The organism is Paenibacillus urinalis (assembly GCF_028747985.1).
GTDB lineage: Bacteria > Bacillota > Bacilli > Paenibacillales > Paenibacillaceae > Paenibacillus > Paenibacillus urinalis.
Genome location: NZ_CP118108.1, coordinates 4,742,501 through 4,798,369, shown reverse-complemented (window position 1 = coordinate 4,798,369; position 55,869 = coordinate 4,742,501). Strand labels below are relative to the sequence as shown.

The 55,869-nt window shown below is 45.2% G+C and carries 72 protein-coding genes and 1 other annotated feature (2 of these 73 only partly in view); of the genes, 69 read left to right on the top strand and 3 right to left on the bottom strand.

Features of this window, described 5'->3' with window-relative positions:
* The 4 genes from clpC to pssA all read left to right on the top strand — a co-directional run.
* On the top strand, positions 1-486 hold the final stretch of the coding sequence (clpC, locus tag PUW25_RS22380) for an ATP-dependent protease ATP-binding subunit ClpC (protein WP_047914118.1). 1,968 nt of this gene lie to the left of the window's left edge; only the last 486 of its 2,454 coding nucleotides appear in the window; its start codon lies beyond the left edge, outside the window; its stop codon occupies positions 484-486.
* 309 nt (positions 487-795) lie between these two features.
* A complete protein-coding gene (radA, locus tag PUW25_RS22375; RefSeq protein WP_047914117.1) occupies positions 796-2,163 on the top strand; it encodes a DNA repair protein RadA in 1,368 nt (455 codons plus the stop codon).
* A 13-nt stretch (positions 2,164-2,176) separates the two neighbouring features.
* Positions 2,177-3,253, top strand: a complete 1,077-nt coding sequence (disA, locus tag PUW25_RS22370) for a DNA integrity scanning diadenylate cyclase DisA (protein ID WP_047914116.1) — start codon at positions 2,177-2,179, stop codon at positions 3,251-3,253.
* 56 nt (positions 3,254-3,309) lie between these two features.
* Positions 3,310-4,038 carry a CDP-diacylglycerol--serine O-phosphatidyltransferase gene (gene pssA / locus PUW25_RS22365; protein ID WP_047914115.1) on the top strand — a complete coding sequence of 243 codons (729 nt, stop codon included), beginning with the start codon at positions 3,310-3,312 and terminating at the stop codon, positions 4,036-4,038.
* A 175-nt stretch (positions 4,039-4,213) separates the two neighbouring features.
* On the opposite strand, the gene PUW25_RS22360 is transcribed toward pssA, so the two are convergent.
* Positions 4,214-4,609, bottom strand: coding sequence for a nucleoside triphosphate pyrophosphohydrolase family protein (locus PUW25_RS22360; protein WP_047914114.1), 396 nt, complete (start codon positions 4,607-4,609; stop codon positions 4,214-4,216).
* 248 nt (positions 4,610-4,857) lie between these two features.
* Here PUW25_RS22360 and PUW25_RS22355 point away from each other — a divergent pair, with 248 nt between their 5' ends.
* The 64 genes from PUW25_RS22355 to PUW25_RS22040 all read left to right on the top strand — a co-directional run bounded on the left by PUW25_RS22355 (position 4,858) and on the right by PUW25_RS22040 (position 53,854).
* Positions 4,858-5,946: a PIN/TRAM domain-containing protein gene (locus PUW25_RS22355; protein WP_047914113.1), complete on the top strand. Its 1,089-nt coding sequence runs from the start codon at positions 4,858-4,860 to the stop codon at positions 5,944-5,946.
* Positions 5,947-6,019: 73 nt separating this feature from the next.
* Positions 6,020-6,706: a 2-C-methyl-D-erythritol 4-phosphate cytidylyltransferase gene (gene ispD, locus PUW25_RS22350; protein WP_047914112.1), complete on the top strand. Its 687-nt coding sequence runs from the start codon at positions 6,020-6,022 to the stop codon at positions 6,704-6,706.
* 4 nt (positions 6,707-6,710) lie between these two features.
* Positions 6,711-7,199: a 2-C-methyl-D-erythritol 2,4-cyclodiphosphate synthase gene (ispF, locus tag PUW25_RS22345; RefSeq protein ID WP_047914111.1), complete on the top strand. Its 489-nt coding sequence runs from the start codon at positions 6,711-6,713 to the stop codon at positions 7,197-7,199.
* 23 nt (positions 7,200-7,222) lie between these two features.
* On the top strand, positions 7,223-8,677 hold the full coding sequence (gltX, locus tag PUW25_RS22340) for a glutamate--tRNA ligase (RefSeq protein WP_047914110.1): 1,455 nt from the start codon (positions 7,223-7,225) through the stop codon (positions 8,675-8,677).
* Positions 8,678-9,209: 532 nt separating this feature from the next.
* On the top strand, positions 9,210-9,890 hold the full coding sequence (gene cysE, locus PUW25_RS22335) for a serine O-acetyltransferase (protein ID WP_047914124.1): 681 nt from the start codon (positions 9,210-9,212) through the stop codon (positions 9,888-9,890).
* A 47-nt stretch (positions 9,891-9,937) separates the two neighbouring features.
* Complete coding sequence (cysS, locus tag PUW25_RS22330) at positions 9,938-11,335, top strand: cysteine--tRNA ligase (RefSeq protein WP_047914109.1); 1,398 nt, start codon at positions 9,938-9,940, stop codon at positions 11,333-11,335.
* On the top strand, positions 11,332-11,787 hold the full coding sequence (locus tag PUW25_RS22325; RefSeq protein WP_274337525.1) for a Mini-ribonuclease 3: 456 nt from the start codon (positions 11,332-11,334) through the stop codon (positions 11,785-11,787). Before cysS ends, PUW25_RS22325 begins: the two co-directional genes overlap by 4 nt.
* Before the next feature lie 37 nt (positions 11,788-11,824).
* On the top strand, positions 11,825-12,565 hold the full coding sequence (rlmB, locus tag PUW25_RS22320; protein ID WP_274337524.1) for a 23S rRNA (guanosine(2251)-2'-O)-methyltransferase RlmB: 741 nt from the start codon (positions 11,825-11,827) through the stop codon (positions 12,563-12,565).
* Between the two features lie 13 nt (positions 12,566-12,578).
* A complete protein-coding gene (locus PUW25_RS22315) occupies positions 12,579-13,103 on the top strand; it encodes an NYN domain-containing protein (protein ID WP_274337523.1) in 525 nt (174 codons plus the stop codon).
* Positions 13,104-13,274: 171 nt separating this feature from the next.
* Positions 13,275-13,919 carry an RNA polymerase sporulation sigma factor SigH gene (gene sigH / locus PUW25_RS22310; protein ID WP_047914105.1) on the top strand — a complete coding sequence of 215 codons (645 nt, stop codon included), beginning with the start codon at positions 13,275-13,277 and terminating at the stop codon, positions 13,917-13,919.
* 351 nt (positions 13,920-14,270) lie between these two features.
* Complete coding sequence (gene rpmG / locus PUW25_RS22305; RefSeq protein WP_072735843.1) at positions 14,271-14,420, top strand: 50S ribosomal protein L33; 150 nt, start codon at positions 14,271-14,273, stop codon at positions 14,418-14,420.
* 22 nt (positions 14,421-14,442) lie between these two features.
* Positions 14,443-14,634 carry a preprotein translocase subunit SecE gene (gene secE / locus PUW25_RS22300; RefSeq protein WP_047914104.1) on the top strand — a complete coding sequence of 64 codons (192 nt, stop codon included), beginning with the start codon at positions 14,443-14,445 and terminating at the stop codon, positions 14,632-14,634.
* Between the two features lie 22 nt (positions 14,635-14,656).
* Complete coding sequence (gene nusG, locus PUW25_RS22295; RefSeq protein ID WP_047914103.1) at positions 14,657-15,190, top strand: transcription termination/antitermination protein NusG; 534 nt, start codon at positions 14,657-14,659, stop codon at positions 15,188-15,190.
* 84 nt (positions 15,191-15,274) lie between these two features.
* Positions 15,275-15,700, top strand: coding sequence for a 50S ribosomal protein L11 (gene rplK, locus PUW25_RS22290; protein WP_047914102.1), 426 nt, complete (start codon positions 15,275-15,277; stop codon positions 15,698-15,700).
* An 85-nt stretch (positions 15,701-15,785) separates the two neighbouring features.
* Entirely contained in the window at positions 15,786-16,478 is a 693-nt protein-coding gene (gene rplA / locus PUW25_RS22285) for a 50S ribosomal protein L1 (protein ID WP_274337522.1), read from the top strand.
* Positions 16,479-16,551: 73 nt separating this feature from the next.
* Positions 16,552-16,703, top strand: a sequence feature (ribosomal protein L10 leader region).
* Positions 16,704-16,826: 123 nt separating this feature from the next.
* Positions 16,827-17,333, top strand: a complete 507-nt coding sequence (rplJ, locus tag PUW25_RS22280; RefSeq protein ID WP_274337521.1) for a 50S ribosomal protein L10 — start codon at positions 16,827-16,829, stop codon at positions 17,331-17,333.
* Positions 17,334-17,388: 55 nt separating this feature from the next.
* A complete protein-coding gene (gene rplL / locus PUW25_RS22275) occupies positions 17,389-17,754 on the top strand; it encodes a 50S ribosomal protein L7/L12 (RefSeq protein ID WP_274337520.1) in 366 nt (121 codons plus the stop codon).
* Between the two features lie 118 nt (positions 17,755-17,872).
* The gene (locus tag PUW25_RS22270) at positions 17,873-18,472 is read left to right on the top strand and encodes a class I SAM-dependent methyltransferase (protein WP_274337519.1); all 600 of its coding nucleotides are present in this window, start codon (positions 17,873-17,875) and stop codon (positions 18,470-18,472) included.
* Positions 18,473-18,882: 410 nt separating this feature from the next.
* Positions 18,883-22,434, top strand: coding sequence for a DNA-directed RNA polymerase subunit beta (gene rpoB, locus PUW25_RS22265; protein ID WP_205055203.1), 3,552 nt, complete (start codon positions 18,883-18,885; stop codon positions 22,432-22,434).
* Positions 22,435-22,551: 117 nt separating this feature from the next.
* Positions 22,552-26,166 carry a DNA-directed RNA polymerase subunit beta' gene (rpoC, locus tag PUW25_RS22260; protein ID WP_047914096.1) on the top strand — a complete coding sequence of 1,205 codons (3,615 nt, stop codon included), beginning with the start codon at positions 22,552-22,554 and terminating at the stop codon, positions 26,164-26,166.
* Between the two features lie 213 nt (positions 26,167-26,379).
* Positions 26,380-26,631: a ribosomal L7Ae/L30e/S12e/Gadd45 family protein gene (locus PUW25_RS22255; RefSeq protein WP_047914095.1), complete on the top strand. Its 252-nt coding sequence runs from the start codon at positions 26,380-26,382 to the stop codon at positions 26,629-26,631.
* A 146-nt stretch (positions 26,632-26,777) separates the two neighbouring features.
* Positions 26,778-27,200 (top strand): 30S ribosomal protein S12, encoded by a 423-nt coding sequence (gene rpsL / locus PUW25_RS22250; RefSeq protein WP_047914094.1) that lies wholly within the window; start codon positions 26,778-26,780, stop codon positions 27,198-27,200.
* A 110-nt stretch (positions 27,201-27,310) separates the two neighbouring features.
* Positions 27,311-27,781 (top strand): 30S ribosomal protein S7, encoded by a 471-nt coding sequence (gene rpsG, locus PUW25_RS22245; RefSeq protein WP_047914093.1) that lies wholly within the window; start codon positions 27,311-27,313, stop codon positions 27,779-27,781.
* Between the two features lie 50 nt (positions 27,782-27,831).
* Positions 27,832-29,907: an elongation factor G gene (gene fusA, locus PUW25_RS22240; RefSeq protein ID WP_047914092.1), complete on the top strand. Its 2,076-nt coding sequence runs from the start codon at positions 27,832-27,834 to the stop codon at positions 29,905-29,907.
* A 107-nt stretch (positions 29,908-30,014) separates the two neighbouring features.
* Positions 30,015-31,205, top strand: coding sequence for an elongation factor Tu (gene tuf, locus PUW25_RS22235; protein WP_047914091.1), 1,191 nt, complete (start codon positions 30,015-30,017; stop codon positions 31,203-31,205).
* Between the two features lie 419 nt (positions 31,206-31,624).
* A complete protein-coding gene (gene rpsJ / locus PUW25_RS22230) occupies positions 31,625-31,933 on the top strand; it encodes a 30S ribosomal protein S10 (RefSeq protein ID WP_006676490.1) in 309 nt (102 codons plus the stop codon).
* A gap of 38 nt (positions 31,934-31,971) precedes the next feature.
* Positions 31,972-32,595: a 50S ribosomal protein L3 gene (gene rplC / locus PUW25_RS22225; protein WP_047914090.1), complete on the top strand. Its 624-nt coding sequence runs from the start codon at positions 31,972-31,974 to the stop codon at positions 32,593-32,595.
* A 26-nt stretch (positions 32,596-32,621) separates the two neighbouring features.
* Positions 32,622-33,245, top strand: a complete 624-nt coding sequence (gene rplD / locus PUW25_RS22220) for a 50S ribosomal protein L4 (RefSeq protein WP_047914089.1) — start codon at positions 32,622-32,624, stop codon at positions 33,243-33,245.
* Entirely contained in the window at positions 33,245-33,538 is a 294-nt protein-coding gene (gene rplW, locus PUW25_RS22215) for a 50S ribosomal protein L23 (protein ID WP_047914088.1), read from the top strand. The genes rplD and rplW overlap by 1 nt, the downstream gene beginning before the upstream one ends.
* A gap of 28 nt (positions 33,539-33,566) precedes the next feature.
* Entirely contained in the window at positions 33,567-34,397 is an 831-nt protein-coding gene (rplB, locus tag PUW25_RS22210) for a 50S ribosomal protein L2 (RefSeq protein ID WP_047914087.1), read from the top strand.
* A 78-nt stretch (positions 34,398-34,475) separates the two neighbouring features.
* Positions 34,476-34,754, top strand: coding sequence for a 30S ribosomal protein S19 (gene rpsS / locus PUW25_RS22205; protein WP_047914086.1), 279 nt, complete (start codon positions 34,476-34,478; stop codon positions 34,752-34,754).
* 39 nt (positions 34,755-34,793) lie between these two features.
* Positions 34,794-35,126, top strand: a complete 333-nt coding sequence (gene rplV / locus PUW25_RS22200; protein ID WP_047914085.1) for a 50S ribosomal protein L22 — start codon at positions 34,794-34,796, stop codon at positions 35,124-35,126.
* A gap of 13 nt (positions 35,127-35,139) precedes the next feature.
* On the top strand, positions 35,140-35,805 hold the full coding sequence (gene rpsC, locus PUW25_RS22195; protein ID WP_047914084.1) for a 30S ribosomal protein S3: 666 nt from the start codon (positions 35,140-35,142) through the stop codon (positions 35,803-35,805).
* Between the two features lie 2 nt (positions 35,806-35,807).
* A complete protein-coding gene (gene rplP / locus PUW25_RS22190) occupies positions 35,808-36,242 on the top strand; it encodes a 50S ribosomal protein L16 (protein WP_047914083.1) in 435 nt (144 codons plus the stop codon).
* Complete coding sequence (rpmC, locus tag PUW25_RS22185; protein ID WP_047914082.1) at positions 36,232-36,429, top strand: 50S ribosomal protein L29; 198 nt, start codon at positions 36,232-36,234, stop codon at positions 36,427-36,429. The genes rplP and rpmC overlap by 11 nt, the downstream gene beginning before the upstream one ends.
* Positions 36,430-36,480: 51 nt before the next feature.
* Positions 36,481-36,747: a 30S ribosomal protein S17 gene (rpsQ, locus tag PUW25_RS22180; protein ID WP_076315704.1), complete on the top strand. Its 267-nt coding sequence runs from the start codon at positions 36,481-36,483 to the stop codon at positions 36,745-36,747.
* A gap of 34 nt (positions 36,748-36,781) precedes the next feature.
* Positions 36,782-37,153, top strand: a complete 372-nt coding sequence (gene rplN / locus PUW25_RS22175) for a 50S ribosomal protein L14 (RefSeq protein ID WP_047914080.1) — start codon at positions 36,782-36,784, stop codon at positions 37,151-37,153.
* 72 nt (positions 37,154-37,225) lie between these two features.
* Positions 37,226-37,579 (top strand): 50S ribosomal protein L24, encoded by a 354-nt coding sequence (gene rplX / locus PUW25_RS22170; RefSeq protein WP_076315706.1) that lies wholly within the window; start codon positions 37,226-37,228, stop codon positions 37,577-37,579.
* 32 nt (positions 37,580-37,611) lie between these two features.
* Positions 37,612-38,151, top strand: coding sequence for a 50S ribosomal protein L5 (gene rplE / locus PUW25_RS22165; protein WP_047914079.1), 540 nt, complete (start codon positions 37,612-37,614; stop codon positions 38,149-38,151).
* A gap of 71 nt (positions 38,152-38,222) precedes the next feature.
* Entirely contained in the window at positions 38,223-38,408 is a 186-nt protein-coding gene (locus PUW25_RS22160; RefSeq protein WP_013312154.1) for a type Z 30S ribosomal protein S14, read from the top strand.
* Between the two features lie 32 nt (positions 38,409-38,440).
* Positions 38,441-38,839: a 30S ribosomal protein S8 gene (rpsH, locus tag PUW25_RS22155; RefSeq protein WP_047914078.1), complete on the top strand. Its 399-nt coding sequence runs from the start codon at positions 38,441-38,443 to the stop codon at positions 38,837-38,839.
* 32 nt (positions 38,840-38,871) lie between these two features.
* On the top strand, positions 38,872-39,414 hold the full coding sequence (gene rplF, locus PUW25_RS22150) for a 50S ribosomal protein L6 (protein WP_047914077.1): 543 nt from the start codon (positions 38,872-38,874) through the stop codon (positions 39,412-39,414).
* A gap of 118 nt (positions 39,415-39,532) precedes the next feature.
* On the top strand, positions 39,533-39,901 hold the full coding sequence (rplR, locus tag PUW25_RS22145; protein ID WP_274337516.1) for a 50S ribosomal protein L18: 369 nt from the start codon (positions 39,533-39,535) through the stop codon (positions 39,899-39,901).
* 27 nt (positions 39,902-39,928) lie between these two features.
* Complete coding sequence (gene rpsE / locus PUW25_RS22140; protein WP_047914075.1) at positions 39,929-40,426, top strand: 30S ribosomal protein S5; 498 nt, start codon at positions 39,929-39,931, stop codon at positions 40,424-40,426.
* Positions 40,427-40,438: 12 nt separating this feature from the next.
* Positions 40,439-40,624, top strand: a complete 186-nt coding sequence (gene rpmD, locus PUW25_RS22135; protein WP_047914074.1) for a 50S ribosomal protein L30 — start codon at positions 40,439-40,441, stop codon at positions 40,622-40,624.
* Between the two features lie 50 nt (positions 40,625-40,674).
* Positions 40,675-41,115 (top strand): 50S ribosomal protein L15, encoded by a 441-nt coding sequence (rplO, locus tag PUW25_RS22130; RefSeq protein ID WP_047914073.1) that lies wholly within the window; start codon positions 40,675-40,677, stop codon positions 41,113-41,115.
* Positions 41,115-42,413, top strand: a complete 1,299-nt coding sequence (gene secY, locus PUW25_RS22125) for a preprotein translocase subunit SecY (protein ID WP_047914072.1) — start codon at positions 41,115-41,117, stop codon at positions 42,411-42,413. Before rplO ends, secY begins: the two co-directional genes overlap by 1 nt.
* Positions 42,414-42,526: 113 nt before the next feature.
* The gene (locus PUW25_RS22120) at positions 42,527-43,171 is read left to right on the top strand and encodes an adenylate kinase (protein ID WP_047914071.1); all 645 of its coding nucleotides are present in this window, start codon (positions 42,527-42,529) and stop codon (positions 43,169-43,171) included.
* Positions 43,172-43,176: 5 nt separating this feature from the next.
* Complete coding sequence (locus PUW25_RS22115; protein ID WP_274337515.1) at positions 43,177-43,494, top strand: hypothetical protein; 318 nt, start codon at positions 43,177-43,179, stop codon at positions 43,492-43,494.
* 7 nt (positions 43,495-43,501) lie between these two features.
* Positions 43,502-43,792, top strand: a complete 291-nt coding sequence (locus tag PUW25_RS22110; RefSeq protein WP_047914070.1) for a KOW domain-containing RNA-binding protein — start codon at positions 43,502-43,504, stop codon at positions 43,790-43,792.
* A gap of 19 nt (positions 43,793-43,811) precedes the next feature.
* On the top strand, positions 43,812-44,027 hold the full coding sequence (gene infA / locus PUW25_RS22105) for a translation initiation factor IF-1 (protein ID WP_006212898.1): 216 nt from the start codon (positions 43,812-43,814) through the stop codon (positions 44,025-44,027).
* A 159-nt stretch (positions 44,028-44,186) separates the two neighbouring features.
* Positions 44,187-44,300, top strand: a complete 114-nt coding sequence (rpmJ, locus tag PUW25_RS22100; RefSeq protein WP_003333770.1) for a 50S ribosomal protein L36 — start codon at positions 44,187-44,189, stop codon at positions 44,298-44,300.
* Positions 44,301-44,321: 21 nt separating this feature from the next.
* Positions 44,322-44,690, top strand: coding sequence for a 30S ribosomal protein S13 (rpsM, locus tag PUW25_RS22095; protein ID WP_091161615.1), 369 nt, complete (start codon positions 44,322-44,324; stop codon positions 44,688-44,690).
* A gap of 19 nt (positions 44,691-44,709) precedes the next feature.
* Positions 44,710-45,105, top strand: coding sequence for a 30S ribosomal protein S11 (rpsK, locus tag PUW25_RS22090; protein ID WP_017692100.1), 396 nt, complete (start codon positions 44,710-44,712; stop codon positions 45,103-45,105).
* A 134-nt stretch (positions 45,106-45,239) separates the two neighbouring features.
* Positions 45,240-46,184: a DNA-directed RNA polymerase subunit alpha gene (locus PUW25_RS22085; RefSeq protein WP_047914068.1), complete on the top strand. Its 945-nt coding sequence runs from the start codon at positions 45,240-45,242 to the stop codon at positions 46,182-46,184.
* Between the two features lie 33 nt (positions 46,185-46,217).
* Entirely contained in the window at positions 46,218-46,583 is a 366-nt protein-coding gene (gene rplQ, locus PUW25_RS22080; RefSeq protein ID WP_047914067.1) for a 50S ribosomal protein L17, read from the top strand.
* 192 nt (positions 46,584-46,775) lie between these two features.
* Positions 46,776-47,552 carry a tRNA pseudouridine(38-40) synthase TruA gene (gene truA, locus PUW25_RS22075; RefSeq protein ID WP_274337513.1) on the top strand — a complete coding sequence of 259 codons (777 nt, stop codon included), beginning with the start codon at positions 46,776-46,778 and terminating at the stop codon, positions 47,550-47,552.
* Positions 47,553-47,760: 208 nt separating this feature from the next.
* Entirely contained in the window at positions 47,761-48,198 is a 438-nt protein-coding gene (rplM, locus tag PUW25_RS22070; RefSeq protein ID WP_076315714.1) for a 50S ribosomal protein L13, read from the top strand.
* A 19-nt stretch (positions 48,199-48,217) separates the two neighbouring features.
* On the top strand, positions 48,218-48,613 hold the full coding sequence (gene rpsI / locus PUW25_RS22065; protein WP_047914064.1) for a 30S ribosomal protein S9: 396 nt from the start codon (positions 48,218-48,220) through the stop codon (positions 48,611-48,613).
* Between the two features lie 240 nt (positions 48,614-48,853).
* Complete coding sequence (locus PUW25_RS22060; protein WP_047914063.1) at positions 48,854-49,522, top strand: S-layer homology domain-containing protein; 669 nt, start codon at positions 48,854-48,856, stop codon at positions 49,520-49,522.
* Between the two features lie 331 nt (positions 49,523-49,853).
* On the top strand, positions 49,854-50,546 hold the full coding sequence (locus PUW25_RS22055) for a phosphoadenylyl-sulfate reductase (protein WP_047914062.1): 693 nt from the start codon (positions 49,854-49,856) through the stop codon (positions 50,544-50,546).
* Between the two features lie 81 nt (positions 50,547-50,627).
* The gene (gene sat / locus PUW25_RS22050; protein WP_047914061.1) at positions 50,628-51,800 is read left to right on the top strand and encodes a sulfate adenylyltransferase; all 1,173 of its coding nucleotides are present in this window, start codon (positions 50,628-50,630) and stop codon (positions 51,798-51,800) included.
* Positions 51,801-51,888: 88 nt separating this feature from the next.
* Positions 51,889-52,644: an N-acetylmuramoyl-L-alanine amidase CwlD gene (gene cwlD / locus PUW25_RS22045; RefSeq protein ID WP_047914060.1), complete on the top strand. Its 756-nt coding sequence runs from the start codon at positions 51,889-51,891 to the stop codon at positions 52,642-52,644.
* Between the two features lie 85 nt (positions 52,645-52,729).
* A complete protein-coding gene (locus PUW25_RS22040) occupies positions 52,730-53,854 on the top strand; it encodes an Mrp/NBP35 family ATP-binding protein (RefSeq protein ID WP_274337511.1) in 1,125 nt (374 codons plus the stop codon).
* Positions 53,855-53,963: 109 nt separating this feature from the next.
* Here the strand turns inward: PUW25_RS22040 and gerD are convergent, their stop codons facing one another.
* Positions 53,964-54,758, bottom strand: a complete 795-nt coding sequence (gene gerD / locus PUW25_RS22035) for a spore germination lipoprotein GerD (RefSeq protein ID WP_047914058.1) — start codon at positions 54,756-54,758, stop codon at positions 53,964-53,966.
* Between the two features lie 126 nt (positions 54,759-54,884).
* Between gerD and PUW25_RS22030 the strand changes: the two genes are divergently transcribed.
* Positions 54,885-55,538, top strand: a complete 654-nt coding sequence (locus tag PUW25_RS22030) for a KinB-signaling pathway activation protein (RefSeq protein WP_047914057.1) — start codon at positions 54,885-54,887, stop codon at positions 55,536-55,538.
* Between the two features lie 107 nt (positions 55,539-55,645).
* Here PUW25_RS22030 and pdaB read toward each other — a convergent pair whose 3' ends face one another.
* Positions 55,646-55,869, bottom strand: the end of a protein-coding gene (gene pdaB / locus PUW25_RS22025; protein WP_047914056.1) for a polysaccharide deacetylase family sporulation protein PdaB. Its footprint extends 568 nt past the window's final position; 224 of the gene's 792 nt are visible here — the last part of the coding sequence; its start codon lies off the right edge, out of view — the gene reads right to left on this strand; the stop codon is at positions 55,646-55,648.

Sequence of the window (55,869 nt, the reverse complement as noted above, 5' to 3'; positions counted from 1 at the left end):
ACTTCGAACGTAGGTGCAGATGCTATTAAGCGTAATTCTACGCTGGGCTTTACAGCCGTTGTAGATGCAGGTGCGAATTATGACAACATGAAGGGGAAAGTGATGGATGAGCTGAAGAAGAGCTTCCGTCCCGAATTCCTAAACCGGATTGACGAGATTATCGTGTTCCATTCCCTTGAGGAGAAGCACATCGGTGAGATTGTTACTCTGATGGCGGAGGAGCTGCGTAAACGTCTGCGTGAGTATGATGTTGACTTTGAGCTGACAGATCAAGCGAAGGCATTCCTTGCCAAAGAAGGCTTTGATCCTGCTTACGGGGCAAGACCACTCCGCAGAGCCATTCAGAAGCATATTGAAGACCGGCTCTCCGAAGAGCTGCTCACGGGTAATGTGACAAAGGGTGATTCTCTGCTTATTGATGTGGATGAAGGAAGTTTGGTGGTCACCAAAAAAGATAGTGTATCTACACCTACAAGTTCTTCATAAATTGTTACATCTGGATAGAATGAACTTAAGATTTGATTGATCCATGCCACATGTATAATTAAAAATGTTGGAAAGGGTTCTTGTCGCGTGAGCGATAAGAACCCTTTTTTTAAGGAAAATGCATACTTGATAGACATCAAATCAAGATGGATGACTTGGAAAAAATACATCCTGTGTAAAGTTTGGCAATTAAGCTTTACGTCAAAATGCATTCAATGTTAAACTTTTATTAAATCCTTTTTTAGTAAATTCGGCATTTGCACTTTAAGACGATTATAGTCGAATAGTGTAAAAATAAGGAGAAGTGAAGTGGCTAAAGTTAAAACGAAATTTTATTGTACTGAATGCGGCTATGAAGCCCCTAAATGGTACGGTAAATGTCCAGGATGTCAGTCCTGGAACTCCATGGTGGAGGAAACCGAAAGTATCGTTAAGACACAAGGGAGAGGTTCTTCCCTTTTTGATAGTAAAGAAAAGCCTCAGCCCATCATAAACATAGAGAGTGACCAGGAGCCCCGCATCCTGACGGGTATTAAAGAGCTGAATCGAGTGCTCGGCGGCGGCGTCGTTCCGGGCTCTCTTGTTCTGGTCGGCGGAGATCCGGGCATCGGTAAATCTACATTACTGTTGCAAACCTCCCATGCCATGACCACAGCAGGACTGCGCGTGCTGTATATTTCCGGTGAGGAATCGGTTAGGCAGACGAAGCTGAGGGCGGATCGACTGGAAGCATTGTCTCCTGAGCTGTATGTGCTCAGCGAAACAAATATGGAACGGATTGAGGAAGCAGTCAAACAGGTAGAGCCGCATTTCTTAGTCATTGACTCCATTCAAACGGTATATTTACCAGAAATTACGAGTGCACCGGGCAGTGTGGCACAAGTTAGAGAATGTACATCAAGATTTATGCGAATCGCCAAAGGTCAGGGCATTGCGACCGTGCTTGTAGGGCATGTTACTAAGGAAGGTGCTATTGCAGGACCGCGAATGCTTGAGCATATGGTGGATTGTGTGCTCTATTTTGAAGGCGAGAGACATCATACGTACCGGCTGCTTCGTGCGGTGAAGAACCGTTTTGGCTCAACCAATGAAATGGGGATTTTTGAGATGGGTGAAATCGGGTTAACCGAGGTTGCCAATCCATCCGAGATGTTCTTGTCTGAACGACCGCTTGGGGTAGCAGGCTCTACTGTTGCTGCCAGCATGGAAGGGACCCGTCCAATGCTTGTTGAGCTTCAGGCGCTGGTATCCGCAACCCAATTCCCTTCTCCAAGACGTATGGCTACCGGTGTAGATTACAATCGTATGGCTCTTATTATCGCCGTATTGGAAAAGCGCCAGGGTATGTTCTTACAGAACCAGGATGCTTATATAAACGTCGCCGGAGGGGTGAAGCTGGATGAACCTGCTATTGATCTGGCGGTTGCCGTCAGTGTCGCATCCAGCTTCCGGGATATGCCGACCAAACCTTTTGATGTTGTGTTTGGAGAGGTAGGTCTTACAGGCGAGGTCCGGGCCGTGTCTCGTGCGGAGCAGAGAGCAAAAGAAGCGCAGAAGCTTGGATTCAAACGGGTGATTATGCCAGAGAAGAGCCTAAAAGGCTGGAAGCACCCGAAGGGAATAGAACTTATCGGTGTAAACACCGTCGGAGATGCACTAGCGGTTGCTTTAGATTAGGGGGCATTGAAAGATGAAAGAATCGAGCCAATTGGATAAAATGAATGATCTCTTAAGATTGGTTGCGCCCGGAACGCCATTTAGAGAGGGACTGGAGAACGTATTGCGTGCAAAAACGGGTGCGCTGATCGTCGTTGGTTACAGTCCTGAGGTTATGGAGGTTGTGGACGGCGGTTTTTCGATCAATTGTGATTTCTCTCCAAACTATCTATATGAGCTGGCCAAGATGGACGGAGCCATTATCTTAAGTGAGGATTTAAAACGAATTTTGTATGCAAATACACAGTTGATTCCTGATTCCTCTATTTCGTCTTCAGAGACAGGAATTCGCCACAGAACTGCCGAAAGAGTTGCCAAGCAGACAGGTAAGCTCGTTGTATCCATATCACAAAGACGTAATATTATTACGCTCTACCAGGGTACACTGCGGTATGCATTGAAGGAAATCGGTGTAATTTTGACGAAAGCAAATCAGGCGATACAAACGCTTGAGAAATACAGGGCGGTGCTCAATCAATCCTTGACGAATCTCAGCGCGTCCGAATTTGAAGAGCTGGTGACCATACCTGAGGTTGTGAATGTCATTCAGCGTGTGGAAATGGTGCTTCGAATCAAGATGGAGATCAAGCGCTACATTAATGAGCTCGGAAATGAAGGGCGGCTTATCTCCATGCAGATGGAGGAGCTTGTCAGCAATACGGAAGAAGAAGCCATGCTTCTGTATAAGGACTATGCTAAGGATGACAGCGATGAGAAGATCAAAGAGATCGTGAGTGGGCTTAAACGTTCAACAGATGATGAACTGCTGGATACCCACCATATTGTTCGTTTGCTCGGATATCCTGCATCAGCTGCGACTTCAGAAGAATCAGTGGCCCCAAGGGGGTACCGTGTTCTCAGCAAGATTCCTCGCCTGCCAAATGTCATCATTCATAATTTGGTTGAGCAGTTTGAACACCTGCCGCATGTCATCATGGCAACCATCGAAGAATTGGACGAAGTCGACGGTATCGGAGAAGTACGTGCGCGTACGATTAAGGATGGTTTGAAGCGTCTGCAGGAGCAAATGTTCATTGACAGACAGATATAAATAACCCAGAATGACAGATGATTATTTTTTTATTGCCGCACATATGAGGTGACGTGATGATAACGAAATCAATTCCGAATTTATTTACCTTGGGTAATTTATCACTCGGAATGATTGCCATTTTGCTGGCCTCAGAAGATCAGTATACGCTTGCCGCTTTTATGGTGGTTATCGCTATGCTTCTTGATGGCTTAGATGGCCGGATTGCAAGGGCGCTGAATGCTCAAAGTGAGTTTGGTAAAGAACTGGATTCACTGTCTGACATTGTATCATTTGGTGCCGCCCCGGCTTATCTGATGTATACCGTCTCGTTTCAGGTAGCTCCGGTAGCTATAGCCTGGATCGTAACCAGCCTATTTCCGATATGCGGTGCACTGAGGTTAGCCCGATTTAATGTTAAACCCGGAATTCCCGGTTATTTCACAGGACTGCCTATACCGGCGGCAGGTGGTGTACTTGCGCTGCTGTCCTTATTTAACAAAGATATTTCCGCTCCCTTTATGATGGTGGCTACACTGCTGTTGTCCTATCTCATGATCAGCTCGCTGAAATATCCGAATTTCAAAAAGGTAGGCATTCCCAAAAAAGCGGTGTGGATCGCTCCACTGGTTGTTTTGTTTTCGATTGCACTTGCATTTTTGTTCTCTGAGCAATTATCCATGTTTGTATTTATTCCTTTGGTGTTATATGCCGTATACGGTATGTCTCATAGTGTACAACGTTATATTCAACGCAGACGCAATCGGAACAAGAGTCAGGAAGATGAAACGTCACATCGTTATTAGGGAAAAGTTGAGCAGAGATGCTCATTCGAATAAAAAAGCATTTATTCTCTCGCATCACACGAAGAGAATAAATGCTTTTTTTGTGCTGTAAATTCATCGTAGTACGAATCGGAAGTGTATAGAAGGCTGTGTATATTAGCGGAACTAATCTAGAGTTGCTTACATTTAAATTTCGTTACGATAGGTTGAAAATGCCGAGTGTAGAACACTTGTTGGCTTCATTCTCAAGGACATCCTCGAGCTGAATATTGAGCAGATTGCAAAGCGCCGACATATAAAACAGATTGCGTCCAAGCTCTGAGCTGACAATCTCTTTGCAATGATCACACAAGTCTCCATGTACATGTGTCTCTACTGAAGATTTAGCGTCCTCCAAATTCCCGTTAGGTGTGTATGACTGCTTGGAAGCATGAAGTTCAATACATCCGCACTCCGTAATGGCCTTGGAAACTGCACGATTAACAGAAGCGTCGGCTTGTCCTAACTTTGACAAGACATCAATCAGACTACGGTGACGGAGCAACAATTCGGATACTTGGTCTTGAAAGGTTTGCAGGCTGGAAGTGCTCATTCCTTATATTCACCTCGGTGTGTTTTCAGTTGAATTTATTATATGCCACCCTACAAACCATTTTCAACCATGATTTACAGTTAGATACTTATCGTTAGATTCAGCGGCGAAAATGATTTATTTATTCTTCATATAGAACGAGAAGAGATTCGGAAGATATTTTTCCTTAAATATCCTTCTCTACAGGATTAGGACCTTCTGAATTGGTTCATACTGGATAAGGAAAAGGTCAAAGGAGGTGAAGGGACATGTGGAAAAAAGTCATTTTAACATTGACTGGAATCATGGGAGCATGGTCTGGTTATGCGTTATATCATTCAGTAGGAGTAACGGTCCCTTGGTTAAGCGAACTGGCTGACAGACTGGGGACGACAACAGCACTTGCGTTATGGATGCTAACAGGGATTGCGGTCTTTACATTACTATGCAGTACACTGGGTTCTATGGTGAATTTAAGGGTAGAAGAAGGAGTGACGAAGCTCGCTCGTGTTCCTATGAGTGAATTGGCGGCGGGGGCTTTGGGGCTGGGAATTGGATTGTTGTTCGCTATACTTCTTTATCCGTCATTCAATTGGCTTGGTAAGCCAGGAGAGCTGCTTCAAGTGGCTATGATGCTTATCTTCAGTTACATGGGACTTCGGCTGGGTCTTGCGAAGAAAGAGGACCTAGGGGCGTTCTGGACTTCAGGACGGTGGAATAACGGTGCAATAAGTGAAGACAGACGGATTGAAGAGCATAAGATACTGGATACGAGTGTCATTATTGATGGCCGAATTGCGGATATCTGCAAGACAGGCTTTATCGAAGGAACCATCGTTATCCCTGAATTCGTACTGGAGGAGCTTCAACATATTGCGGATTCATCAGATCTGCTCAAGCGAAACCGTGGACGCCGCGGGCTCGATATCCTTAACAAGATTCAAAAGGAATTGGAGATTAAAGTGCTGATCTATGAAGGCGATTTTGAAGAAATATCTGAGGTGGACAGTAAATTGGTTAAGCTCGCCAAGGTACTTCAGGGCAAGGTTGTAACCAATGATTTTAACCTGAATAAGGTATGTGAGCTTCAAGGCGTATCTGTGCTGAACATTAATGATTTGGCTAATGCGGTCAAGCCGGTCGTTTTGCCAGGTGAGGAAATTATGGTCCAGATCATCAAGGACGGCAAGGAGCATGGTCAAGGCGTAGCCTACCTGGATGACGGCACCATGATTGTTGTCGAGGGCGGAAGAGAATATATCGGCACGATGATGGAGGTGCTTGTGACAAGCGTACTCCAAACCTCTGCAGGAAGAATGATTTTTGCCAAGCCGAAACTGTTGGAAAAAGCTCAATAAAGCGGTATGATGGAGATTGAGTGTTCCGATCGCTGAATGCTTAAGCAGAAGAACAAGGCAGGGGTTTAAGAGCATGAACAATTCATGGGGGGCCGTCATTGTGGCAGCAGGCAGGGGTACGCGTATGGGATACGCGGAGAGCAAGCAATTTCTGCTGCTGCAGGACAAGCCAATCTTTATACATACGCTTGAGGTGTTCAGCCGTGTGTCGCGAATTAAAGAGTTGATCGTGGTAACAGGTGCTGCGGATGTTGCGCGCTGCGAAGAGTGGATTCATAAATTTGGCCTTGAAGATCAGGTTCGGGTAACTGCTGGAGGATCAGAAAGGCAGGATTCCGTCTATGCAGGCTTGAAGGAGCTTACTTCTGATTATGTGCTCGTACATGATGGAGTCAGACCTTTTGTGACACCGGATCTTATCGAGAGCTGTATGGAGGCTGCGATGGAGCATGGGGCTGCTGTGCTTGCGGTACCTGTGAAGGATACGATCAAACAAGTAAACGAAGAAGGCATTATCATGTCCACGCCGGATCGGCGAAGTCTGTGGAGTATCCAAACCCCACAGGCTTTTCGTCTGTCTGCACTGCTTGAGGCTCATGAGCGGGCGAAGCAGGAGGCGTTTCTTGGCACTGATGACGCGATGCTGATTGAACGGCTTGGGAAGCAGGTAAAGGTCGTAGAGGGCCGGTATACGAATATTAAAATTACGACGCCGGATGATCTGGATTATGCTGTATTTATGCAAAAAAGGGGAGAGTAGACTTATGATCCGTGTAGGACAAGGATTTGACGTTCATCAATTAGTGGAGGGCCGACCATGTATTATTGGGGGAGTCACGATTCCCTATGAAAAAGGACTGCTGGGACACTCCGATGCGGACGTGCTTCTGCATGCGATAAGTGATGCCATACTCGGTGCTTTGGGTCTTGGTGATATCGGCAAGCACTTTCCGGATACGGATCCGGTATTTAAAGACGCAGATAGTCTTAAGCTGCTGGAGCGAGTATGGGAGCTTGCTGTCGAGCGTGGCTATCAGCTGGGCAACGTGGATTCAACGATCATTGCTCAAAAGCCAAAGATGGCACCCTATATTCCGCAAATGGCAGAGATCATTGCCAAGGCTCTAGGTGCAGAGCTCTCTCAAGTGAATGTAAAAGCGACGACGACAGAGCAGCTTGGCTTTGCAGGACGGGGCGAGGGCATTGCTGCGCAATCGGTTGTCTGCCTGATCCAACCTGTGCTATCATCTTGAAATAATGAATCGGAGGGGATATTATGAGCACGGAGGTTCGCGTGCGTTATGCGCCGAGTCCGACAGGACATTTGCATATCGGAAATGCAAGAACGGCATTATTCAATTATTTATATGCGAGAAATCAAGGCGGGAAATTTATTATCCGCATTGAAGATACAGATACAAAGCGGAATATTAAAGGCGGAGAAGAAAGCCAGCTGACATATTTGAAATGGCTTGGTATGGAATGGGATGAGAGTATTGATGTTGGGGGCGAATATGGCCCTTATCGTCAAACGGAACGTCTCGATATCTACAAGAAGTATTGGCAGGATTTGATTGACCGCGGTCTCGCTTATTTCTGTTATTGTACAGAGGAAGAGCTTGAAGCGGAGCGCGAGGAGCAGATGTCCCGCGGGGAGACACCGCGTTATTCCGGCAAGCACCGTGATCTTACGGAAGATGAACGCAAGGCATATGAAGCCGAAGGCCGCGTGCCAAGTGTACGTTTCCGTGTACCGGAAGAGAAAATATACACCTTTAATGACATGGTTAAAGGAACAATATCCTTTAATTCCAAAGAAACCGGGGATTTCGTTATTGTCAAGAAGGACGGCATTCCTACTTACAATTTTGCTGTTGCTCTTGATGATCATTTGATGAAGATCACCCATGTTCTGCGTGGTGAGGACCATATCTCCAATACACCTCGTCAGCTGATGATTTATGAAGCTTTTGACTGGGAACCGCCGGTGTTCGGTCATATGACCCTCATTGTTAATGAGAATCACAAGAAGCTCAGCAAGCGCGACGAGTCGATTATTCAATTTATTGAGCAATATGACAAGCTCGGTTATTTGCCGGAAGCACTGTTTAACTATATCTCACTACTGGGCTGGTCTCCGGAAGGAGAAGAGGAAATTTTCAGCAAGGACGAGCTGATTAAGATTTTTGATCCGTCACGGCTGTCCAAGTCTCCTGCGGTGTTTGATACGAATAAGCTGGCTCACCTTAATAACTCTTATATCAAGAATGCGGAACCGAAACGAATCGCGGATCTTGCGATTCCGCACTTGCAGCAAGCGGGTCTGCTCTCTGGTGATCTTGAAGCAGACAAGCGGGTTTGGGCAGAGGAACTGGTGGCACTTTATCAGGAGCAGATGGTTGCAGCATCGGATATTGTGGAGCTGGCGTCCTTGTTCTTCAAGGATGAAGTGGAGTTTGAAGGCGAAGCTGAAGCTGTTCTGAAGGAAGAGCAGGTGCCGACGGTGCTCAAGGCTTTTGCTGAGAAAGTAGAAGCTTCCTCTGATTTTACTGCCTCGCACATGCAGGCTTTGATTAAAGAAGTGCAGAAGGAGACAGGCTTTAAAGGCAAGCAGCTGTTCATGCCGATTCGTGTAGCATTGACGGGCCAAACCCATGGCCGGGATTTGAATGCAACAATTTATCTGTTAGGCCGCGATAAGGTGTTAAGCCGTTTGAGAGCCCAATATTAAAATTTGCCATGAGACTAGGAAGGATAATCCTTGTCAGCCGAAGTTCTTTTCGCTAAGATATATAAAAAGCAGTACATCAAGATAAGCAGTCTCTGTTTATCCTAATATGATTAAGAGTACCCGTATGGGGAAGACTGACTATATTAAACAGCTGTGAACAGGAGAAGTACACAGTCATGAACGTGGACCAGAGAAGATAACCGGGTAAGACCTTAACAAGTCTTCAAGGCTGGAAGTTATCTCACGCTCTGCTGATCGAAAATGCGCCTGGGAGCTGCGCCTCCGAACCTGGACCTTTCCACTATGCTGGAAAGCTACTGCGGGTAGGTAGCGACGTTTCGTCCTCGTTAACGGACGTCCGAGATAGGGTACGTGCGTGATACGAATCCTAAGCAGAGTGGAACCGCGATTTAATGAGACGCCTCTGCAGCCGAATATGGCTGCAGAGGCGTTTTTTGATTCACATACGCTGACAGGCAGAATCAAATTTACGAAAGACGAACGGGTAAATGATGCGAAGAGGGGAACAGATATGTTTAAGAAATTGAAATCTGATATTCAGGCAGTCTTTGATAATGACCCGGCTGCTAGAAGTCGGTTTGAAGTGATCTTTACTTACTCGGGATTGCATGCCATCTGGGCCCATCGCTTGGCGCATCATTTTTACGGATGGGGATGGTACACCGTGGCCAGAATCATCTCTCAATTCAGCCGGTTTATGACGGGAATCGAGATTCACCCGGGGGCTACGATCGGGAATCGGCTCTTCATCGATCATGGTATGGGGGTCGTCATTGGGGAAACGTGCGAAATTGGTGATGATGTGGTGATTTATCAAGGTGTGACCTTAGGTGGAACGGGTAAAGAGAAAGGAAAGAGACATCCTACCATTGGTAATAATGTGGTGATATCCTCGGGCTCTAAAGTGTTGGGATCATTTAAAGTAGGAGATTACAGCAACATTGGAGCAAACTCCGTAGTACTAAGAGAAGTCCCCCCAAATAGTACGGTCGTTGGTATTCCGGGGCGAGTCGTTAAGCAGGATGGCCGGAGAGTCGATCGACTGAGTCAGCAGCTGCCGGATCCGGTTGTTGATTCTATGCGGGAGCTGCAGAGAGAGCTGGTTACTCTGCGGGAGGAGCTGGATCAGCTTAAATCAGCAGCTAACGAAGGAAGCCGCAAAGAGGCGGTCATACGTGGTAACAAATCGTAAACGTGGTACAATATAATGATTGAAATGTATTGAAAGGAACGTGAATCATGGCGCTTCATATTTATAATACGCTCACAAGGAGCAAGGATGTATTTACTCCACAGGAGTCGGGAAAAGTGAAAATGTACGTGTGCGGACCGACAGTATACGACTATATCCATATCGGAAATGCACGGCCGATGATATTTTTCGACGTGGTTCGCAGCTATTTAGAGACGGTGGGTAATGATGTGAATTATGTCGTTAACTTCACGGATGTAGACGATAAATTGATAAAAAAAGCAGAACAGACAGGACTTACGGTGACACAGGTTGCAGATCGCTTTATTAAAGCATACTACGAAGACCTAGATGGACTGGGCATTCCGAGAGCAACTCATAATCCGAGAGTTACCGAGAATATGGATCTGATCATTGATTTTATTGATCAGCTGTTCAAGGAAGGAATTGCTTACGAGAATGGCGGGGATGTGTATTATCGCACACACAAATTCCCGGAGTATGGCAAGCTCTCCAAGCAAAATCTCGATGAGCTCCAGTTCGGCATTCGAATCGGAGTCGATGAACGCAAAGAAAACCCGCAGGATTTTGTTCTATGGAAAGCGGCAAAGCCTGGTGAAATTTATTGGGAAAGTCCTTGGGGTCCGGGGCGTCCAGGCTGGCATATCGAGTGCTCGGCTATGGCGCGCAAGCTGCTCGGTGACACTTTGGATATTCATGGAGGCGGCCAAGACCTGCAGTTCCCGCATCATGAATGTGAAGTGGCCCAATCTGAAGTATTGACAGGCAAGCCGCTGGCTAATTATTGGATGCATAACGGCTTCATTCGGATTGACAATGAGAAAATGTCGAAATCTTTGGGGAACGGTATTTTGGTGAAAGATTTGCGCAATCTCTATCGCCGTGAAGCCATTCGATATTTCATGCTTTCGACACATTATCGCAATCCCCTCAATTTCAGTGAGGATATTATGCAGCAGGCCGAAAATAGTGTGGATCGGATTGCAATTGCGGTAAATAATGTGAAGCATCGTCTTGGAACGGTAACCCTGGACCAGCCTGTATCCGAGAAGCTGAAATCCAGACTTTCCGAAATTCTGGCCAGCTTCCATGAGAAAATGCAGGATGATTTTAATACACCAGATGCTATTACAGCCGTGTTTGAATGGGTAAATGAGGTTAATAGCCTGCTTCAGGCCGAAGTGACTAACCGTGCTGAGCTTGAGGCGGTATTGACGACGTTTGATGAGATGAACGGAGTGCTCCGTATATACACATCGGATGAAGATGATCTGCACGAGGATGTAGAAAAATTGATCGCTGAGCGTAATGAGGCCCGCAAAACGAAGAATTGGGCACGTGCAGACGAAATTCGTGATGAATTGACGGCTATGGGCATTGTTATCGAAGATACGGCTCAAGGCATAAGATGGCGGCGCAAATGAGTGAGATGGATATTCATCTTAACGAACAAGGAGAGCGGGATTGGTTGTTTCCTTACTCTCCTTCACGTAGGCCGGAACTGATTCCGCCCATTGCGCTGGCGTATATCGGAGATGCGGTCTATGAGGTAGCTGTAAGACAATATTTGCTGTCGAAGCCCAATTTGCGTCCACATCATCTTCATCAGAAAGCGACCAGTTTCGTATCAGCCAAAGGGCAGAGTCGAATATTGTCTCTTATCGAGTCGATGCTGGATGATCAGGAACAGGATGTTGTTAGACAAGGTCGGAATGCCAAATCGAGCGTGCCGAAAAATGCAGACGTACAGCAATACCGCCATGCGACAGCATTTGAGTGTCTTGTCGGATATTTGTACTTAAGCAAAAGGGAAGCGCGGCTGCGCGAACTAATAGATTTGGGCATCACACAAATGCAGCAGGAGAACAACAACTAATCGAATTGAAGGCGTCAGCCAGGAGGATAAAGGAATTATGGAAGAAGAATGGATTGCCGGCAAGCACTCGGTTATCGAGGCGCTGCGTTCCGGAAGAACGTTAAACAAAGTGTGGATTGCCGACCAAGCCCAGAAGCACTTGACGATGCCGATTATTGCGGAAGCCAAAAAAGCAGGAGTCATCATACAGCAAGTCGATAAGCGTAAACTGGATCAGATGGTGCCTGGCATTCAGCATCAAGGAGTTGTAGCACAGGCTGCACCCTACGAATATGCTGAGGTTGCGGATATCCTTGCTTCTGCACAGGAGAAGGGAGAACCTCCGTTTCTCGTGCTGCTGGATGAGATTGAAGATCCACACAACCTCGGCTCCATTTTACGGACAGCGGATTGCACAGGTGCGCATGGGGTCATCGTTCCTAAGAGACGGTCGGCACAAGTGACAGCTACGGTATCCAAGACCTCTGCTGGAGCAGCTGAATATGTGCCTGTAGCAAGAGTAAGTAATTTGGCGCAAACGATTGAGGAACTGAAGGAAGCTGGAGTATGGGTTGTAGGCACTGATATAAGAGCTACTGAATCTGTCTTTGGGAATGGAGTGTTTACAGGGCCTGTTGCCGTAGTGATTGGAAATGAAGGCAAGGGCATGGGCCGCCTGGTTCGTGAAAAATGCGACATCCTTCTCAAGCTGCCCATGGCAGGACAGATCAATTCATTGAATGCCTCTGTTGCTGCCGGTGTAGTCATGTACGAAGTGCTCCGATCCCGAAAGGCCTAGGAGCTGACGGATCATGAAGGATCTCCGTGATGTGCTTCTCGTGGACGGCTACAACATGATCGGAGCGTGGAAGGAGCTTTTTACGCTAGCTCAGACCGACCTGGATGGAGCTCGGGACAAGCTTCTGGCTAAGCTTGCTGAGTATCAGGGCTTTTCGGGTCGACGAGTCATTGTCGTGTTTGATGCATACCGAGTTCCCGGCCTGGGCAAATCCTTTACGGAGAGCAAAGTCCAGGTTTATTTTACAAAAGAAAAAGAAACGGCAGACGAGTGCATCGAGCGTCTAGTAGGCGAGCTCAGCTCCCGAAGACGTCAAATCTATGTGGCAACGAGCGATATGGTGGAACAGCATGTTATCTTTGGTCAAGGTGCACTCCGCTTGTCTGCGCGCGAACTTCTGATCGAGCTGGAGCAGAATGAGAAGGAAGTCGGTAAACGTATCAAAGAAGATTTTCAAAAAAAATCGACAAAAAATACGATAGATTCAAAGCTCACACCAGAAATGCGGAAATTGTTCGAGCAGTGGAGAAGAGATTGACAAATACCCTTCGGGTGTAAATAATTGGTATTATGTATCTCTTGACATTTATATCATTCTTTTCTTTTTTAGGCGGTGTGTGGTTGACGATGGAAGGTTCGATCATTTATACTGATGCTATTATTTTGATAGGTGACGGGGTTCCTTGCGTTGCAGCCGGAGGGATTGTTAGTGAGTGTTGACCTCAAAGATATCATGTTGTCCGAGTTTGATTACCTAAGCGATGAGGATATTGTCCAAGCGGTTCATAACAACGATAGTGAGGCGCTGGAATACTTGATCAACAAGTATCGTAATTTTGTACGCGCCAAAGCAAGATCTTACTTTTTAATCGGTGCCGATAGGGAAGATATCATTCAAGAAGGAATGATCGGGCTTTACAAGGCGATACGTGATTTCAGAGGGGACAAGCTGGCTTCATTCAAGGCATTTGCAGAGTTATGTATAACCAGACAGATTATCACAGCCATCAAGACTGCAACTCGTCAGAAGCATATTCCACTGAATTCGTATGTTTCTTTGGACAAGCCGATTTATGATGAAGAGTCAGACCGTACGCTGCTGGATGTCATTTGTGGATCTCAGGTGAGCGACCCTGAAGAGCTTATTATTAATCAGGAAGAGTTTGTTGGCTTGGAAGACAAAATGTCCGAGATTTTAAGTGATCTAGAACGCAAAGTATTGATGCTTTATTTAGATGGCAGATCCTATCAAGAAATAGCGGTTGATCTAGATCGTCACGTAAAGTCCATCGACAATGCACTGCAGAGAGTAAAACGCAAACTTGAGAAATATCTTGAAGTACGAGATAATTAGAATATTGCAACTTGAAGAAAGACTCGAATAAGAGTCTTTTTTTGCTTGCAGCAAAGACAGGACGTTTAAAAACAACGGAATGTTTAATACTGTTTAATATTGGCGTTTCTAGTATTTATGTTCGTCCAATTTATCGTTCGCATAGGAGAGAGACGCTTTCTGAGAACAAATCGAGACCTGAAAGTTCGCCGACTACAGGTTATTTTAGCCAGTGGATAAGGCTTATTCTTGCATTGACATGAATATACCCTTGTGATAAAGTGTTTTAGGTAGGCCTAAATTCGCGCTTTTTTTTAGGATCAATTTAGAGACTTCTGATAATGCTTCGGATGTCTTCGGGAGGTGCACATCATGCGGGTAATTATTACTTTGGCTTGTACGAATTGCAAACAAAGAAATTACACAACGACAAAAAACAAGCGTAATCACCCTGACCGCATGGAGATGAAGAAATTTTGCAAGTTTTGTAACGAGCAGACTTCTCATCGCGAAACCAGATAGTTAATTTGGAGGTGTAGTCGGCGTGAAACGTAGTTTCAAGTCTCTGTTTTCCTTTTTCTCAGAAAGCTGGGCAGAGCTTAAAAAAGTTCGCTGGCCTAATCGTAAAGAGTTAACTAACTACACCCTGATTGTTCTGGGGACGGTTATAGTTATCACGCTTTATTTTTGGGTTCTTGACATCGGAATTTCCTATGTGATCGATGCGATAATTTAAGAAGGGTCCCAGGTGGCTTGATATGGAAAAAAGATGGTATGTCGTTCATACCTATTCAGGGTATGAGAACAAAGTCAAAGCCAATTTGGAAAAGCGCGTAGAGTCCATGGGCATGGAGGACAAGATATTCCGTGTTCTTGTTCCAATGGAAGAAGAAGTGGTGAATAAGGACGGTAAGAAAAAGACTGTCATGCGTAAGATTTACCCGGGATATGTCCTAGTCGAAATGATTCAAACGGATGATTCCTGGTATGTTGTTCGCAACACGCCTGGAGTAACTGGGTTTGTAGGATCGACAGGGTCAGGTTCAAAGCCGACACCATTGCTGCCAGATGAAGTTGAACAGATTCTGAAGCATATGGGAGTGGTAGAACCGAAACCGAAGATTGAATTCGACATTAAGGAATCTGTACGAATTAAGGTTGGTCCTTTTGCGAATTTTGTGGGCTCCGTGGAAGAAATATTGGCTGAGAAAAGTAAACTGAAAGTTCACGTCAACATGTTTGGACGGGAAACCCCGCTTGAGCTGGATTATACTCAAGTGGAGAAATTATAGAAGCTTTATCGAAGCTGACATTGGTTTCTTGTGGGAGGGCTTATTGAGCTCGTCGACCACTATTGATGCAAGGAGGTGTCTTACATGGCCAAGAAGGTAATCAAAATGGTAAAACTGCAGATCCCTGCAGGGAAAGCGAATCCTGCGCCTCCGGTAGGTCCGGCATTGGGTCAAGCGGGTGTCAACATCATGGCATTCTGTAAAGAATTCAACGCTCGTACAGCCGATCAAGCAGGTTTGATCATTCCAGTTGAAATTACGGTGTTTGAAGATCGTTCCTTTACTTTCATCACCAAAACTCCACCGGCTGCAGTTCTGCTTAAAGTAGCTGCTAAACTTGAAAAAGGATCCGGTGAACCGAACAAGAAAAAAGTCGCAACTGTTAAACGCGATACTGTTCGTCAAATCGCTGAGCAAAAAATGCCTGACCTGAACGCTGCGAACGTTGAGTCCGCAATGCGTATGGTAGAAGGTACTGCTCGCAGCATGGGTATCACCATCGAAGACTAATTGAAGTGTTCGTAACGCGGGCCTAATTAAAGTGCCCGCCATGTGGGAGGTATATCCGCTAAAACCACAAAGGAGGAATAGAAACATGGCTAAACATGGTAAGAAATATGTTGAAGCTGCTAAGCTGATCGACAGCGAAGCTAGCTACGAGCCTTTGGAAGCTGTTGAGCTTGTCAAAAAGGCTGCGACTGCTAAATTCGACGAAACGGTTGAAGCTGCAGTTCGTTTGGGCGTAGACCCACGTAAACAAGACCAAGCTGTGCGTGGTGTTGTTGTCTTGCCTCACGGTACAGGTAAAACACAACGCGTATTGGTATTTGCAAAAGGTGATAAAGCGAAAGAGGCGGAAGCAGCTGGAGCAGACTTTGTTGGAGATCAAGATATGATCAACAAAATCCAACAAGGTTGGTTCGAGTTCGATGTCTGCGTAGCTACACCTGATATGATGAGTGAAGTAGGTAAATTGGGCCGTCTGCTCGGCGGTAAAGGCCTGATGCCTAACCCTAAAGCCGGAACGGTTACTTTCGATGTTGCTAAGGCTGTTCAAGAAATTAAAGCCGGTAAAATCGAGTATCGTCTGGATCGTGCAGGTCAAATTCACGCGCCAATCGGTAAAGCATCTTTCTCTGCTGAGCAGTTGAATGATAACCTTAAAGCTCTGATCGAAGCACTGAACCGTGCTAAACCAGCAGCTGCAAAAGGTGTTTACCTGAAAAACATCAGCTTGTCCTCTACTATGGGACCTGGTGCACGTGTGAGTACAGCTTCTTTCAGATAATAAATTCCAGTTGACTTTGGTCTACTGAATCTGTTATTCTGTAAAAGTTGTTAAGTCTTAAGTGACTGACCCTTAAATTCGAATATGCTTACCGTAGACAGTAGGTGCTTTTGCAAGCTTAATTTCCTACCGAGGTGTGATGATAGAACGTATCAATTGAGTGATTGTGCTCAATATGACTTTATCAAGCCTTCGTGATTCTACGGAGGCTTTTCTTATTGGATAAATGAAGCTGATACATCGGATCAAGCCTCACCTATCTACGGGAAACTTCCGCTTCTGGCGGTTAACGAAGATGCTTAAGTGCCGTAAGGTGCTGAGCAAGGAATCTATCAGGAGGTGTACAATTTGGCAAACGCAAAAGTGATTCAAGCTAAACAAGAAGCGGTTGACGTGGTAACTGCGAAATTGCGCGAGAGCGCAACTACAGTAGTAGCTGACTACCGTGGTCTGAACGTTGCCCAAGTAACTGAGCTGCGTAAACAGCTTCGTGAAGCGGGTATCGAATTCCAAGTCCTGAAGAACACATTGCTTCGCCGTGCTACTGCAGCTGCAGAGCTGACTGAACTTGATGAAGTTCTGACAGGTCCTACTGCGATTGCATTCAGCGGTGAAGATGCTGTTGCTCCAGCTAAAATTTTGAACGACTTCGCTAAGAAGAACGATGCACTGAAATTGAAAGGTGCAGTAGTTGAAGGACGTGTTGTTAGTGCAGAAGAAGTTAAAGCACTGGCAGAACTTCCATCCCGCGAAGGACTTCTTTCCATGCTCCTCAGCGTGCTTCAAGCACCTGTACGCAACTTCGCCCTTGCGGTTAAAGCTGTTGGCGATCAAAAAGAAGAGCAAGGCGCTTAATTACTTGAAATACCAGGCTATATAAAATACTAATTTAAATAATGGAGGTTCTACCATGAGTAAAGAGCAAATCTTGGAAGCAATTAAAGGTATGACTGTTTTGGAACTGAACGATCTTGTTAAAGCAATCGAAGAAGAATTCGGCGTAACTGCTGCAGCTCCTGTAGCTGTTATGGGCGGCGCTGCTGGCGGTGCTGAAGCTGCTGAGCAAACTGAGTTCGACGTAATCTTGGCATCTGCTGGTGCTTCCAAAATCAACGTAATCAAAGCGGTTCGCGAAATCACTGGTCTTGGCTTGAAAGAAGCTAAAGAACTCGTTGACAACGCTCCAAAACCACTGAAAGAAAAAGTAAGCAAAGAAGAAGCAGAAACAGTTAAAGCTAAACTTGAAGAAGTTGGCGCTTCTATCGAAGTAAAATAATCTATTTCACTAAATAGTGAACTGGAAACAAAACATACAAACCCCTTGATAGAGTCAAGGGGTTTGTTGTTATGAATGGCAGTAACTTTTGAAGTTGAAGGTGAATTGGAGGTATCCCATGTCTGATCATTATTATTCTAATAAGCCTGAAGTCGCTCACGATAGACAAACTCTTGAAACAGAACTGAGAGGGTGCAAGCTTAAACTAACCAGTGATGCAGGAGTGTTTTCGAAAAATGGTGTGGATTATGGCAGCAGGGTTCTTATTGGAGCGATGGATCTTCAGGGAGCCAAGTCAGTTCTGGATGTAGGATGTGGCTATGGTCCAATTGGGATTATGGCAGCTAAGCTGCTGCCCGATGCGGTCGTTACGATGATTGATATCAATGAGCGTGCCGTAGAACTGGCAAGGCATAATGCAATTCAAAACCAGGTAAGCGCGAATACGGTCATTAAACAGAGTGACCGGCTGGAAGCAGTGAGAGAAGATAAGTTCGATGTCATCCTTACAAATCCTCCAATTCGGGCTGGCAAGGACGTTGTGCACGCTATTTTTGAAGAAGCCTACGAGCAACTTCATGATGGGGGATCTCTGTGGATTGTTATACAGAAGAAACAAGGGGCACCGTCTGCGAAAGCTAAGCTGGAATCGATGTTTAGTGTGGTTGAAGAAGTGACGAAAGATAAAGGGTATCGGATATTCAAGGCAACGAAATAATGCGGGTATATTAGTATATACAAACTAAAAAAAATCGCAATAGGACTATTGACTTGGTATCGCCATTGTGGTATTCTTAATAAATGTCAGTATTAAGATGCCCTACTTAGCTTTAGTTTGTTAAAATGTCAATCTTTTTTTCGCTAGGATCGCATATTTATGTGTTGATCCGCGTATAATATGTACATTTTGGGCAGACTATGAGGTGAGTGGGTTTTTCTGGGATGAAGGAGAAATTCACTAATAAGTTGCTCTTTTTTCGAAAAAAACATTCGAGTAAGGGCTTTTCTTTATTTGTGGATGCTCTCTCTCTGGTTGATTCATCTTATATGAGTTCCATTATAAGGTTACAAACAGAGGTTCGCAACGAAATTTTTAAAAGTGAGTAGACATTGAGGGGTGAGTTTAAGTTGGCAGGACATCTTGTTCAGTATGGTCGACGCACTCGGCGCAGTTATGCACGAATTAACGAGATACTCGAAATTCCGAACCTGATAGAAATCCAACAAAAATCTTACGAATGGTTTTTGGAGGAAGGATTGCGCGAAATGTTCCAGGATATCTCGCCAATTCAGGATTTTACAGGTAATCTCGTATTGGAATTTATCGATTACAGTCTCGGTGAACCGAAATATACGGTAGACGACGCGAAAGAACGCGACGTTACTTATGCCGCACCGCTTCGGGTAAAAGTCCGGCTCATTAATAAGGAAACGGGCGAAGTCAAAGAGCAGGAAGTGTTCATGGGTGATTTCCCGCTGATGACCGAAACAGGCACCTTTATTATCAACGGTGCGGAACGGGTTATTGTCAGCCAGTTGGTTCGCTCTCCTAGCGTCTATTTCAGTACTAAATTAGATAAGAACGCAAAGAAATCTTATACCGCAACAGTGATTCCGAATCGTGGGGCATGGCTGGAGCTTGAGATGGACGCGAAGGACATTATCTATGTTCGTATCGATCGTACTCGTAAGATTCCAGTGACTGTGCTGCTGAGAGCGCTTGGGTTTGGTACAGATGCTGAGATTCTGGATTTGCTGGGTAATGATGAATATATCCGGAATACGCTGGATAAAGACAACACGGATTCGACAGAGAAAGCGCTGATCGAAATTTACGAACGTCTTCGTCCGGGTGAACCACCGACTTTGGATAATGCGAAGAGCTTGCTTGTAGCACGTTTCTTTGATCCAAAACGTTATGATCTTGCGAACGTAGGTCGTTACAAAATTAACAAAAAGCTTCATATCAAGAATCGTTTGTTCAATCAACGTCTTGCAGAATCTCTGATCGATATCTCTACTGGAGAGATCATTGCAGAGGCTGGACAAATTGTTGACCGCAGATTGCTTGATGAAATTATGCCTGCGCTTGAGAGCGAAGAGGCGGTTGGACAACGTACTTATCATGTGGCGAACGGAGTTCTTGATGCCAATGATATTCCGGTCCAAACCATTGATGTATTTTCACCAATTGAAGATGGTAAAGTCGTAAAACTGATTGCGAACAGCAACATTGATAAATCGGTGAAGCACATTACGCCGGCAGATATCATTTCTTCCATCAGTTACTTCTTGAACCTGCTTCATGGCATTGGTGATACAGACGATATCGACCACTTGGGTAACCGTCGTCTTCGTTCTGTTGGTGAGCTCTTGCAGAACCAGTTCCGTATTGGTCTATCCCGTATGGAGCGTGTTGTTCGTGAGAGAATGTCCATTCAGGATGCGAACGTCATTACACCTCAAGCATTGATCAACATTCGTCCGGTTATCGCATCGATTAAAGAGTTCTTCGGAAGCTCGCAGTTGTCTCAGTTTATGGACCAAACGAATCCGCTGGGCGAACTTACGCATAAACGTCGTCTGTCTGCTCTAGGACCTGGTGGTTTGACTCGTGAGCGCGCAGGCTTTGAAGTCCGTGACGTACATCCATCCCACTATGGCCGTATGTGTCCGATCGAGACTCCAGAGGGACCGAACATCGGTTTGATCAACTCCTTGTCTACGTTTGCACGCGTCAACGAATATGGCTTCATCGAAGCTCCATATCGCTGGGTAGATCCAAAGACAGGTCAAGTTACAGATCAGGTTCGTTATGTAACTGCAGACGAAGAGGATAACTACGTTATCGCTCAGGCAAATGCAAAATTGAACGAAGATGGTACTTTCGCTGAAGATATGGTCGTTGTTCGTTACAACAAACAGTCTGACAACATCACAACGATGCCGAATGACCGTGTTGACTATATGGACGTATCTCCTAAGCAGGTTGTATCCGTTGCAACGGCGCTCATTCCGTTCCTTGAGAACGATGACTCCAACCGTGCACTCATGGGATCTAACATGCAGCGGCAGGCAGTTCCACTCCTTATTCCTAAAGCTCCGCTTGTAGGTACGGGTATGGAACACAAAGCTGCAAAAGACTCCGGTGTATGTATTGTGTCCAAACATGACGGTATTATTGAGAGATCTTCTGCCAATGAGATTTGGGTTCGCAGAATTGAACTCGTTGACGGCAAGGAAGTTAAGGGCGATATCGTTAAACATAAATTACACAAATTTATGCGTTCGAACCAAGGAACATGCATTAACCAACGTCCAATTGTAAAAATTGGCGATCACATTAAAAAAGGCGACATTTTGGCAGATGGACCATCTACCGAAATGGGTGAATTGGCACTGGGCCGCAACGTAGTCGTTGCCTTCATGACTTGGGAAGGTTACAACTACGAGGATGCGATTCTCCTAAGCGAAAAACTCGTTAAAGAGGACGTATACACCTCCATTCACATTGAGGAATATGAGTCTGAAGCACGTGATACGAAGCTCGGACCTGAAGAAATTACTCGCGATATTCCTAACGTGGGTGAAGAAGCGCTTCGTAACCTTGACGAGCGTGGCATTATCCGTATTGGTGCTGAAATTGCAGCCGGTGACATTCTCGTTGGTAAAGTTACACCTAAAGGGGTAACCGAGCTTACAGCAGAAGAACGTCTCCTCCATGCTATTTTCGGTGAGAAGGCTCGTGAAGTTCGCGATACATCGCTTCGCGTTCCACACGGTACAGATGGTATCGTCGTAGATGTTAAAGTGTTCACTCGTGAGAACGGTGATGAACTGCCTCCTGGTGTTAACCAGCTCGTACGTGTCTATATCGCTCAAAAACGGAAAATTTCCGAGGGTGATAAAATGGCCGGACGTCATGGTAACAAAGGGGTCGTGGCCCGTATTCTTCCAGAAGAAGATATGCCATTCCTTCCGGATGGTACACCGGTTCAAGTCGTGCTTAACCCACTAGGGGTACCATCCCGTATGAACATCGGACAGGTGCTTGAGGTTCACTTGGGTATGGCTGCTATGCAGCTTGGTATTCATGTAGCTACACCGGTATTTGACGGTGCTACGGAGCATGATGTGTTTGACACGATGGAAGAAGCAGGCATGCAGCGTAATGGTAAGACTGTGCTGTATGACGGACGTACGGGTGAGCGCTTCGAGCGTGAAGTTACCGTCGGTGTCATGCACATGATCAAACTTGCGCACATGGTTGACGATAAGATCCACGCTCGTTCGACAGGACCTTACTCTCTCGTTACGCAACAGCCGCTGGGTGGTAAAGCTCAGTTTGGTGGTCAGCGTTTCGGTGAGATGGAGGTTTGGGCACTCGAAGCCTATGGTGCAGCATACACCTTGCAAGAGATTCTTACAGTTAAGTCCGATGACGTTGTTGGACGTGTTAAGACTTATGAATCTATTGTCAAAGGCGAGAACGTTCCAGAACCAGGTATCCCTGAGTCCTTCAAGGTACTGATCAAAGAGCTGCAAAGCTTGGGTATGGACGTTAAAATGCTTACCAAAGACGAAGAAGAGATCGATCTAAAAGAATCGGATGACGATGATGACGCTGCAGGCGATAAACTGAGCCTTAACTTAGAAGGCGCAGAAGTCGGTGTAGAGTAACATTTAGTCAGCTGTAACAATACCGGAATTTTCATCAGGCTCTGATCCCCTCTGAAGCATCCCGCTTCAGAGGGGGGAGAACCTAAAATTTAGGACTTGGTTAAGGAGGGTTGCTCCTTGTTGGACGTAAACAATTTCGAATATATGAAAATCGGGCTTGCATCCCCGGAAAAAATTCGCTCTTGGTCCCGCGGAGAAGTGAAAAAACCGGAAACGATTAACTATCGTACGCTAAAACCGGAAAAAGAAGGTCTGTTCTGCGAGAAGATCTTCGGTCCTACAAAGGACTGGGAATGTCACTGTGGTAAATACAAGCGCGTTCGTTATAAAGGCGTCGTTTGTGACCGTTGCGGCGTTGAAGTGACTCGTGCCAAAGTGCGCCGTGAGCGCATGGGGCATATTGAACTGGCTGCTCCGGTATCACATATCTGGTATTTCAAAGGCATTCCGAGCCGTATGGGTTTGGCTCTGGATATGTCTCCAAGATCTCTTGAAGAGATCATTTACTTTGCATCTTATGTTGTTACCGACCCAGGTGAAACTCCACTGGAGAAAAAACAACTGCTGTCTGAAAAAGAATACCGCAGCTACCGTGAGAAATACGGCTACGGTTTCCAAGCAGGTATGGGTGCAGAAGCGGTTAAAAAGCTGCTTCAAGACCTCGATGTTGATAAAGAGCTGGAGTTCTTGAAAGAAGAGCTTCGTACAGCTCAAGGTCAACGTCGCAACCGTGCGATTAAGCGCCTTGAAGTGATTGAAGCTTTCCGTAACTCCGGCAACAAACCGGATTGGATGATCATGGATGTCCTTCCTGTCATTCCACCGGAGCTTCGCCCGATGGTTCAGCTTGATGGTGGTCGTTTTGCGACTTCTGACTTGAATGATCTGTATCGTCGTGTAATTAACCGTAATAACCGTCTGAAACGCCTTCTTGATCTTGGTGCACCAGACATCATCGTTCAGAATGAGAAGCGTATGCTTCAAGAAGCAGTTGACGCTCTGATCGATAACGGCCGTCGTGGCCGTCCTGTTACAGGTCCTGGTAACCGTCCGCTCAAATCTCTCAGCCACATGCTGAAAGGTAAACAAGGTCGCTTCCGTCAGAACTTGCTCGGTAAACGTGTTGACTATTCCGGTCGTTCCGTTATCGTCGTAGGTCCTTACCTTAAGATGTACCAATGCGGCTTGCCTAAGGATATGGCGCTTGAGTTGTTCAAGCCTTTCGTTATGAAAGAGCTTGTGAACAAAGGTCTCGCGCATAATATTAAGAGTGCAAAACGTAAAGTTGAACGTGTGAGTCCTGAAGTATGGGACGTTCTTGAAGAAGTAATTAAGGAACATCCAGTACTTCTTAACCGTGCCCCTACGCTTCACCGTTTGGGTATTCAAGCATTTGAACCGATTCTGGTGGAAGGTAAAGCGATCCGTTTGCATCCGCTCGTATGTACGGCTTACAACGCCGACTTTGACGGTGACCAAATGGCCGTTCACGTACCTTTGTCCGCTGAAGCTCAAGCCGAAGCTCGTCTTCTTATGCTTGCGTCAGGTAATATCTTGAACCCTAAAGATGGTAAGCCGGTTGTTACTCCATCTCAGGATATGGTTCTTGGATCCTTCTATCTGACAATGGATAACAAAGAAGAAAAAGGCTCAGGTATGATCCTTCGTACAGTGAATGAAGCTGTATCTGCTTACCAACGCGGAACTGCGGGTCTTCATGCACGTGTTGCAATACCGGTCAAAGCTCTTAACAAAACAAGCTTTACGGATGAGCAGCAAAATGCGATGCTGATCACAACGGTCGGTAAGATTATCTTCAACGAAATCTTCCCAAGTAGCTTCCCATACATTAATGATGCAACTCGTGCTAACCTCTTCCAAGGTACGCCGGAGCATTCCTTTGTGTATGAAAAAGGCGCTGATCTTAGAGAAGCAATCATGAATGCACCTCAAGCGGGTGGAGTCGGCAAAGACTATCTTGGTCATATCATTGCACGCTGCTTCGAGGTATACCATACAACACAAACATCTATGATCTTGGATAGGGTCAAACAGCTTGGATTCACGTATTCTACTCGTGCTGGGGTTACCGTTGGTGTATCCGACGTTATTGTTCCTGATGAGAAGAATGAGATTCTACGTGTGTCAGATGAGAAGGTTGCTGTCGTTACGAATCAGTACCGTCGTGGCTTGATTACGAACGAAGAACGTTATGACCGCGTTATTGATATCTGGTCCAAAGCAAAAGATGATATCACGGAAGTCCTTATGAAATCGATGGATCGCTTCAACTCCATCATGCTCATGGTTGACTCTAAAGCCCGTGGTAATAAATCTCAGATTACACAGCTGGGCGGTATGCGGGGTCTGATGGCCAACCCATCCGGTCGTATCATCGAGCTCCCAATCAAATCGAACTTCCGTGAAGGTCTGACGGTACTCGAGTACTTCCTGTCCACGCACGGTGCACGTAAAGGTCTTGCCGATACAGCCCTGCGTACAGCTGACTCAGGTTACCTGACTCGTCGTCTCGTTGACGTAGCGCAAGATGTGATTGTTCGGGAAGATGATTGCGGAACAGATAAAGGCTTCACTGTAAGCCGTATTCAAGATGGTAAAGAGGTTATCGAGGATCTATATGATCGTATCGAAGGCCGCTATTGCTTCCAAACGGTTCGTCATCCTGAGACAGGTGAAATTATTGCACATCGTAATGAGCTCATCGACTCTGACAAAGCTGAGGCTATTGTTAAAGCAGGAGTAGACAAACTGCAAATACGTTCTGTACTTAGCTGCCGTGCTCGTCATGGTGTCTGCAAGAAGTGTTATGGACGTAACCTGGCAACAGGTAAACACGTTGAGATCGGAGAAGCGGTTGGTATCATCGCTGCACAATCCATCGGTGAGCCAGGAACACAGCTTACAATGCGTACGTTCCATACCGGTGGTGTTGCAGGAGACGATATTACTCAAGGTCTTCCGCGTATCCAGGAGCTTTTCGAAGCGCGTAATCCGAAAGGTCAAGCAACCATCAGTGAAATTGATGGTGTTATCAAAGAGATCCGCGAAGCTAAAGATCGCCGTGAAATCGAGGTTCAAGGTGAAGCTGAGACGAAAGTCTATGCAGTTACCTATGGCTCCCGTCTGCGCGTAAGCGAGGGAATGGAGATTGAAGCGGGGGATGAGCTTACGGATGGTTCAATTGACCCGAAAGAAATGCTGCGCATCAAAGGTGTACGTGGCGTTCAAAACTACATCCTGCAAGAAGTACAACGCGTATATCGTAACCAGGGTGTAGAAATCAACGACAAGCACGTAGAAGTAATGATTCGTCAAATGCTGCGCAAGATTCGTATTGTGGATGCAGGAGATACTACGCTTCTTCCAGGTTCGTTTGTTGATACTCATGAATATGAAACAGCGAACAAGACGGCAATTCTTAGTGACAAGGAGCCTGCAGTGGCTAAGCCAGTCCTTCTGGGTATCACCAAGGCGTCTCTTGAAACAGATTCCTTCTTGTCAGCAGCTTCCTTCCAGGAAACGACTCGTGTCCTGACGGATGCAGCAATCAAAGGTAAGGTCGATCAGCTTCTTGGACTGAAGGAAAATGTAATTATCGGTAAACTGATCCCTGCTGGTACAGGTATGAACCGTTATCGCAGTGTGAAGTTTGCTAATCCGGAAGATGGCGAATCTCAACTAGAAGAGCTTGAACCGGTATCTGTAGACTGATATAGCTCAAATTTGTCTGTAACAGGCGAATCTGATTGGTAAACACGTACCAGATTGTATATCAGGAGAGAAGTTACAAGCTTCCTCCTGATATGGCAATCTTAATGTTTAGAGTTTGATTGAATCTCTTGACAACAAATGTGTAGTAATGCTAATATAGCAAAGGTGCGTGAGTAGCCGCATGTTATCATGTCTTCTCGGAGGTATTGATAAATGTCGAATGACAACTTTTTGCAGGATGCTCATGTCAAGATCGGTACCAAGCAAACCATGAAGATGGTTGAATCAGGTCTGGCTGCTGAAGTTTATGTAGCTCAGGATGCTGATATGCGAATCACTTCTAAGATCAAGTCGCTATGTGAGAAGCATCAAGTGAAGCTGAACATAGTCGATACGATGGAGCAGCTCGGCAAGGCTTGCGGAATTGAAGTGGGAGCGGCTATGGTAGCTGTATTGAAACAATAGGTATAAGAAGATGTTTTTGTCTGGAATGCAAGAGCTTCCTAAACGGCAAAAACTTTTCATTTGTTCTTTTATGAACCGCCTGGGTCTGTGGACTTAAGAATTGAGGTTTATAAATAGAATGACGAATCTAGGAAGGGGGTGGCAACATGCCAACAATTAATCAGCTCGTTCGTAAAGGACGTCAAGCAAAGATCTACAAATCCAAATCTCCTGCGTTGCAAAAAGGCTTCAATGCCCTGAAACGTGAGTCTACTGATATCAGTGCTCCGCAAAAACGTGGTGTTTGTACTCGTGTAGGTACTATGACTCCGAAGAAACCGAACTCCGCGCTTCGTAAATATGCCCGTGTACGTTTGACTAACCGTATCGAGGTTACTGCTTACATCCCAGGTATCGGACACAACTTGCAAGAGCACAGTGTCGTTCTGATCCGTGGTGGTCGGGTTAAAGACCTTCCGGGTGTACGTTACCATATCGTTCGTGGTGCGCTTGATACTGCAGGTGTTAACAACCGTATGCAAGCTCGCTCCAAGTATGGTGCGAAACGCCCTAAAGCTAAAAAAGCGTAAGATCAACACATTGATTTTACAGTCAGTAAGCCGTTTGCGAGTTAGCGCTTCGGTTACAGAACAACAACAACAAATTAAGAATAATAAACATGCAAGAAAGGGGGATATCCATGCCACGCAAAGGTCCAGTTACCAAAAGAGACGTGTTGCCTGATCCGGTGTACAACAGCAAACTTGTTACTCGTCTGATCAACCGCATCATGCTTGATGGAAAACGTGGTGTTGCTCAAAGCATTCTTTACAATGCGTTCAACTTGATTCAAGAACGTACTGGTAAAGATCCTATGGAAGTTTTTGAAGCAGCTATCAAAAATATTATGCCGGTTCTGGAAGTTAAAGCTCGTCGTGTCGGCGGTGCTAACTACCAAGTACCTATCGAGGTTAAACCGGAAAGACGTACTTCCCTTGGTCTACGTTGGCTCGTAAACTACTCCCGCAGCCGCGGTGAGAAAACAATGGAAGAGCGTTTGGCAGCTGAGATTATCGACGCTTCCAACAACACTGGTGCTTCCGTTAAGAAACGTGAAGACACACACAAGATGGCTGAAGCGAACAAAGCGTTTGCTCACTACCGTTGGTAGGATTTATCAGTCTTTAAAATATAACTTCATTTTGAAGGGAGACCCATGTCATGGCAAGAGAGTTCTCCTTGAAAAATACACGTAACATCGGGATCATGGCGCATATTGACGCCGGTAAAACTACTACCACTGAGCGGATCTTGTTCTACACAGGCCGTACGCACAAAATCGGGGAAGTTCACGAGGGTGCTGCGACTATGGACTGGATGGAGCAGGAACAGGAGCGCGGGATCACGATTACTTCCGCTGCTACGACCGCTCAATGGAAAGGTCACCGCGTTAATATCATCGATACCCCGGGACACGTTGACTTCACAGTTGAAGTTGAACGTTCCCTTCGTGTATTGGACGGAGCAGTAGGTGTTTTCAGTGCGAAAGAAGGCGTTGAGCCTCAGTCTGAAACTGTATGGAGACAGGCTGACCGTTACGGCGTTCCTCGTATCGCATATGTAAACAAAATGGATATCATCGGTGCAGACTACCTTAACGTTGTTAAGGATATGCGCGAACGTCTTCAAGCAAATGCTGTTGCTATCCAGCTTCCTATCGGTGCTGAGAATGATTTCATCGGTATCATTGATATCGTTGAGCAAAAAGCATATATGTACAAAGACGATCTTGGTAAAGACATCGAAGAAACTGCAATTCCTGCAGACTATGCAGATCAAGTTGAAGAGCTTCGTATGGAACTGATCGAGAAAGTAGCAGAGCTTGATGAAGATCTGACTATGAAATACCTAGAAGGCGAAGAACTCACTGTTGATGAGATCAAATCCGCTCTTCGTAAAGGTGTAGTAGAAGTTAAAATCTTCCCAGTTATCTGTGGATCTTCTTACCGTAACAAAGGTGTTCAGCTGATGCTGGATGCGGTTCTGGACTATCTGCCAGCTCCTATTGATGTTCCTGACATCAAAGGTACTTTGGAAGATGGAACTGAAGCGATTCGTAAATCTTCTGACGAAGAGCCGTTCTCGGCACTTGCGTTCAAGATTATGACGGATCCTTATGTAGGTAAATTGACGTTCTTCCGCGTATACTCCGGTGTTCTTACATCTGGATCTTACGTATTGAATGCAACTAAAGGAAAACGTGAACGTATCGGACGTATTCTTCAAATGCACGCAAACAGCCGTCAAGAAATCACTGAAGTTTATGCTGGTGATATCGCATCTGCTGTTGGTTTGAAAGATACAGGTACAGGTGATACACTATGTGATGAGAAGAATCCGGTCATTCTGGAGTCTATGAACTTCCCTGATCCGGTTATTCAAATCGCGGTTGAACCAAAAACCAAAGCTGACCAAGACAAAATGTCTGTTGCTCTCGGTAAATTGACTGAGGAGGATCCAACTCTTCGTGCTCATACTGATGAAGAAACAGGTCAAACAATCTTGGCTGGTATGGGTGAGCTTCACCTTGATATCATCATCGACCGTATGCGTCGTGAGTTCAAAGTGGACACAAACATTGGTCAACCACAGGTTGCTTACCGTGAAACATTCCGTCAAGCAGCGCGCGTTGAAGGTAAATTTGTACGTCAGTCCGGTGGCCGCGGTCAATATGGACACGTATGGGTTGAATTCGAACCGCTTGAAGCGGGTAGCGGTAACCAATTCGACAGCAAAATTGTGGGTGGATCTGTACCACGTGAATACGTTGGTCCTGCTCAACAAGGTATTGAAGAAGCTATGAAAAATGGTGTCCTTGCAGGATTCCCACTTGTAGACGTTAAAGCTACAATCGTAGACGGTTCATACCATGATGTCGATTCCAACGAGATGGCGTTTAAAATTGCCGGATCGATGGCTCTTAAAGCAGCTAAAGACAAGTGTAAAGCTGTCCTGCTTGAGCCAATCATGAAAGTGGAAGTAACTGTTCCAGAAGAGTACATGGGTGACGTAATGGGTATGCTGAACTCCCGTCGCGGTAGAATCGAAGGTATGGATTCCCGTGGGGGTACGCAAATCATTCGTGCTAAGGTACCTCTCTCTGAAATGTTTGGATATTCCACAACTCTCCGTTCTGGTACACAAGGACGCGGGGTGTTCTCCATGGAACTTTCTCACTACGAAGAAGTTCCAAGAACAATCTCCGAAGAAATCGTGTCCAAAGTTAAGGGAGAATAAGTTATACTCACTGATGTACACAGCGTCATAAGGTTTAATGACTCTTATGGTGCTGTACACACAGTGCCAACATATAATATAAACCACTTTAAGGAGGCCACGTTCAAATGGCAAAGGCTAAATTCGAACGTAATAAACCACACGTTAACATTGGTACTATCGGTCACGTTGACCATGGTAAAACAACATTGACTGCAGCAATCACTACTGTATTGTCCAAAACTTACGGCGGTGCAGCAGTTGCATTCGATCAAATCGACAAAGCTCCAGAAGAGCGCGAGCGCGGTATCACTATCTCTACTGCACACGTAGAGTACGAAACTGATGCACGTCACTATGCACACGTTGACTGCCCAGGTCACGCCGACTATGTTAAAAACATGATCACTGGTGCTGCACAAATGGACGGAGCGATCCTGGTTGTATCCGCAGCTGACGGTCCTATGCCACAAACTCGTGAGCACATCCTTCTGTCCCGCCAAGTAGGCGTACCTTACATCGTAGTGTTCTTGAACAAATGCGATATGGTAGAAGACGAAGAACTTCTTGAACTCGTAGAAATGGAAGTTCGCGACCTTCTTAGCGAGTACGACTTCCCAGGTGATGACACTCCAATCACTCGTGGATCTGCTCGTGAAGCTCTTCAAAACCCAGATGGCGAGTGGGCTCAAAAAATCGTTGAGATGTTCAAAGAGATCGACACTTACATCCCAACTCCTGAGCGCGACACTGACAGACCATTCTTGATGCCTGTTGAGGACGTATTCTCCATCACTGGTCGTGGTACAGTTGCAACTGGACGTATCGAGCGCGGTACTGTTAAAGTCGGCGATGAAATCGAAATCGTTGGTATCGCTGAAGAGTCCAGAAAATCCGTAGTAACGGGCGTTGAAATGTTCCGTAAACTCTTGGATTCTGCTCAAGCTGGTGACAACATCGGAGCATTGCTTCGTGGTGTAGACCGTGCTCAAATCGAGCGTGGACAAGTTCTTTCCAAACCAGGTTCAGTTAAACCACATACTGAGTTCACTGCTCAAGTATACGTTTTGACTAAAGAAGAAGGTGGCCGTCATAAGCCTTTCTTCACTGGATACCGTCCTCAGTTCTACTTCCGTACAACTGACGTAACTGGTATCATCAACCTGCCAGAAGGTACTGAAATGGTTATGCCTGGCGACAACATCGAAGTAACAGTATCCCTGATCGCTCCAATCGCTATCGAAGAAGGAACTAAGTTCTCTATTCGTGAAGGTGGACGTACAGTAGGTGCTGGTGCGGTAGCAACAATCATTAAATAATTTGGCTGCAAGCCGAATGATATAAAGCAACATTGTACTGTAACGAGCAACATTGTATCGGAACGAACAAAAGGATCTTGGCGTTAATCGCCGAGATCCTTTTTCTATATAAGGTTCTTTTCATAAATTACCTTTGGCTTTTTATAGCCTCATCATATATAATGGTACGAGTTGCGATTCGGGAAGTGCATTCGAGAAAAATAAAGAGCTGAAGTCGATTCAGAATTTTATCAATCTTTTTTATATAAAAGCTTGCATTACGCCTAGGTTTTCTATATAATAATGAATGTTGTTCTGTGACGTTGCGATGATGTGAGAGGTTACTGACACACCCGGCCCCTTTGCCATGGGAGAGTGGGTCAGAAAATTTTCACGGAGTATGTCCGATATTAAATTGGGCGATAGAAGGAGGGACTAAAATGGCAAAGCAAAAAATTCGTATTCGTTTGAAAGCTTACGACCACAGAATTCTTGATCAATCCGCTGAGAAGATTGTTGAAACGGCAAAACGTTCGGGTGCAGGTGTATCCGGTCCGATTCCGCTTCCAACTGAGAAACAAGTTATTACTATTCTCCGTGCGGTACACAAGTACAAGGATTCCCGGGAACAATTCGAAATGCGCACACATAAGCGTTTGATCGATATTGTTAACCCGACTCCACAAACTGTGGATGCCTTGATGCGCTTGGATCTGCCGTCCGGTGTAGATATCGAAATTAAATTGTAATTTAGTAATGTATTAATGGAAGGAAAAGAGGTGTCAACATGAAAGGTATCTTAGGTAAAAAACTAGGCATGACGCAAGTGTTTACTCCAGAAGGTAACGTAATCCCTGTTACAGTTATTGAAGCAGGTCCATCTGTTGTCTTGCAAAAGAAAGACCTTGAGAACGACGGCTATGAAGCGGTTCAACTAGGTTATGCCGATAAGAAAGAAAAAAATGCTAACAAACCTGAAACAGGACATGCGAAAAAAGCTAATACAGCTCCTAAGCGCTACGTTCGCGAACTCCGCGGTGTTGATCTTGCGGGATTCGAGGTTGGCCAAGAAATTAAAGCAGACATCTTCGCTGAAGGCGAATTTGTTGACGTAACAGGAATCTCCAAAGGTAAAGGTTTTGCCGGCGTTATCAAACGTTGGGGACAAAGCACTGGACCTATGTCTCACGGTTCCCGTTATCATAGAGGCCCTGGTTCCATGGGTTCCATCCAAGCGAACCGCGTTCCTAAAGGTAAACACCTTCCAGGACATATGGGTCATGAAACAATCACAATTCAACGTCTTGAAGTTATTAAAGTAGACGCTGAGCGTAACGTATTGCTTGTTAAAGGTTCTATTCCAGGGCCGAAAAACAGCTTCGTTAAAATCAAAGAATCGGTGAAGAAATAATCACCTAAAGAAAGGAGGAACACAAAATGCCAAAAGTAGCACTTTTTAATGTCAGTGGTAGCCAAGTAGGAGAAGTTGAACTGAACGATGCAGTATTCGGAATTGAGCCGAACACTCATGTACTTCACGATGCTGTTGTTATGCAACGCGCTTCCCTGCGTCAAGGTACACACAAAGTAAAAGGACGTTCTGAAGTACGCGGCGGCGGACGTAAGCCTTGGAAACAAAAAGGTACTGGACGCGCTCGTCAAGGTTCGATCCGTGCACCACAATGGGTAGGCGGCGGTACTGTATTTGGTCCAACACCACGCAGCTACGCGTTCAAACTGCCTAAGAAAGTTCGTCGTCTGGCGATTAAATCCGCTTTGTCTTCCAAAGTGATTGATAACGAAATTATCGTTCTGGATGCTCTTGCTCTGAATGCACCGAAAACTAAAGAATTTGCAGCTATTTTGAATAACCTCAAAGTAGATCGCAAAGCTTTGATCGTTGCTCCAGGCTATGATGATAATGTTGCTCTTTCCGCAAGAAATATTCCTGGTGTGAAATTTGTAGCGGCTGACGGCATTAATGTTCTTGACGTACTTACGTACGACAAACTGATCATTACGAAAGAAGCAGTTCAGAAGGTAGAGGAGGTGCTCGCGTAATGAAGAATCCTCGTGACATTATTAAACGTCCGGTGATTACTGAACGTACAGCTGATATGATGGCCGACTTGAAATATGTATTTGAAGTCGATATTCGTGCGAACAAAACCGAAATCAAAGCTGCTGTTGAAGAAATCTTCAACGTTAAAGTGAAAAACGTGAACACTCTTCGCGTACCTGGTAAGTTGAAACGCTACGGACGCTACTCTGGATACACTCCTGAGTGGAAAAAAGCATTCGTAACTTTGACTCCAGACAGCAAAGCTCTTGAGTTCTTTGAATCGGTACAATAAGAAACTGTAAAGTAAGGAGGGAAAATCAGTGCCAATCAAAAAGTACAAACCGACGTCTCCGGCTAGACGTAACATGTCTGTGTCTACTTTTGAAGAGATCACAACAAACCAGCCAGAGAAATCGCTGCTTGCTCCACTGAGCAAAACAGCTGGCCGTAACAACCAAGGTAAAATTACGGTTCGTCACCATGGCGGCGGACACAAACGTAAATACCGTATTATTGACTTTAAACGTACTAAAGATGGAATACCGGGCCGCGTTGCTACAATCGAGTATGACCCGAACCGTACTTCCAACATCGCTCTGATCCATTATGCAGATGGTGAGAAACGTTACATCATCGCTCCTAAAGGACTTAAAGTAGGGGATCAAATCGAGTCTGGACCTAGCTCCGACATCAAAACAGGTAACGCACTGCCACTTGAGAACATTCCAGTAGGTACCGTTATCCACAACATCGAACTTCAACCAGGTAAAGGTGGACAATTGGTTCGCGCAGCTGGTACTGAAGCTCAACTTCTTGGTAAAGAAGAGAAATATGTAACAGTACGTCTTTCTTCCGGTGAAGTACGCCGTATCCTTAAAACTTGCCGTGCAACAATCGGATCTGTTGGTAACGAAGATCACGAACTTGTTAAAATCGGTAAAGCAGGCCGTAGCCGCTGGCTCGGACAACGTCCTGAAGTTCGCGGGGTAGTAATGAACCCTAACGATCACCCTCACGGTGGTGGTGAAGGCCGCGCTCCAATCGGACGTAAATCGCCAATGTCTCCATGGGGTAAACCAACTCTTGGTTACAAAACGCGTAAGAAAAACAAAGCTTCTGACAAATACATCGTTCGCCGCCGCACGAAGTAATACACAATTAACCTGTGCATAACTTCGCGCGAGCGATCGTGAATGAACGAGAACATTGGATGAAGGGAGGATTTACACATGAGTCGCAGTCTTAAAAAAGGGCCATTCGTAGATGGCTACCTGTTGAAAAAAGTAGAAGACATGAACGAAGCTGGCAAAAAGCTGGTGATCAAAACTTGGTCCCGTCGTTCTACAATTTTCCCACAATTCATTGGACATACGTTTGGTGTGTATGACGGCCGTAAACACGTTCCTGTTTATGTAACGGAAGATATGGTTGGACACAAGCTGGGTGAGTTCGCTCCTACGCGTACTTATAAAGGCCATGCAGCAGACGATAAGAAGACTAGAAGATAAATGATCATCAAGCGCTAATGTTTGAGAGGAGGTTAAACAATGGAAGCAAAAGCACATGCCAAGTTTATTCGGATTGCTCCTCGTAAAGTTCAACTCGTTGTTGACTTGATTCGCGGCAAGCAAGTGGGCGAGGCGATCGCGATTCTGCGCCACACTCCAAAATCCGCTTCTCCAGTTGTTGAGAAATTGCTGAACTCTGCTATCGCAAACGCAGAGCACAACTACTCCCTGGATGTTAACAAACTGGTTATCTCGCAAGCTTACGTAAACCAAGGTCCGACAATGAAGCGTTTCCGCCCTCGTGCAATGGGACGTGCAAGCCGGATCAACAAACGCACTAGCCACATCACTTTGGTGGTATCTGAAAAATAAGGAGGGAAAACGTGTGGGACAAAAGGTAAATCCCGTCGGACTCCGTATCGGCGTAATCCGTGATTGGGAATCCAAATGGTACGCAGGCAAAGATTTCGGTGATCTTTTGCTGGAAGACGTAAAAATTCGTGAATACCTGAAAAATAAATTGAAAGACTCCGCAGTATCTCGTATCGAAATCGAGAGAGCGGCTAACCGTGTCAACGTGACGATCCACACTGCTAAACCAGGAATGGTTATCGGTAAAGGTGGTTCTGAAGTTGAAATCCTCCGTGGTCAAATCACGAAGATTGCAGGCGGTAAGAAAGTTCATATCAATATCTCTGAAATCAAACAACCAGACCTTGACGCAATTCTCGTTGCTGAAAGCATTGCACAACAATTGGAACGCCGTGTTTCTTTCCGTCGTGCTCTGAAACAAGCGATTCAAAGAACTATGCGTTCAGGTGCTAAAGGTATCAAAACACAAGTAGGCGGACGTCTTGGCGGTGCTGAGATCGCACGTTCTGAAGGCTACAGTGAAGGAACTGTTCCACTGCACACGCTTCGTGCCGACATCGATTATGGTACAGCGGAAGCTCATACAACTTACGGCCGTCTTGGCGTAAAAGTATGGATCTATCGTGGAGAGGTTCTTCCTACGGCTAAGAAACAAGCTGCTAAGGAAGGAGGCAACTAATCATGTTGGTGCCAAAACGCGTAAAACACCGCAAGCAACAACGCGGTCACATGAAAGGTCAAGCTAAGGGCGGAACTACACTGAACTTCGGTGAGTACGGTCTGCAAGCGACTGAACCATCTTGGATTACGAACCGTCAGATCGAGGCTGCTCGTATCGCGATGACTCGTTACATCAAACGTGGTGGTAAAGTTTGGATCAAAATCTTCCCAGACAAACCTATTACTCAAAAGCCTCTCGAAGTACGTATGGGTAGTGGTAAAGGTAACGTTGAGAAATGGGTTGCTGTTGTAAAACCAGGAAAGATCATGTTCGAACTTTCTGGTGTATCTGAAGAAGTAGCTCGCGAAGCAATGCGTCTGGCTGCTCACAAGCTGCCAATTAAGACGAAGTTCGTGAAACGTGAAGAATTGGGTGGTGAAGTAAATGAAGGCTAGTGAATTCCGCAACCTAACCACTGCTGAAATTGAGCAAAAGATTGCCGGATTTAAAGAAGAACTCTTTAACCTCCGCTTTCAACTCGCTACCGGTCAGCTTGATAACCCGACACGTATTCGTGACGTACGTAAAGAAATTGCACGTGCTAAAACGATCATTCGTGAAAGAGAACTTGGGATTAGCTAATAAATAGTACCGGATGGAACATCCGTCTGTAATTGAGGAAGGAGGCCAACAATGAGCGAAGAACGTAACGCACGTCGAGTGCAAATCGGTAAAGTGGTTAGCGACAAAATGGACAAAACAATCGTGGTTGCTGTAGAAACTTACAAAAAACATGACTTGTACCATAAACGCATCAAATACACGAAAAAGTTCAAAGCACATGATGAAAATAACACTGCGAAAATCGGTGATACTGTTAAAATCATGGAAACTCGTCCTTTGTCGAAAGACAAGAACTGGAGACTTGTTGAAGTCGTAGAAAAAGCGGTTATCATTTAATGATATTCAGCTCTGCTGAAAGGAGGAAAACAAGATGATTCAACCATTTACACGTTTGGCTGTAGCTGACAACTCTGGTGCGAAGGAACTGATGTGTATCCGCGTACTAGGTGGTACGGGACGTAGTCGTACAGCACAAATCGGAGACCTGATCGTTTGTTCTGTAAAACAAGCAACACCAGGCGGCGTTGTCAAAAAAGGTGATGTAGTAAGAGCGGTAGTCGTTCGTACGAAACGTTCTGTTCGTCGTAAAGACGGATCTTACATTGGTTTTGATGAGAATGCAGCGGTTGTTGTTAAAGAAGACAGAAGCCCACGCGGAACTCGTATTTTCGGACCAGTTGCTCGCGAACTTCGCGAAAAAGACTACATGAAGATCGTTTCCTTGGCTCCAGAAGTTATCTAATGAACGTATATTGATCCTTGTATAAAGGATTCGATTCATACTTGTTCACGCAAGTCATAGGAGGTGTACGAAATGGCAAAAGTGAAAAAAGTTCTGGAATCTCATAACAACAAGTTGCACGTCAAAAAAGACGACACTGTTATGGTGATCAGCGGTAAAGACAAAGGCAAAAAAGGCCGTGTCATCGCAGCTTATCCTCGTGAGAATCGCGTTCTTGTTGAAGGTGTTAACCTCGTGAAAAAACACCAAAAGCCTAACCAGCTGAATCCACAAGGCGGAATCATCGAGAAAGAAGCTCCAATCCATGTATCGAACGTGATGCACATTGATCCGAAGAGCGGAAATGTAACTCGTATCGGTTATAAAGTTTTAGACAACGGCAAAAAAGTACGCGTTGCTAAACGTTCCGGAGAATCGATCGACTAATGTAATCGAATGAGAAAGGAGGTCCATAATTCATGGCAAGAATGAAAGAACGTTTTCTGAATGAAGTAACTCCTGCTTTGATGCAGAAGTTTGAATACAGCACAGTAATGCAAGTTCCTAAGATCGAGAAAGTGGTAATCAACATGGGTGTGGGTGACGCTGTCCAAAACTCCAAAGTACTTGATTCCGCTGTGAACGATATGCAGCTGATCTCTGGTCAAAAACCAGTTATCACTAAAGCTAAAAAATCAATCGCCGGTTTTAAACTTCGTGAGAACATGCCAATCGGGGTTAAAGTAACACTGCGCGGACAGCGTATGTATCACTTCCTTGATAAATTGTTCAACATCACTCTACCTCGTGTACGTGACTTCCAAGGCGTATCGAACAAAGCGTTCGATGGTCGCGGTAACTACACACTTGGACTTAAAGAACAACTCATCTTCCCAGAGATCGAGTATGATAAAGTCGACAAAGTACGCGGTATGGATATCGTAATCGTAACTACAGCTAAAACGGACGAAGAGTCCCGCGAATTGCTTACTCAACTGGGAATGCCTTTCGCAAAGTAAGAAATAACAGTATCCGGGAATCCAGCTAGGGTCCCGAATTCTCCGAAATTATTTAGGAGGTGTCAGGCTAAGTGGCAAAAACTTCAATGAAAGTTAAACAACAACGCACACCGAAGTTCAAAGTTCGCGCTTATACTCGTTGTGAACGTTGCGGTCGTCCACATTCTGTATTGCAGAAGTTTAAAATTTGCAGAATTTGTTTCCGTGAATTAGCTTATAAAGGCCAGATCCCTGGCGTGAAAAAAGCAAGCTGGTAAAAAGTCCTGAACGGGAAGGAGGTTTACACACAATGACTATGTCTGATCCAATTGCAGATATGCTTACTCGCATTCGTAATGCGAACACAGTTCGTCACGAGACGGTAGAAATGCCTGCTTCGACGATGAAAAAACAAATCGCTGAAATCCTGAAGCGTGAAGGTTTCATTCGTGATGCAGAATATGTGGATGATAACAAACAAGGCATCATCCGTGTCTTCTTGAAATACGGTCAAAACAACGAGCGCGTTATTACTGGTCTGAAAAGAATCAGTAAACCAGGCCTTCGTGTATACACGAAAAGCAATGAAGTACCTCGCGTACTTGGTGGTCTCGGAATCGCGATCATCTCTACTTCCAAAGGTGTAATGACAGATAAAGAAGCTCGTCAAGCTAAATCTGGCGGCGAAGTTGTCTGCTACGTTTGGTAATATAAAGTCACAGAACAAGGAGGTGCAACAACATGTCCCGTATTGGTCGTAAACCAATTACAGTACCAAGTGGCGTAGAAGTCACTCTGGACAATACCGCAATTACGGTTAAAGGTCCTAAAGGTACACTTACACGTGAACTTCATAAAGAAATGAAGGTTTCCGTTGAAAATAATGAAATCACAGTAACACGTCCTTCTGATCACAAAACACATCGTTCTTTGCACGGTACTACTCGTTCCGTAGTAAATAACATGGTACTTGGCGTAACTGAAGGATTCTCGAAATCTCTGGAGCTGGTTGGGGTCGGATATCGTGCAAGCAAATCCGGAGATAAAATCGTTCTGAACGTAGGTTACTCCCATCCGGTAGAAATCACGCCGGAACCGGGTATTGAGTTCGAAGTTCCTTCGAACACTAAAATCATCGTTCGTGGAATTAACAAAGAGCGCGTAGGTGCTTATGCAGCTGAAATCCGCTCTGTTCGCGAACCTGAGCCTTACAAAGGTAAAGGGATTAAATATGAAGGCGAACGCATCATCCGTAAGGAAGGTAAAGCCGGTAAGAAGAAATAAGATTTCTTACCGACTTTGTGCCGTCCCCTGGCTTTTCAGGAGATGCTCGTGTTTCTAATATACCCTGTGCGTCTTAATGTGAAGCTATTCAAGGCTAACTGAAGGGAGGAAACGTGAAATGATTACTAAACAAGATAAGAACAAAGTGCGTCTGAAAAGACATATCCGTGTTCGTGGTAAAATTTCTGGTACGGCTGAGCGTCCACGTTTGAACGTATTCCGTTCCGATAAACATATCTATGCTCAACTGATCGATGATGTAGCAGGTGTAACGCTTGCATCTGCATCGACGGTAGACAAAGAAATCAGCGGCGAAATCACAAACGGTGGTAACGTTGAGGCAGCTAAGAAAGTTGGCGCTCTCGTTGCTAAACGTGCGAAAGAAAAAGGATACACTAACATCGTTTTCGATCGTGGTGGCTACCTTTATCATGGACGTATTCAAGCTTTGGCTGATGCTGCTCGTGAAGCAGGGCTTGAATTCTAAGATATTTTTTAAAAGGAGGTTAACGACTTGCGTGTAGATCCTAACACTTTAGAACTCACTGAAAGAGTTGTAAATATTAATCGCGTTGCTAAAGTAGTAAAAGGCGGACGTCGTTTCAGCTTCAGCGCTCTGGTAGTTGTCGGTGATGGCAATGGCTGGGTTGGAGCTGGTATCGGTAAAGCAGGCGAAGTACCTGATGCAATCCGCAAAGGTATTGAAGATGCTAAGAAAAATCTAATCCACGTACCACTCGTAGGAACAACAATTCCTCACTTGATCACTGGTAAATTCGGAGCTGGCCGTGTTCTTTTGAAACCGGCTGCTGAAGGTACTGGGGTTATCGCTGGTGGTCCAGTTCGTGCCGTTCTGGAACTTGCTGGTGTGGGTGACATTTTGACAAAATCACTGGGTTCTTCGAATTCCATGAACATGGTCAATGCGACCTTGGAAGGTTTGTCCCGCTTGAAACGCGCTGAAGATGTAGCGAAATTGCGTGGAAAAACTGTCGAAGAGCTTCGGGGCTAAGGAGGGAATCTCATGTCTAAACTGGAAATTACCCTCGTTCGCAGTTTGATCGGACGTCCTGAGACACAAAGAACGACTGTTAACACACTCGGTCTTCGTAAACTCAACCAAACTGTGGTTCATAACGACAATGCTGCGATCCGCGGTATGGTGAATAAAGTAAGTCACTTGGTTTCTGTTAAAGAAATCGAGGCATAAGGAATAGCATCATAGGGCTTGTTCCCACAAATCATTAAGGAGGTGCAACGATGAAGTTACATGAGCTTTCTCCAGCTCCTGGATCGCGTAAAGAACGCAAACGTAAAGGTCGCGGTCCAAGTAGCGGTATGGGTAAAACTTCAGGTCGCGGTCACAAAGGTCAAAACGCTCGTTCTGGCGGTGGTGTTCGCCCAGGCTTCGAGGGTGGTCAAAACCCACTGTATCGTCGTCTGCCAAAACGCGGTTTCGTAAACCCTACCCGCAAAGAATATGCGGTTGTGAACATTGAAGATCTGAATAGTTTTGAAGCAGGTACAGAAGTAACTCCAGAAGTTTTGGTTGAAACAGGTATTGTGAATAACACAAAATCTGGCATCAAAATTCTTGGCAATGGCGAAGTTACTGTAAAACTTACAGTAAAAGCGAATAAGTTCTCTCAATCTGCGGTAGAGAAAATCGAAGCTGCCGGCGGTAAAACCGAGGTGATCTAATGCTCACATCCCTTAAGAATATATGGCGAGTCGAAGATCTTCGAAAACGAATTTTGTTCACTCTCTTTGTTCTAATTATTTACCGTATCGGCTCCTTTGTTCCTGTTCCAGGAGTTAACAAGGAAGTATTCGACGCGGTAGATTCGCAAGGCAGAGAATTGTTTGGTCTTCTGAACACATTCTCAGGCGGAGCGTTGTTCCAGTTCTCGATCTTTGCGCTAGGGATTATGCCATATATTACAGCATCCATCATTACACAATTGTTATCGATGGATGTTATTCCGAAACTTGCGGAATGGGCCAAACAAGGTGAGCATGGTAAGAAAAAATTAGCCCAGCTCACTCGGTATGGTACAGTGGTGTTGGGATTAATCCAAGCATTTGGTACATCGATCGGATTTAACCGGTTGTATGGACAGGAAATGGTGCCTAATGCTACTTTCGTTGACTATATTGTCATCGCGATTGTATTGACGGCAGGTACTTCATTCCTTATGTGGCTTGGTGAGCAGATTACGGAAAGAGGTATTGGTAACGGGATTTCAATCATTATCTTTGCCGGTATCGTTGCTACCATTCCAAATGTTATCCGTACAACAATAGAATCAGAATTCATTCAGGCAGATCAGTTGTTCATGAACATCCTTAAGGTTGTTATTGTGGCACTGGTTCTTCTCCTGACCATTGTAGGGGTTATTTACATCCAGCAGGCGATCCGGAAGATTCCGGTTCAATATGCAAAACGTGTTGTAGGTAACAAAATGTATGGTGGACAAAACACCCATATTCCGCTGAAAATCAATGCGGCGGGCGTTATCCCTGTTATTTTCGCTGTATCACTTCTTCAGTTTCCGATCATTATCGCTTCGTTCTGGGCGGGTTATGGCTGGGCGAACTGGGTTACAACGCATTTGTCTTATGACAAACCGTTGGGTATGGTGCTCTATGTTATCATGATTATTGGTTTCACGTTCTTCTACACTTTCGTGCAGATGAACCCGCAGCAAATGGCTGATAACATGAAGAAGAACGGCGGTTATATCCCAGGCATTCGTCCGGGTAAAGCAACTGAGAAATACTTGTCCCGTGTCTTGACTCGTTTGACGATGACCGGAGCTTTGTTCTTGGCTGTCATTTCCGTTCTACCTGTATTCTTGGGCTCACTTTCCGGTTTGCCTCAAGTTGCACAGCTTGCTGGTACTTCCATGCTGATCGTTATTGGTGTAGCATTGGATACGACTAAGCAAATTGAAAGTCAATTGATCAAACGCCATTACAAAGGTTTCATCAATAAATAGCCATAGGTTCCGGTAAAGAATGCAATAGTTCGCCCTTGCTGGTGAGTTGCTAAGACCGGCACCTATTGTGCTGTTTCTTGTTGAAGGGATAGTCTTGGAGGGAGTGACATAACGTGAACATCTTATTCATGGGCCCTCCTGGGGCAGGAAAAGGGACACAAGCAGAAGCGATTGTTAATGAATTCGGCATTCCTCACATTTCGACAGGCGATGCATTTCGTTTGGCGATTAAGCAAGGAACTCCTATTGGGATTAAAGCTAAAGAATACATGGATCAGGGTAAGCTTGTACCAGACGATGTTACCATAGGTATTGTTGAAGAACGTCTTCAGCAGCCTGATTGTGAGAAGGGCTTCCTGTTGGATGGATTTCCACGGACCATTTCACAAGCAGAAGCACTGGACGGTATTCTGGAACGTTTAAATACTGGTTTGGATCATGTCATCAACTTGAAGGTTGACCGTAACAAATTGCTGGCTCGTCTAACGGGTCGCCGTTTGTGCAAAAATTGCGGTTCTACGTATCATGTTGTTTTTAACCCGCCTAAACAGGAAGGTATTTGTGATAAATGCGGCGGCGAGTTGTATCAGCGTTCTGACGATAACGAAGAGAGCGTAGGTACTCGTCTTGACGAATATATCAACAAAACAGCACCACTCCTCACGTTTTATGAGAACAAAGGTCTTCTGCGTCAAATCGACGGGGAACAGGAAATTCATGCGGTATCGCAAGAGATCGTATCCTTACTGCGGGGTTAATGGTAATGATCATTTGTAAGTCCGATGCAGAACTGGGTTGGAAGAGTGAGACGCGTTTATCCGGTACGCAAGTACAGGAAGATCAGACGGTTCATTATTTATCCCGGGTTTTGACCGGAGAACTTCACCAAATGACTGATCAATATCATCGCAGTCAAGGGGCTGTGTCGTCTTTCACAGGTTATCACGGTTTTCCTGCCAGTATTTGTACTTCAGTCGATGAACCGAAATTGCATGGGTTGCCCAGCTATATTCGATTGTTTGCAATGTCGTATGACGGTCGATCTGTACTCCATTTTTGCGAAGGCGAGATGCGTAGGTGATGAGAAGATGAATGAAGAAATCCCACAAATCGGTCAAATCGTAAAAATCCTTCGAGGCAGGGATGCTGGCCAGTTTGCAGTAGTCATCGCTGTTGAGGACAACAGATATGTATATATTGCTGACGGGGACAAACGCAAGTTTGATGGAGCTAAGAAGAAGAACCTTCTTCATCTGGATCCCCAGCCGATGATCAGCAGCGAGGTTGTAAACAGTATTAACGAAATTGGACGGGTTACGAACGGAAAACTGCGTTATGCAGTCCAGCAGTTCATAAATGCAAGCGAAGTTCAAAGCTGAAGAAGAAAGGAGACTATCTGTGGCCAAAGAAGATGTCATTGAAGTGGAAGGAACGGTTATAGAGCCGCTTCCTAACGCAACGTTCAAAGTAGAGCTTGAAAATGGTCATCAAATTCTAGCTCACGTATCCGGCAAACTGCGGATGCATTTTATCCGCATTCTGACAGGAGATAAAGTGGTTGTTCAGTTATCGCCTTATGATCTAACCAAAGGGCGTATAACTTATCGTAAATAGTAAGGTGCATTTTCTGAAATAACGAATGAGAGTTACAACAGTTTTGCATGTGAATGCAATCTTGGTGTACCCTATGTACAAGAGACTGCTTCCATAGAAGCTGTGGAATGCTTTCGAAGTCAGTTTTACTCATCGTAAAACTTTGAGGAGGTAATCAACATGAAGGTAAGACCTTCTGTAAAACCTATCTGCGAGAAATGCAAAGTCATTCGCCGCAAAGGTAATGTAATGGTCATCTGCGAAAATCCGAAACACAAACAAAAACAAGGTTAATAGAAGGGGGTGTAGCGTAAAATGGCTCGTATAGCTGGTGTGGATTTGCCACGTGACAAACGCGTTGAGATCGCCTTGACTTACATTTTCGGAATCGGTAAAACGACTTCCCAGAAAATTCTGAGCGAAACAGGCATTAGTCCAAATACTCGTGTCCGTGATCTGACGGAAGATGAAGTGAGCAAATTACGTGATGGTATCGACAAATTGGTTAAAGTAGAAGGTGACCTTCGTCGAGAAATTTCTTTAAATATTAAACGTTTGACTGAGATTGGCTGCTACCGCGGTATTCGTCACCGTCGTGGGCTTCCAGTTCGTGGACAACGTACTAAAACAAATGCTCGTACGCGTAAAGGTCCTCGTCGTACTGTAGCAAACAAAAAGAAATAAGAAGGGAGGATAATCTACAATGGCTAAACCGAAAAAAGTCGTACGTACTAAACGTCGTGACCGTAAAAATATTGAGTCTGGCGTGGCACACATCCGTTCCACGTTCAACAACACAATTGTTACCATTACGGATCCACACGGTAACGCTATTTCCTGGGCAAGCTCCGGCGGTCTTGGATTTAGAGGTTCCCGTAAGTCGACTCCGTTCGCAGCTCAAATGGCAGCAGAAACTGCAGCTAAAGCGGCAATGGAACACGGCATGAAAGCAGTCGAAGTTATGGTTAAAGGACCAGGTGCTGGCCGCGAAGCAGCTATCCGCTCTTTGCAAGCTGCAGGTCTGGAAGTTAACCTGATCAAAGACGTAACTCCTGTGCCACATAACGGATGCCGTCCTCCAAAACGTCGTCGTGTCTAATGAGATTTGCCCCCTTAGTGTGGTATAATCCGGCACAATCTGTTAATAATGGTTGTTTAGGCATACTACATGGCTACACTAGATAAGGTAAATGTTTCATATAGGACAGGACGTTTTGAAGGAGGGGTATTGCAGTGATAGAAATCGAAAAGCCGAAAATTGAGACGGTAGACGTCAATGATGATGGCACTTATGGCAAATTTGTGGTGGAACCGTTGGAACGTGGATATGGTACGACGCTGGGCAACTCGCTTCGCCGTATCTTGCTTTCCTCGCTTCCAGGTGCAGCAGTATCATCGGTACAGATCGATGGTGTGTTGCATGAATTTGCTACAGTTCCTGGCGTAATGGAAGACGTAACGGAAATCATTTTGAACCTGAAAGCTTTGTCTTTGAAAATTCATTCGGATGAAGAGAAAGTTCTTGAGATTGATGCTGAAGGTGAAGGGGCTGTAACAGCCGGAGATATTCGTGCGGATAGTGATGTGGAAATCCTTAACCCGGATCTTCATATCGCAACTCTTGGTCCAGGTTCGAGACTACACATGCGTATTTTTGCCAATCGCGGTCGTGGCTACGTCCAAGCGGATCGGAATAAACGCGATGACCAACCGATCGGCGTCATCCCTGTGGATTCCATCTATACCCCGATTGCACGTGTCAACTATGGTGTTGAGAATACGCGTGTTGGTCAAGTAACGAACTATGACAAGCTGACGCTTGAAATTTGGACTGATGGAAGCATTCGTCCAGAAGAAGCAGTTAGTCTTGGCGCCAAAATTTTAACCGAGCACCTGTTCTTGTTCGTTGGTTTGACTGACGAAGCTAAAGATGCAGAGATCATGGTTGAAAAAGAAGAAGACAAAAAAGAAAAAGTACTCGAAATGACGATCGAAGAGCTCGATCTATCTGTTCGATCCTATAACTGCTTGAAGCGTGCGGGTATTAACACGGTTCAGGAATTGACCACTAAGACTGAAGAAGACATGATGAAGGTACGTAACCTTGGTCGCAAATCTTTGGAAGAAGTGCAAGAGAAGCTCGAAGAGCTAGGTTTGGGTCTTCGTACAGAAGAATAGCAAGCGATTGTTTGAAGTGAAGGAGGGGAAAACATGGCATACCAAAAGTTGGGTCGTAACTCCAGTGCTCGTAAAGCATTGTTCCGTGACCTCGTAACGGATCTATTCTTGTACGAGCGTATTCAAACGACTGAAGCAAAAGCGAAAGAGGTTCGTTCTATCGCTGAAAAGCTGATCACCAAAGCGAAGCAAGGGGATCTTCATGCACGTCGTCAAGTGGCTGCTTATGTACGTCGTGAGACGATTGATGGTGAACAGGATGCAATTCAAAAACTGTTTGGCGAAATCGCACCACGTTACGCTGAGCGTCCAGGTGGATACACTCGTATCATGAAACTAGGACCTCGTCGCGGTGACGCTGCGCCTATGGTTTACTTGGAACTGGTAGACCGCGCGTAAATAGTGGCATAAAGTGAGGGAAGGGTGACAGGATTTATATTCTGAACATGCCCTTTTTTTCCTTGCCTCATTGAAGCGACGGTTTGGGGAGGAGCTCCGATAGGAGCTCTTTTTCATTGTAATGAGGATTGGAAGCTGTATGTTTTGACTTAGAAGGCTGTGTGCTTAGTATGGGATAAAGGTGTGAATTCGATGCGGAACATATGTATGAAGGTGAATTATGATGGTACGGATTATTTTGGTTTCCAAACCCAGCCGATCGGGAACACCATTCAGGATCGAATTGAAGAAGCGATCAAATCACTGACAGGTGAGGCGGTCAAAATACATGCATCAGGTCGTACAGACGCTGGAGTGCATGCGATTGGACAGGTTTTTCATTTCCATACTGAATCTATGATTCCGATTGATCGTTGGTGTATGGCGCTGAATGGCAGACTGCCTGAGGACATCATACTCACCGATGCTTACGAAGTTCCGCTTGAGTTTCATTCCAGACGTTCTGCCAAGAGAAAAACATATCGTTACACCATTAATGCCAATCAGTTTCTCGATCTATTTAATAGACGGACGCAGCTGCATCATCCAGGTAATCTGGATATACAAGCGATGCGGGAGAGTCTCCCATACTTGCTTGGGACTCATGACTTTACCTCTTTCGCCTCCCGGCACTCCACCAAGCAATCTCATATCAGGACACTGTATGAGGCAGAGCTTACAGTTGATAGTTCCATGAGCCGCAAAGGCCACCCGAGAGATCAAGGTGTTATACATCTGTTTATTACGGGAAACGGCTTCTTGCAGCATATGGTCCGTATTATTGTCGGTACGATGCTGGAGGTCGGAGAAGGGAAGCGTAAGCCAGAAGAGATGAAGTTGATCTTGGAGGCAGAGGATCGCTCTGCAGCAGGCCCTACGGCGGTTAGCAAAGGGCTGATGCTGTGGAATGTGGAGTATGAGGATTTCTAAAAAAAAACCTCGGATAAATGCCTTGCGAACTGGGCTGCAATCGTGTAATATATAAGTTGTGTTTTCTTAATGGCTTTCCCACAGCCCCAATTAAGTGAACAACCAAAATGCAACACCAATCCATCAAAACAAACAGTTGAACTTAACGAATATAAACGACTAACATTTATGCGTATTATGAACGCGACATTTGAAGGAGGAACTTTTCATGCGTACCACTTATATGGCGAAGCCTAATGAAGTTGAGCGTAATTGGCACATCATTGATGCTGAAGGCAAAACGCTCGGCCGTCTGGCAAGCGAAGCTGCGGCTTTGATTCGCGGTAAACACAAGCCACAATTCACTCCACATGTTGACACTGGCGATTTCGTTGTTGTTATCAATGCAGAGAAAATTGTTCTTACTGGTAAGAAAATGGAGAACAAAAACTACTACCGTCACTCTATGCACCCAGGTGGACTGAAAGTCACTCCTGCTAAAGAGATGGTTAAGAACAAGCCTGAACGTATGATCGAACTCGCTGTACACGGCATGCTTCCTAAGACTCGTATGGGTAACCAAATGAAACTTAGATTGAAAGCATACGCTGGCGCTGAACATCCACATGCAGCACAAAAACCTGAAGTTTACGAACTTCGCGGATAATTAAAAGGAGGACAGTTTCATGGCACAAGTACAATACTATGGGACAGGTCGTCGTAAACATTCGGTAGCACGTGTTCGCCTTGTACCGGGTGAAGGACGCATTGTCATTAACAAACGCGACATCAACGATTATTTCGGCGGTTTGGAAACACTCAAACTGATCGTTAAACAACCACTTGAACTGACTGAAACTTTGGGTAACTACGATGTTCTCGTAATCGCTCATGGTGGTGGTATCACTGGTCAAGCAGGCGCAATCCGTCACGGTATCTCCCGTGCACTTCTGAAAGCTGACCCAGAATACCGTCCAGGTCTGAAAAAAGCAGGCTTCCTGACTCGTGACCCACGTATGAAAGAACGTAAAAAATACGGTCTCAAAGCCGCTCGTCGTGCACCACAGTTCTCGAAACGTTAATATTATCTTGGACTTTCAAGATTACAGCCTCTGGCCATCAGGTCAGAGGTTTTTTATTTTACTTTGCCTATCCTTCTCTAAAGTGTCCGCGCTTATATTCTTTAGTAGCGCATTAGAACAACTTCCTCAATCCCATCCTATGCCATTGCTGCAACCTTCTGAAGGACGTCATCGTTTAGAGTACAAGAAGGAATCCTCTTCTTATAACAACTTAATTTAATTAGAAGGCAGGTTATAACGATGCGACGATTGAATAAAAATGTGATTGGGTTCATGGCGGTTTCTTTAGCTATTACATTAGGTAGTGGCTTAACGTATGCAAATGTCGGCTTCACGGATATTCAAGGTACATATGGGGAAGCGGAGATCCGTTCCTTACAGGAAAGAAGTATCGTCAGAGGGATAGGGAACGGGGAATTTAAGCCTGAGTCCTCCTTATCGACTGCTGAGGCTGTACAATTGATTGCAGGAGGTCTTAAGTCGATTTCTAGCGACAAGAAGGAAGAGCTTAAGTTGGAAGGCGAGACAGTTGAAATGTATAGTGAGGTATGGCTTGAAGGCTGGTATGCAGATGCATTCATAGACTTTAATGACAATGGCCTTTCGGTTCCTGCGGAGCTGACACCATCATCCTCAATAACCAAGGAGCAATATACGGCATTACTCATAGATATGATCGAGAAATACGCCGGTTTGCCGCTGATCAATATCAAGCCTGAGGAAATCTCAGATGCAGATGACATCACACCTGCTTACCAAGGCGCCATTCAGCGCTCATTAGTTTGGGATATTACAGAGCTGGATGATAAGCTTAACTTTTCTCCGAGAGCGGAGATTACACGGGCAGAGGCTTCGGTTATGCTCTTCCATGCACTGGAGTTTTTGAGCAAGCATCCTTATAGGCACTAAATGTACAGTGAAACACGAATCTTCATCGTTTTACCTTAGAAATTGTAAAAGGCTTGTTCTTCTTTAAAGTTAAACTAAACAGACAATGCATTGGGTATTCTTCGGAGCTGCCCGTGTCTACTTCTGAATGGTCACTTTACTAACGAAGAACAGGCTTTTTTTGCATACTTTTTATCAAAAACAAATAAAGTTTCAAAAAAACCTTAAATTCTTAGTAAAAAAGTTGGATTTAGCATTGACTTTCTCCTGGTAAGATTTATACTTAATTGTAATTCATATCTAAATTGTAGGTTTTAATGTAAGGTAGTACACATATGGGAGGCAAGTACAAATGAATTTGTTAGAAAAAGAAGAATTGGCTAGAGTTAAAGCGATCGAGCTCGAGGATGCAACGCCGGAGGATATTATTCGTTTTGCTGTTGAGACATTTCCGAACATCACATTTGCTTGCAGTTTTGGTGCCGAAGATGTTGTCTTGGTTGATATGCTTCAAAAAATCAGTCCTAAATCAGACATATTTTATCTAGATACAGATTTTCATTTTAAAGAAACATATGAGACACGGGATCGTCTTGTAGCTCGTTATCATATTGATTTTGTCAGAGTATCACCAAAGATTACACCCGAAGAGCAAGCGCAGGAGCATGGTGCAGAGCTGTGGAAGTCTGATCCGAATGCATGCTGCAACATTAGAAAGGTAGAGCCTTTGACACGTATCCTATCTCAATATGATGCATGGATTACCGGAATTCGTCGTGACCAGGCACCTACTCGCGCAAATGCAAAGAAAGTAGAGTACGATACGAAATTTGGCCTAATGAAATTCAATCCGATTGCGGGCTGGACGAACGAGGATGTATGGAACTATATTCGGGAGAACAATCTGATCTATAATCCGCTCCATGATCAAAATTACCCAAGTATAGGATGCGAATATTGCACTAGACAGGTAATGCCGGGAGAAGATCCCCGAGCAGGACGCTGGTCAGGTAATGATAAAACGGAGTGTGGATTGCACAAATAAGCGATTCAATTTATTAAATTTAAATAGCTTGCGTAACTTCAAATCATCGTTATAGACAATCGCTCATAAGGAGATGGGTTCATGGCTGCGATATTGCCTCATGGTGGAACACTAGTTAATCGGATTGTAACAGGTGCAGAGCGAGAAGAACAGCTCAAGCAAGCTAAGGAGCTAAGACAGCTGCCCATTACCAATTGGACCATATCGGATTTGGATTTGATTGGTGTGGGTGCATTTTCTCCGTTGACCGGGTTTTTAAATGAAGAGGATTATCAGTCTGTAGTTCATAACATGCGACTTGTAAATGGTACGGTGTGGAGCATTCCGATTACACTTGATGTGAATCCCGAGTATGCAGCATCGTTTGAAATCGGTGAGGTCATTGCTCTAGTAGGTCAGGAAGATAGTGTGATCTATGGGACGCTGACTGTGGAAAGTGTGTATAAGGCAGATCATGAGGTTGAAGCAGTAAAAGTCTATAAAACAAATGATAAAGAACATCCTGGTGTGAAAAAGCTGTTTGAACGCCATACAACTTACGTAGGCGGTTCGATTCAAGTGTTGAATCGTAAGCAGCCAGCGAAGTTCGAAGAATTTTATTATGATCCGGCAGAGACACGTGAACAGTTTGAAGCCAAAGGCTGGAAGACAGTGGTAGGGTTTCAAACACGTAATCCTGTTCACCGTGCACATGAATATATTCAGAAGAGTGCGATGGAGATTGTGGATGCTCTGTTCCTTAATCCACTTGTTGGTGAGACGAAGTCAGATGATGTGCCGGCGGATGTCCGTATGAAGAGTTATCTGGTTCTGCTCGAGAATTACTATCCGGCGAATCGGACTTTCCTGGGTGTATTTCCGGCAGCGATGCGTTATGCAGGTCCGAGGGAAGCGATCTTCCATGCGATGGTCCGCAAGAACTATGGCTGTACTCATTTTATCGTTGGCCGTGATCATGCAGGGGTAGGCGATTATTATGGTACCTATGAGGCCCAGGAGATCTTCACTAATTTTACAGCTGAGGAGCTTGGGATTACTCCGCTATTCTTCGAACACAGCTTCTTCTGTACGAAATGCGGAAATATGGCCTCCAGCAAGACTTGCCCGCATGGCAAAGAGGACCATTTAACATTGTCGGGTACGAAAGTAAGAGGGCTCCTGAGAGAGGGACAATGCCCGCCGCCGGAATTTACGCGCCCGGAAGTAGCGGAAGTGCTGATTGAGGGTATGACGGAGCAGCAGGTAACCACATAATTTAGGTTTGTCCTTATATAAATGAATATTTGTCCACCTCGTCCCATATAGATCATTATGGTCAGTTTGGATCGGAGGTGGCTTTTTTATGCGAAAAAAACGTTCGAATAAGCTCTTGGTGTGGATTCATGTTCGAACCATGAAGAGAGTCCTGCTGGGAGCTCTTCTGCTGGCTCTATTTGTCTGTATCGCTATATATGAGGTACCGGCATCTAAAACGTGGAATTATTGGAGCCTGCCGTTGTCAGGGAAGGTCATTGCTCTGGATGCAGGGCACGGTGGTCCAGACGGGGGAGCCGTGAGCAAGCAAGGGGTTATTGAGAAAGATATCAATTTAGCTGTAGCCTTGTATTTACGGGACTATTTGCAGCAAGCAGGTGCTACTGTGGTCATGACCAGAGAAACAGATGTCGACCTCGCTCCTGAAGATACCAAGGGATATTCCAAACGAAAAACAGAGGATCTGAAGCAGCGTGTAAGAATGATTGAGGATAAGCAGGTGGATATGTTTATTAGCATTCACATGAACAGCATCCCTTCTAATCGCTGGAGCGGAGCACAGGTATTCTATTACCCGAATCATGAAGATAATCCAAACTTTGCTGCACTCATTCAGGACGAGATTAGACGAAACCTAGAGAATACAGATCGAATCGCAAAAACTGTTAACACCGTATATATGCTTCAAGCATTAAAAATGCCGTCTGTGCTTGTTGAGGTGGGCTTTCTGTCACATCCCGAAGAATCCAGACTACTGGCAGAGGATGAGTATCAGCGTAAGGTAGCAGCATCTGTCTACAAAGGAATTTTGAGATATGCCTCAGGGGAAAAAATGAAAAACTAAAATAATGCACCTCAGAGTGTTATAATAGATCTGTACTTGTATAAAAGGAATACATGCCAATAGATAAAGCTGAGGTGCTATCATCATGTTATCAAGAGACCAAGTGCTGGAATTATTATCTGGCATTCAGGAGCCTGTGAGCGGACTTCGGTATGCAGATCTGAACTTTATTCGCGATATCATGGTTAAAGAGGATCGAATCCATTTGACCATGATTTGTTTGACTGAAGATGAAAACGTTCGCAGAACGCTTAAAGATCAGGCAGCCTCTGTACTGCGTCAGGCAGGAGTGAATGAAGTCCATGTGCGGCTTCGCAATGCTTCAGACATGGAGCGAGAAGGCGCGTTAGGGGATAGCAAGAAGAGGAATACAGAAGCAGCAGAACCAACTGATGAAGAAGTGCTGGTCAAAGGACACGCTGCAGGGATGGAGAATAACGATCTCCTAGATCCTGCGTCAGGAGTTCAGTTTATCGCCATTGCAAGCGGCAAAGGCGGAGTCGGCAAATCGACGGTTTCCGTAAACCTGGCTGCTGCCCTCGCGAGGCAGGGGAAGAGAGTAGGAATCATTGATGCGGATATTTACGGCTTCAGCGTTCCCGATATGATGGGGATTGAAGAGGGGCCTGCAGTGGTGGATGGAGCAATTCAGCCTGTGGAGCGTTTCGGTGTCAAAGTGATGTCTATGGGCTTTTTCGTTCAAGAGAACAGTCCAGTTGTCTGGAGAGGCCCGATGCTGGGGAAAATGCTGAGACAGTTCTTCAGTGATGTGAATTGGGGGAGTCTTGATTATATGATCCTTGATTTGCCTCCAGGTACAGGAGACATTGCACTGGATGTACATCAAATGATACCGCAAAGCAAAGAGATTATTGTAACGACACCCCATGCTACAGCAGCCTTTGTTGCGGCGCGAGCTGGAGCGATGGCGATACAGACGCAGCATGACATTCTGGGCGTAATCGAAAATATGGCTTATTATCAATGCGGATCCTGTGGAGAGAAAGATTATGTATTCGGAAGAGGCGGCGGGGGCCGGTTAGCCGAAAGCCTGCATACGGAATTGCTCGCCCAAATTCCACTCGGTAATCCGGATAATCACATTTCTGAGCCTGATTTCTCTCCATCGGTTTATAAGGATCATACAGAGATCGGACAAATGTATAATGATGTTGCAGCAGCGATTATTGATAAGACAACTGTTGAATAGAAATATTGAATAAAAAAACCAAGCCGCACTGATGTCATAGGCCGTCTTATGGACGAGCTAATGCCATGATTGGCTTGGCTTTTTTTATTAGGTTAAGACTCAAATAGGGTTAACTGCTGCCACCAGATCCGCTTTCTCCGCCTTCGCCGCCGCTTTCATTCCCGCCTTCACCACCGCCGCCGCCTTCGCCGCCGCCACCTTCGCCTTGAGCTCCCCCAGCGCCTTCACTTTGTTTAGGCTGCAGCTCCTCTTTGACAACGGCCTGCAGCAGCTCCATAACTTCCATACGGAAGAGTGGATTCTGCATAGCTTCCTGCATGACACTCATCGTCTGTTTGCGATAATCAGCACTTTGAGTGAGCTCCAGCATCATTTTTTGCATTTCAGGAGATTTCAGCATATCCTCCATCGACTTTTGGTACGTAGGGTCCTTAATAAGCTCCATGTGAATTTGCTTGCTCTGGGCGTTAACCACCTTGGCAAATTCTCCTGCAAATTTCGGGTCCTTCATGATCTCTTCAAATTCCTTCTTGTACTCAGGGGAGGAGAGGGTGTCTTTGACCGCAAGACGAATATCCTCACTTGATCCGCCTGAAGTAAGCATTCGAATACCAAAGCTTCCTGAAGCAGAGCCTCCGCCTGATCCTGAACCAGATCCGCCTCCGGATCCTGATTCTTCTTCCGAACCGCCCTCACCGCCGCCGCTTCCTGTACTGCTTTGACCAAGAAGGGCTTCCTCCATTGCTTTTTTACCTTCATCGCTTTTCAAAATATCAACGACCATCGTCTTCATTTCTTTATAACTGCCGCCTTGGGATCCAGAGCTTTGATCAGACCCGCATCCGGATAAAAGGGTGGCCATACCGCCTACCAAACACAAGTAACGTAAATTATGCCATTTCACGCGCCTCACAGCCCCTTTTTAAGATACTGATTGTAGTATGAGGGGAATACACGATAATTATGTCCGATAAGCCATGGTTTTTTATTGAGAAGGTTGGTAAAATAAAGACTCGGAGGTGGAAAAGGTTTGAATTTAAGGAAATGGTTTTATTTATTTTGGCGAACCTTATGTGTCGGGGGAATTGCTTCACTGATTACAGGCTTTATTCTTACGACCGGTGATTATGTATCCTCAGGAACAGCGGATTATCTTTTGTATCTGGTTATTCTGTTCGGCTCGGGCATGATGATCAGCTTGTACTCACAGCTTGGTTTTTTTGCTTATTTGATCTTGAACTATATGGGACGAGGCACCTTTTCTCAAAAAACATGGACTTATATTCAGCTTGCCTTAACAGCCCTTGCCTTGCTCGAATTAATGTTTTTCCGGATATTCATGAACGAAGGAAATGGAGCATCGGACCTTATCCTCGGCATCATTATTCTATTGACCGCTGTTGTAACCGCTTATTTTAAAGTGAGAGCTACCAATAATCATGCCCTTATACCGACATTATTTTTCATGATTGCATTGACAATTGTTGAGACAATCGGAGTGCTTAGCATAGGGGATCATTCAGCTACTGCCTTTACCGTTATTCCACTTCTGGCCTGCAATACATATCAAATTCTAATGCTGCACCGCATTGCACCAGCGTCAAGTGACGCATCAAGCAATCATACGGCAGACAGTAAGCCGGTCGGAGGGAAGACATCAAGCATGAATACGTCTGTAAATTGAAAAAAATGCCAAAGAGCTAACCGGGGTTAGCTCTTTTATTTTATATTCAAGTGTTCATCTGCCGATCACTAGGTCGAGCAAATTATTGCAAAAATAGAGCAGCAGTGTTAAAGCTGTGTATCGTTCATCGCTTGATCGCGTACTTCGGCACCTTTAACATTAGATTGATTGATCAATTCGGATACAGTAACGAACTCATATCCTTTTTGACGTAGCTGCTCGATAATTTGAGGAAGGGCTTCATGGGTTTGTTTAACAGAATCACTGGCATGCAGGAGTACAATATCTCCAGGATGAGCTTTACTTACAACACGATCTACGATTTGGTCGA

Excerpts from the sequence above, each read along its gene's own strand:
- gltX (WP_047914110.1), top strand. The coding sequence starts at position 7,223 with ATGAGCACGGAGGTTCGCGTGCGTTATGCGCCGAGTCCGACAGGACAT.
- secY (WP_047914072.1), top strand. The coding sequence starts at position 41,115 with ATGCTCACATCCCTTAAGAATATATGGCGAGTCGAAGATCTTCGAAAA.
- PUW25_RS22255 (WP_047914095.1), top strand. The coding sequence starts at position 26,380 with ATGTCGAATGACAACTTTTTGCAGGATGCTCATGTCAAGATCGGTACC.
- PUW25_RS22115 (WP_274337515.1), top strand. The coding sequence starts at position 43,177 with ATGATCATTTGTAAGTCCGATGCAGAACTGGGTTGGAAGAGTGAGACG.
- rpsK (WP_017692100.1), top strand. The coding sequence starts at position 44,710 with ATGGCTAAACCGAAAAAAGTCGTACGTACTAAACGTCGTGACCGTAAA.
- PUW25_RS22355 (WP_047914113.1), top strand. The coding sequence starts at position 4,858 with ATGTGGAAAAAAGTCATTTTAACATTGACTGGAATCATGGGAGCATGG.
- rplW (WP_047914088.1), top strand. The coding sequence starts at position 33,245 with ATGAAGAATCCTCGTGACATTATTAAACGTCCGGTGATTACTGAACGT.
- ispF (WP_047914111.1), top strand. The coding sequence starts at position 6,711 with ATGATCCGTGTAGGACAAGGATTTGACGTTCATCAATTAGTGGAGGGC.
- PUW25_RS22060 (WP_047914063.1), top strand. The coding sequence starts at position 48,854 with ATGCGACGATTGAATAAAAATGTGATTGGGTTCATGGCGGTTTCTTTA.
- tuf (WP_047914091.1), top strand. The coding sequence starts at position 30,015 with ATGGCAAAGGCTAAATTCGAACGTAATAAACCACACGTTAACATTGGT.
- PUW25_RS22325 (WP_274337525.1), top strand. The coding sequence starts at position 11,332 with ATGAGTGAGATGGATATTCATCTTAACGAACAAGGAGAGCGGGATTGG.
- rpsJ (WP_006676490.1), top strand. The coding sequence starts at position 31,625 with ATGGCAAAGCAAAAAATTCGTATTCGTTTGAAAGCTTACGACCACAGA.
- rpsG (WP_047914093.1), top strand. The coding sequence starts at position 27,311 with ATGCCACGCAAAGGTCCAGTTACCAAAAGAGACGTGTTGCCTGATCCG.
- rplO (WP_047914073.1), top strand. The coding sequence starts at position 40,675 with ATGAAGTTACATGAGCTTTCTCCAGCTCCTGGATCGCGTAAAGAACGC.
- rpsQ (WP_076315704.1), top strand. The coding sequence starts at position 36,481 with ATGAGCGAAGAACGTAACGCACGTCGAGTGCAAATCGGTAAAGTGGTT.
- rplX (WP_076315706.1), top strand. The coding sequence starts at position 37,226 with ATGGCAAAAGTGAAAAAAGTTCTGGAATCTCATAACAACAAGTTGCAC.
- rplN (WP_047914080.1), top strand. The coding sequence starts at position 36,782 with ATGATTCAACCATTTACACGTTTGGCTGTAGCTGACAACTCTGGTGCG.
- PUW25_RS22055 (WP_047914062.1), top strand. The coding sequence starts at position 49,854 with ATGAATTTGTTAGAAAAAGAAGAATTGGCTAGAGTTAAAGCGATCGAG.
- rplQ (WP_047914067.1), top strand. The coding sequence starts at position 46,218 with ATGGCATACCAAAAGTTGGGTCGTAACTCCAGTGCTCGTAAAGCATTG.
- cysE (WP_047914124.1), top strand. The coding sequence starts at position 9,210 with ATGTTTAAGAAATTGAAATCTGATATTCAGGCAGTCTTTGATAATGAC.
- rplD (WP_047914089.1), top strand. The coding sequence starts at position 32,622 with ATGCCAAAAGTAGCACTTTTTAATGTCAGTGGTAGCCAAGTAGGAGAA.
- pssA (WP_047914115.1), top strand. The coding sequence starts at position 3,310 with ATGATAACGAAATCAATTCCGAATTTATTTACCTTGGGTAATTTATCA.
- rplC (WP_047914090.1), top strand. The coding sequence starts at position 31,972 with ATGAAAGGTATCTTAGGTAAAAAACTAGGCATGACGCAAGTGTTTACT.
- PUW25_RS22360 (WP_047914114.1), bottom strand. The coding sequence starts at position 4,609 with ATGAGCACTTCCAGCCTGCAAACCTTTCAAGACCAAGTATCCGAATTG.
- rplA (WP_274337522.1), top strand. The coding sequence starts at position 15,786 with ATGGCTAAACATGGTAAGAAATATGTTGAAGCTGCTAAGCTGATCGAC.
- sat (WP_047914061.1), top strand. The coding sequence starts at position 50,628 with ATGGCTGCGATATTGCCTCATGGTGGAACACTAGTTAATCGGATTGTA.
- rpmJ (WP_003333770.1), top strand. The coding sequence starts at position 44,187 with ATGAAGGTAAGACCTTCTGTAAAACCTATCTGCGAGAAATGCAAAGTC.
- rplR (WP_274337516.1), top strand. The coding sequence starts at position 39,533 with ATGATTACTAAACAAGATAAGAACAAAGTGCGTCTGAAAAGACATATC.
- rpmD (WP_047914074.1), top strand. The coding sequence starts at position 40,439 with ATGTCTAAACTGGAAATTACCCTCGTTCGCAGTTTGATCGGACGTCCT.
- disA (WP_047914116.1), top strand. The coding sequence starts at position 2,177 with ATGAAAGAATCGAGCCAATTGGATAAAATGAATGATCTCTTAAGATTG.
- rpmG (WP_072735843.1), top strand. The coding sequence starts at position 14,271 with ATGCGGGTAATTATTACTTTGGCTTGTACGAATTGCAAACAAAGAAAT.
- rpsL (WP_047914094.1), top strand. The coding sequence starts at position 26,778 with ATGCCAACAATTAATCAGCTCGTTCGTAAAGGACGTCAAGCAAAGATC.
- truA (WP_274337513.1), top strand. The coding sequence starts at position 46,776 with ATGCGGAACATATGTATGAAGGTGAATTATGATGGTACGGATTATTTT.
- rplL (WP_274337520.1), top strand. The coding sequence starts at position 17,389 with ATGAGTAAAGAGCAAATCTTGGAAGCAATTAAAGGTATGACTGTTTTG.
- rplP (WP_047914083.1), top strand. The coding sequence starts at position 35,808 with ATGTTGGTGCCAAAACGCGTAAAACACCGCAAGCAACAACGCGGTCAC.
- PUW25_RS22270 (WP_274337519.1), top strand. The coding sequence starts at position 17,873 with ATGTCTGATCATTATTATTCTAATAAGCCTGAAGTCGCTCACGATAGA.
- PUW25_RS22110 (WP_047914070.1), top strand. The coding sequence starts at position 43,502 with ATGAATGAAGAAATCCCACAAATCGGTCAAATCGTAAAAATCCTTCGA.
- rplV (WP_047914085.1), top strand. The coding sequence starts at position 34,794 with ATGGAAGCAAAAGCACATGCCAAGTTTATTCGGATTGCTCCTCGTAAA.
- rlmB (WP_274337524.1), top strand. The coding sequence starts at position 11,825 with ATGGAAGAAGAATGGATTGCCGGCAAGCACTCGGTTATCGAGGCGCTG.
- rpsI (WP_047914064.1), top strand. The coding sequence starts at position 48,218 with ATGGCACAAGTACAATACTATGGGACAGGTCGTCGTAAACATTCGGTA.
- cwlD (WP_047914060.1), top strand. The coding sequence starts at position 51,889 with ATGCGAAAAAAACGTTCGAATAAGCTCTTGGTGTGGATTCATGTTCGA.
- rplM (WP_076315714.1), top strand. The coding sequence starts at position 47,761 with ATGCGTACCACTTATATGGCGAAGCCTAATGAAGTTGAGCGTAATTGG.
- nusG (WP_047914103.1), top strand. The coding sequence starts at position 14,657 with ATGGAAAAAAGATGGTATGTCGTTCATACCTATTCAGGGTATGAGAAC.
- rplK (WP_047914102.1), top strand. The coding sequence starts at position 15,275 with ATGGCCAAGAAGGTAATCAAAATGGTAAAACTGCAGATCCCTGCAGGG.
- fusA (WP_047914092.1), top strand. The coding sequence starts at position 27,832 with ATGGCAAGAGAGTTCTCCTTGAAAAATACACGTAACATCGGGATCATG.
- rplF (WP_047914077.1), top strand. The coding sequence starts at position 38,872 with ATGTCCCGTATTGGTCGTAAACCAATTACAGTACCAAGTGGCGTAGAA.
- ispD (WP_047914112.1), top strand. The coding sequence starts at position 6,020 with ATGAACAATTCATGGGGGGCCGTCATTGTGGCAGCAGGCAGGGGTACG.
- rpmC (WP_047914082.1), top strand. The coding sequence starts at position 36,232 with ATGAAGGCTAGTGAATTCCGCAACCTAACCACTGCTGAAATTGAGCAA.
- PUW25_RS22040 (WP_274337511.1), top strand. The coding sequence starts at position 52,730 with ATGTTATCAAGAGACCAAGTGCTGGAATTATTATCTGGCATTCAGGAG.
- cysS (WP_047914109.1), top strand. The coding sequence starts at position 9,938 with ATGGCGCTTCATATTTATAATACGCTCACAAGGAGCAAGGATGTATTT.
- rplE (WP_047914079.1), top strand. The coding sequence starts at position 37,612 with ATGGCAAGAATGAAAGAACGTTTTCTGAATGAAGTAACTCCTGCTTTG.
- rpsH (WP_047914078.1), top strand. The coding sequence starts at position 38,441 with ATGACTATGTCTGATCCAATTGCAGATATGCTTACTCGCATTCGTAAT.
- rpsM (WP_091161615.1), top strand. The coding sequence starts at position 44,322 with ATGGCTCGTATAGCTGGTGTGGATTTGCCACGTGACAAACGCGTTGAG.
- rpsS (WP_047914086.1), top strand. The coding sequence starts at position 34,476 with ATGAGTCGCAGTCTTAAAAAAGGGCCATTCGTAGATGGCTACCTGTTG.
- PUW25_RS22315 (WP_274337523.1), top strand. The coding sequence starts at position 12,579 with ATGAAGGATCTCCGTGATGTGCTTCTCGTGGACGGCTACAACATGATC.